Consider the following 57,265-nt stretch of genomic DNA (forward strand, 5'->3'; position numbering starts at 1 on the left):
TGATCGGCGACCCGGACCGTGTCGAGCCCGGCGTGGCCGCGGCGTTCGCGCAGGTCAGCGGCGACTTCGTTGCGTACGTCGCCGGGGGAGAGGTCTGGCGGCCCGGTCGTCTCGCACGGCTGGTCTCGGTGGCCGAGGCGGGCGGGCGTCCGCTGGTCGCGGACGTGCTGGAGCGGCCGTGGCAGCCCGAGCAGCGATTCGCCGTCGACGTACCTCCTGCCTCGCCGGGGCCGGACGTCCCGGGTCCGCTGATGCGGGCGCTGATCTCGCGGCTCCTGATCGCCAGGCCGCTGCTGCAGGAGGTCGGCGGGCCGCGCGACGACATCGGCGTCGGCTGGGCCTACGACCTCGCGCTGCGGCTGACCTCGAAGGCGGAGGTCGTGGTCGTGCCCGAGGTCGGCGTCGAGCGGCGCCAGGGCATCAACCCGCGCCGCCCGCGCCAGGACCGGCTCCCGCTCGACCCCAACGACCTGGAGTCGTGGGAGGACGTCGTACGCAACCGGGCGTTCGTCGACTGGGCCGCGCTCGCCGCGCACACCCCTGACCCGGACGTCGTCTCGGTGGTCATCCCGACCTACGACGATTCCCTGCTGACCGTGGGCGCCGTCGAGGCCGTGATGGAGCACGGTGCGGGATCGAAGCGGCTCGAGATCGTGGTCTGGGACAACGGCTCCTCGGCGGGTGTCTCGGCGGTGCTCGACTCGCTGCCGCTGCGGTTCCCCGAGGTGAAGGTGGTGCACAGCACCGTCAACCACAACTTCGCGCTCGGCAACAACCTCGCCGTCCCGTACGTCACCGGGGGAACCGTCGTCTTCCTCAACAACGACACCACGGCGCTGGCGGGCTGGCTGGAGCCGCTGGTCGAGGCACTCGAGGATCCCGAGGTGCTCGCGGTGCAGCCGCTGCTGCTCTACCCGAGCGGGTCGGTGCAGTCGGCCGGGGTCGTCTTCCCGCCCTACGGCGGGCTGCCCTACAACATGCTCGCCGAGTACCCGCCCGAGGACGCCGCCGGCCTCGAGGGCCACCGGTTCTCGGCGCTGACCGGTGCGGCGCTGGTGATGCGCTACCGCGACGTCGTCACATGTGAGGGCTTCGACCCGATCTTCACCAATGGCATGGAGGACGTCGACCTGTGCCACCGGCTCGCGGAGCTGCGGCCGGGTTCCTTCCGGGTCGTTACCTCCTCGCAGGTCGTCCACCACGAGTCGAAGTCGAAGGGCCGCTTCGCGCGCGCCCCGCGCAACCGGCTGATCTATCTCGACCGCTGGGTCGGGCGCACCGAGCCTCGCGACGACGTGGCCGCGTGGGCGGCCTGTGGTTACCAGGTCGTCGGCCGCGCGACGGCCGGCGAGCCGACCGGTCCCGCGAAGACGTACGCCGCAACCCGGCCGATCCTCGCGCCGCTGCCGCGCGCCTCCGTGATCGAGGGGGTCCCGCAGCTGCGTTGGTCGATCAAGATCTCCGCCCCCGGGGCGCCGGAGGGCGAGCGGTGGGGCGACACCCACTTCGCCCGGGCGCTGGCGCGCTCGCTTGGCAGGCTCGGCCAGTCGGCGGTCGTCGACCACCACTACGAGTGGGAGCGGCCGAGCTCGCTCGACGACGACGTCGTGGTCACCCTGCGCGGCCTCTCGCGCTACTTCCCCGCGCCCGACGGCCGGATCAACATCGGCTGGGTGATCTCCCACCCCGACACCGTCACCCGCGCCGAGGCGGCCGGCTTCGACCGGCTGCTGGCGGCCGGGCCGGCTTGGGCCGAGCGGATGTCGGCACGCTGGGGGATCCGCATCGACCCGCTCCTGCAGGCCACCGACCCCGAGCTGTTCAACCCCGACCGCGCGCTGCCCGACTCCGGTCACCCGGTCCTCTTCGTCGGCACCTCGCGCGACGTCGAGCGCCCGATCATCCACGACGCCGTCGCGGCTGGGCTGCCGCTCTCGGTCTACGGCCACGGCTGGGAGCCCTACATCCCGCGCCACTACGTCAAGGCCCAGCACATGTCGAACACCCGGCTCGGCGCCGAATACCGGGCCGCCGGGGTCGTGCTCAACGACCACTGGGCCGACATGCGCGACTACGGCTTCATCTCGAACCGGCTCTTCGACGCCGTCGCCTCCGGTGCCCGGGTCATCTCCGACGACGTCGTCGGCCTCCGTGACGTCTTCGGCGACACCGTGCAGGTCTACCAGACCCCGGACGACCTGGTGAAGTGGTCCTCGATGCCCGACCCCTCGGTCGTCTTCGGCACCGACGAGCACATCCGCGCCGAGGCCGCCCGCATCCACCGCGACCACGGCTTCGACGCCCGCGCCCGCACCCTCCTCGACATCGCCCTCGAGGAGCGCGCCAAGCGATAGCCGAGACGACCGGAGCGAGGTCGAGCGGCGAGCTTGCCGTCCGCTCGCGCCGAGCGAGGGAGTAGGTAGTTTGGGACACTTCGGTCCTTCTACTGGGCGGTAACGGACGAGAACGTCCCGAACTATCTGGTGGGTTCGGCTGGCCGTAAGGTGTCTGACGGCGACGACGGCACACGGACAAGGGGAGACGGCTTGAGCAGCGACCGGCGCAGGCTCGAGCGGTTGATGCAGGAGTCCGTTCGGGTCTCGCCGGCGCCGTGGAGTCACTCGCCCGCGTGGCGCGCGAGCGTGACGCTGCTCGTCGGACTCGTGACACTGGCCGTGACCGGACACATCGAGCTGGCCGCGTACGCCTGCTTCGGCACCTTCGCCTCGATCTACGGCGGCCGTCAGCCGCTGCGCGGCCGGTGGCGGACCCAGACCGCGGCCGGGGCGCTGATGTGTGCCGCGGTCCTGTGCGGTGCGCTCGTCGCGACCTCCTCGCACCGGGCCTGGCTCGTCATCCCCGTCGCCGCGGTGTGGGCCGCGGTCGGGTCGGTTCTGTCGGACCGGTACGTGCTGCGGCCGCCGGGCCCGATGTTCCCGGTCTTCGCGGTGGCGACGTGCGCGGCGCTTCCGGTGACCTTCTCCGGGGTCGGGGTGGCGGTCGGGGTGGCAGCTGCCGCGGCGCTGATCGCGGTGGTTCTCGGCCTGCTCGAGGAGCGCCTGGTCGGGACCGGAGCGACGGTCGAGGCGAACCGCGGTGAGGTCCGGATCGACCACGCCACGGCGGTCGTCGCCGCGGTCGTGGTCGCCGGCACCGTCTCGACCGCGCTCGGGCTGAGCCACACCTACTGGGCGATGGTGGCCGCGGCGGTGCCGTTCGGCGTCAGCGGCCTGCTCGCCCAGACGACCCGCGGGCTGCAACGCGTGGTCGGCACCATCGTCGGCCTGCTCCTGGCGGCTGCGCTGCTCTCGGTCTCCCTCCCCGCCCTCGTCCTCGCGATGGTCGTCGCCGCGCTTCAAGCCGTCACCGAGCTGCTCGTCGGGCGTCACTACGGCCTCGCGCTCGTCTCGATCACCCCGCTGTCGCTGCTGATGGTGCAGCTCGGCCATCCGCAACCGGTCGACGCGCTGCTGTGGTCGCGCTTCGCCGAGACTCTCCTCGGGGTGGTCGTGGGGCTCGCTGCCGCCTTCGCCCTCCGTGAGTTCCGGCGGCTATCGCCTGCGGGGGTGGAGTAGAGGATTACGCGCCGAGTCGGCGCAACCGCGCGCCTCGCTCGCTTCGCTTCGCTCCAAGGCGCGCAGTTGCGCCGACTCGGCTACACACTGCGCGCAGTTGTGCCGACTCGGCTACACACCTACTTCTCGAAGACTGCTTGGTCGAGCACGCGCCGCTCGTCGTCGGCGAGGACGAGGAGGTCCTCGCGGGGGAGGCCGGTGCCTTCGCCGGTGGGGGAGAGGTTGATGAAGAACTCGTGCTTGACGGTGTCGTGGAAGGAGGTCTCGCGCATCGAGATGAAGTCGAGGTCGGCGAGGTCCTGGAGCAGCAGGCGGAGGTGGTTAGGGGTGCAGACCCAGTTGTGGGTGTCGATGTAGCGCTCCCCGCGCCGAGCCTCCGCACCACTCGCCTTCACCGCATCCAGGCCGTTGGCGAAGGTGTAGTCGCCCTTGTGGCGCGGGCCCCAGGCGGTGATGCCGCCGTGCTTGGCGGCGTTGAGCCGCTCCTCGATGACCGCCCCCATGGTGTGCACCGACGAGGGGTAGAGCGAGGCGTCGATGACGCGCGACAGCGAGGCGCGCTCGCGGAAGCGGTCGAAGCAGTAGCGGTGGTCGGGGATGACCAGCGCCAGCACCCCGTCGGGGTTGAGCAGCTTCTCGCACTCGTTGAGGAAGTCGATCATCGAGGTGGTGTGCTCGATGACGTGGGAGGCGACGACGAGGTCGAACCGCTCCGGAATCACCTCTGACCAGGGAGTTCCCGGCCGGAAGACGTAGTCGACCTCCTCGATGTCATCGGGGTTGTACTGCGAGAAACCCGAATACCGCTGGACCAGACCCTCGCGGTCGAGATAGTCGACGATGCGTACGTCGTAGCCGTCCCGCTTGGGCAGGATCGCGTTGTGGGCGGGGCCGATCTCCAGGATCAGGGCGTCGGGCTTGACCCCGGCGAGCACCTGCTCGCGGCGCAGCTCCAGCCGGTCCAGTCCCGGGATCGCCGGCACCGCGGTGGTCCGGTTGCGGTCGCCCTGCAGCCCCTCCACCTTCGTACGCAGCTTCTGGTTGCGCTGCTTGAGCTCGTCGATCCGGTCGTGCAGGCGCGCGGCCTCGGCATCGGCGGCACGGACGGTCTGCAGACCCGCTGCGGCGAGGCCGCGGCGTACGGCGCCCCTGAAGGTGGGCAAGACAGGTCCTCCTGGTGATGAGAGTTCAGCGTGTGCGGGGTGGGATGTAGGGCTCGGCGGCCAGCGCGGCGCGGCCGCGCTCGGCGCCCAGCGCGTGCTCGTCGTCGGGCACGGCCTTGTCGGTCTCGGGATCGAGCACGTCACCGAGGAGGTCGGGCAGCAGTGCCCGCCCGTGCACGATCCGCAGGTGGTTGGTCAGCCAGTCGTCGAACACGTAGTCGCCGGAGAAGGCACCGGCGGCGAGCTCGGCGCGCGTCGGCGCGCGCGCCAGATACGCGTCCTGCAGCGTCCCGGCCAGGTAACGCTGATAGTCCCGCATCCCGTGGTGGCGCGGGCTCGGCCTCAGGTCGGGGTTGGCCTCGTAGCCTTTGCCTGCGTTGACGACCTTGCGCTCCAGCTGCGCCCAGGAGCGCCAGGGCAGGTGGAGCACCTCCATGGCGACCTCGTCGGCGGGCTGGCCGTTGCTGCTCAGCGAGACGAAGTGGTTGCCCTGGACGACCTTGATGTCCGACTCCCCGCGGTGGATCGCGTTCGGCGTGGGGTGGGCGTGCAGCCCGACCGCCTCGAGCCGCTCGTCGGGGCGCCGGTCGCGCCACTGGAGCCGGGTGATGCCGCCGCCCTTCCAGGCGGGCGGGCCGACGAGGTTCTCGACCTCGACGGTGAAGGCGTTCAGCGACAGAGGAGTGGCCTCGAGCGCCTGGCGTACGGTCAGGCCCTTGTCCTTGGGCATCAGGAACTCGTCGGCGTCGAGGTTGAGCACCCAGTCGGCGCGGAAGTGGGTGCGCGCCCGCCGGGCCATCTCGGTGACGACCTTGCCCTGCTGCTTCTCGTGGACGGGGTCGTGATGGAGCTCGACCCGCCCCGTCGCGGCGTAGCGCTCGAGCACCTCGGTGGTGCCGTCGACCGATGCGTTGTCCGTGACGATCAACGTGTCGACACCCTGGTCCAGGTGGTGCTCGATCATCGCGGCGACGATGTCGACCTCGTCCCGGACCATCATTGTCCCGATGATCCTCATGCGGTGAAACACTACCGGCCCGGTGTACGTTGTCGAGATCCCGCGCCGTACCACGGACGCCCCCGCCCGCGGCGCGCGTGCCGTTGTGGGCTCCGAGCGCGGGGTGTGCAAGGGTGGACGCCGTGCTGACCATCCTTGTCATCTTCGTGGCGATGCTTCTCATCGTCGCGCTTGCCGGACTCGTGATCGTCTACACGGTCTTCCCCCACCGCGGACAGAAGATGCCGTACGCCACCAAGCTCGGTGAGGCGATGGAGCGGGCTGTCGACACGGCCCCCACGCTCAGTCCGGCCACCCGCCTGCAGACCCGCCGCGAGGACCATCTGGCCGAGCTGTTCGGTGAGCGCAAGCCAGGAACTACGGAAAAGAACGCCTAGTTTGATTGGATGAGGTCCATGGAAATGGTCACCCTCATCGTCATCATCGCGATCGCCGCTGTCGCGATCATCGGCGGCGGCATCGTCGGTCTGGTCACCAGCACCCGGCGCCGCAAGGACCGTTCGCTGCCGTCGCAGGCGCAGACCGATGTCATCACCCGCCCCGAGGCACCGGCGACCGGGGAGCCGGCGGTCGAGGAGGCCGAGCCCGAGACGGCGGGGCCCGCCACTCCCGTCATCGAGAAGCCGGAGAGCACGGCCTCGCGCCTGGTGCGGCTGCGCCAGCGGCTCGCCGGCTCGAACGCGCTGGGCCGGGGCCTGCTCAACCTGCTCTCGACCGACCAGCTCGACGAGGACACCTGGGAGTCCATCGAGGATCTGTTGCTCACCGCCGACATCGGCGTCACTCCGACCCAGGAGCTGGTCGAGGGCCTGCGCACGCGGCTGCGCGTCGAGGGCGGCAAGGTCGACCCGAAGGCGGCGCTGCGCGACGAGCTGATCAAGCTGGTCGACCCCGGCATGGACCGCCGGCTCCAGGTCAGCGGCGCCGACGGCGCCCCCGGTGTGGTGCTGATGGTCGGCGTCAACGGCACCGGCAAGACCACCACGACCGGCAAGCTCGCCCGCATCCTGGTCTCCGAGGACCGCAAGGTCGTCCTCGGTGCCGCCGACACCTTCCGTGCCGCGGCCGCCGAGCAGCTCACCACCTGGGGCGAGCGCGTCGGCGTCGAGGTCGTCCGCGGCCCGGAGGGCACCGACCCGGCCAGCGTCGCCTTCGACTCGGTCAAGGAGGGCCTCGACACCGGCGTCGACACCGTCATCGTCGACACCGCCGGCCGGCTGCAGAACAAGGCCGGCCTGATGGACGAGCTCGGCAAGGTCAAGCGCGTCATCGAGAAGCAGACCCCGGTCACCGAGGTGCTGCTCGTCCTCGACGCCACCACCGGCCAGAACGGCCTCATCCAGGCCCGGGTCTTCAGCGAGGCCGTCGCCGTCAGCGGCATCGTCCTCACCAAGCTCGACGGCTCCGCCAAGGGCGGCATCGTCGTCGCCGTCCAGCGCGAGCTCGGCGTTCCGGTCAAGCTCGTCGGCCTCGGCGAGGGGCCCGACGACCTGGCCCCGTTCACCCCCGAAGCCTTCGTCGACGCGCTTCTGGGCTAGTAACGACTCCCGCATGGCAGGATCGCCGGTATGCGTCATTCACTCGCCGGCAGGGCAGAGACCTCCATGCAGGCCCGCCTGCTCGCCCAGCTCCGCGACGAGGGCCCGCTGTCGCGGGTGCAGCTCGCCGATCGGCTGAACGTCTCCCGCACAACCATCGCGGCCGAGGTCGGTCGGCTCACCGAGCTGGGCATGGCCCACGAGGTGGGGCCGGCGGCCTCTCGGGGCGGCCGGCGCTCGACCCTGGTCGACCTGGCGCCGGACATCCGGTTCGTCGGCATCTCCATCGGCGCCACCAGCATGTCGGTCGGCCTCACCGACGGGCGGCTCTCGGTGATCGACACCCGCACCCGCGCCTGTGACATCCGCAGCGGCCCGGAGAAGGTGCTCGCGACCGCGCTCGACGAGGTCCGCGCGCTCCTGGACGAGCACGGCGTCACCGAGCCGATGGGGGCGGGCGTCGGCGTACCGGGGCCGGTCGACTTCCACCGTGGCGTCTCGGTGTCGCCGCCGATCATGCCGGGCTGGGACGGCTACCCGGTACGCGACGCGGTCGCTCGCGAGCTGGGCTGTCCGGTCGTGCTCGACAACGACGTCAACGTGCTCGCGGCGGGGGAGCAGCACGCCGGTGTCGCCCGTACCGCCCGTGACTTCCTCTATGTCAAGATCGGCACCGGCATCGGCTGCGGCATCGTCGTCGACGGGGAGCTCTACCGCGGCGTCGACGGCTGTGCCGGCGACATCGGCCACATCCGCGTCGAGGACTTCGGCCCGACCTGCGCCTGCGGCAACACCGGCTGCCTGGAGGCGTTCTCCGGGGGAGCGGCGCTCGCCCGCGAGGCGCTCGCCGCGGCCCGGTCCGGGCGTTCGCCGGTGCTGGCCGAGCTGCTCGCGGAGAAGGGCGAGCTGAGCGCCGAGGACATCGCCGTGGCGGTGGCTCGCGGCGACGCCCAGGCTGTCCAGCTCATCCGGGAGAGCGGCCACCGCATCGGTCAGGTGCTCGCCAGCCTGGTCTCGTTCTTCAACCCCGGTCTCATCGTCATCGGTGGCCGGGTCAGCAAGCTGGGCCACGGCCTGCTCGCCGAGATCCGCAGCGTGACCTACCGCCGCTCGCTACCGCTGGCGACCGGCAACCTGCCGATCGTGCTCAGCGAGCTGGGTGACGAGGGCGGGGTCATCGGCGCCGCCCACCTGATCAGCGCCTCGGTCTACGCGCCCAGCAGCGGAGAGGCGTAGACCCCACTTCCGACGGCTCCAGAGGCCCACTATCGTCCCATCTTTCGAAATTCTCTTGCGAAAGTACGCAAGTCGCTTGACGTGACCAGCGTCACATCGCTACGTTCGCGGACGATCTCGCTCCCCTCCCATGACAGCGAGAGAAGGAGATGGACCGTGCGCAGATTCACCCTCTGGAGCGTCGCCACCACCGTGGTCTCCGGCCTCCTGGTTCTCCCCCTCACGACGTCCGCGGACGCGGCCCCCACGGCCGACCCGCCGCCGGACTCCGACTTCGAGAAGGTGACCCTCAACGATCGCCCCGGTGAGCCGATGGACCTCGCGGTCCTGCCCAACGGGGACGTCCTCCACACGACCCGTGCCGGGAAGGTGTGGCTCAACGATGCCGACACCGGCGTCAACAGCGTCGCTGCCGAGTTCGACGTCTACCAGCACGACGAGGAGGGTCTGCAGAGCATCGCTCTGGACCCTGGCTACAACGGCCGGACCAACAAGTGGGTCTACGTCTACTACTCGCCGCCGATGAACACCCCCGTCGACGACCCGGCCACGCCGGACGTCAACGAGGGCGACGCCCCGGAGTACGGCACGCCCGCCGACTTCGCGCCGTTCAAGGGTGCGATCCGCCTCTCGCGCTACCAGTACGCGGGCGGCAAGATCGACCTGTCCACGGAGCAGCAGATCATCGACGTACCGGTGGACCGGGGGCGCTGCTGCCACGTCGGCGGCGACATCGTCTTCGACTCCGCGGGCAACCTGATCCTCGCCACCGGTGACGACACCGACCCGTTCCAGTCCGACGGGTACGCCCCGCTCGACGACCGGGAGAACCGCAGCCCTGCCTTCGATGCGCGGCGTACGGCGGCCAACACCGACGACCTGCGCGGCAAGATCCTCCGGATCAAGCCGAAGGCCGGTGGCGGCTACACCGTCCCCGCCGGGAACCTGTTCGCTCCGGGCACCGACAAGACCCGCCCGGAGATCTACGCGATGGGTCTGCGCAACCCGTTCCGGATCGAGATCGACCCGCAGACCGACCGCATCTTCGTGGCCGACTACTCACCTGACGCCGGCACCGCGAACCCGGACCGCGGACCGGCGGGCCAGGGCAAGTGGACGGTCGTCACGAAGCCGGCCAACTACGGCTGGCCGCTGTGTGCGACCGCCGAACTGCCCTACCGCGACTACGACTTCGCGACCGGGACCTCGGGACCGGCCTTCGACTGCGACGCCCCGGTCAACGACTCGCGGCACAACACCGGCCTGACCCAGCTCCCGCCGGTCACCCAGCCGACCGTCTGGTACACCTACGGCCAGTCCGAGAAGTTCCCTGAGCTCGCCACCGGCGGCATCGCGCCGATGGCCGGCCCGGCGTACGACTTCCAGAAGTCGGCCACGAAGGACCCGCTCTCCGGGGCCTGGCCGGAGTACTACGACGGCGTTCCGCTGTTCGCCGAGTGGGGCCGGGACTACATCAAGGGCATGCGGCTCGACGCCGACGGCGAGCTCACCGGCATCGAGTCGGTGCTCTCCACCTTCGTCACGGACAACGTGATGGACCTGGAGTTCGGCAAGGACGGCTCGCTCTACATGCTCGAGTACGGCGACGGGTTCTTCAGTGAGAACGAGGAGGCCCAGGTCTCCCGGATCGACTACATCGCCCGCACCGGCAATCACACCCCGAAGCCGGTGATCAGTGCCGACAAGACCGCAGGTCAGCCGCCGCTGACCGTCGCCTTCGACAGCGCCGGGACGACCGACCCCGACGGCGACAAGCTCGTCTACCAGTGGGACTTCGACGGTGACGGCACCTTCGACGCCACCGGGAAGACCGCCACCCACACCTACGCCGAGCCGGGGGCCTACCGGGCCACCCTGACGGTCACGGACAAGGGCAAGACGGGTCGCGGCAAGCATGCGTCCGCGGACGTCGACGTGGTCGTCGGCAACGATGTGCCGGTGGTGACCCTGGCGACCAGTCCGGCACCCGGCGAGGCGTTCCACTTCGGTGACACGGTGCACTTCCAGGTCGAGGTGACCGACGACCAGCCGGTCGACTGCGACCGGGTCTCGGTGACGTACGTCCTCGGCCACGATGAGCACGGGCACCCGCAGTCCACGGCGAACGGCTGCAGCGGCTCGATCGTGACGACCGTCCCGGGCGGCCATGACCCCGGGCAGGACGACCTGAATGCCGTCTTCGTGGCCGAGTACACCGATCCAGGTGACGGCGACATCCCGGCACTCACCGGCAGCGACGAGGTGGTGATCGCTCCCAGCGAGTGACCCTCGCGAATCGACCCGAAAGGGGCATCCGGCCAATCACGGCCGGGTGCCCCTTTCGGCTACTTTGTCCAATTACTTTTCAAAGTTCGACAGAAACTTTGCAGAAACCGTCGCGAAAGCCTTGTACAACGTGAGCCGGGTCACTAGTTTGTCTCTCGGCCACCGAATTCTGTGACTGCCATCACAGATGTGGCTGTTGAGCGACCCCCACCACGAACCCCGGACAGGAGGCCACCGTGCGCGATGCCGACATCACCGTGCGGGTCTCCGCCACTGCCGACCCGGCTGCGGTCCGGTCCGCGCGGATGGGCCTGCTGCTCCGGTCGCTGCGCGACGGCGGTCCCCGCTCGCGGGGCCGCCTGGCCGAGGAGACCGGGCTGACCCGCACGGTCGCGGCCGGGCTAGTCGACGAGCTCGCCGAGCTCGGGCTGGTCTCGTGCGAGGACGCCGGCCGCCGCGGCGCCGGGCGCCCCGGCGTCCGGGTCCGGCTCGTCGGCCGCTCGGTATGCGGGGTCGGCGCCGAGATCAACGTCGACCACCTCGCCGTCGTCGCCCTCGACCTGGCCGGCTCGGTGATCGCCGAGTTCCGCCTCGGCATCGACGGCCGCAGCCTTCCCCCGGAGGGCGTGCTGGCCGAGCTCACCGGTCTGGTCGCCGACGCCCTCGCCGAGGCACGGACCGCCGGCGCCGCCGTCGCCGGCATCACCGTCGGCGTCGCCGGCCTCGTCGACACCGCCACGCAGCGGGTCACCCTCGCGCCCAACCTCGGCTGGCGCGAGATCGACGTCGTCGAGGACGTACGCCGCCGGCTCGCCGACGTGGTCGTGGCGGTGCCGCCGGTGCGGGTGGCCAACGAGGCCACCCTGGCGGCGACCGCCGAGCTCGACCCAGCCGACGCCGACCGTGCCGACATGGTGGTGCTCTACGGCGAGGTAGGCCTGGGCGGCGCTGTCGTCAGCGGCGGCCGGGTGGCGCCGGGCCGGCACGGCTGGGCCGGCGAGATCGGCCACCTCCCGGTCGACCCGCGCGGTCGCCTCTGCGGCTGCGGCCGCACCGGCTGCTGGGAGACCGTGGTCGGCCTGCGGGCCCTGCTCGAGGCGGCCACCGACCCCGACGACCCGATCCGCGACCCCGCGCTCAACCTGGAGGAGCGGCTCGCCACCCTGGTCGAGCGGGCCCGGCTCGCCGACGGCCGCACCCTGGCCGCGCTGGACGAGGTCGGGACCTGGCTCGGCACCGGCGCCGCCGTCCTGGTCAACACGCTCAACCCCGGCACGGTCGTGCTCGGCGGCTACTTCGCCACGCTCGGCGAGTGGCTGCGCCCGGCGGTCGAGGCCCGGCTCGCCGCCGACGTCCTCGCGCCGCGGGCCGGCGGCACCCGGGTCGCGATCTCGGCCTTCGGCCCCACCGCCGCCGTACGCGGCGGCGCACTGGTCTCCCTGGAGCCGGTGCTCTCGGACCCCACCGCCCTCGCCGACCTGCCCGAACTGCACGGAGGAACCCGATGACCCAGTCCCCGACGCCGTCGCCCGACGGCCCCACCGCCGACGCGGTCGGGGGTGACGTACTGCTGGAGATGACCGGGATCGTGAAGCGGTTCCCCGGCGTGCTCGCCCTCGGCGGCGTCGACCTCGACGTCCGTGCGGGGGAGGTGCACTGCCTGCTCGGGCAGAACGGTGCCGGCAAGTCGACCCTCATCAAGGTGCTCTCGGCGGCGTACCAGCCCGACGAGGGGGAGATCCTCTGGGAGGGCGAGCCGGTCCGGCTGACCACGCCGGTCGCCGCCATGAAGCGCGGCATCTCGACCATCTACCAGGAGCTCGACCTGGTGCCCGGGCTCACCGTGACCGAGAACGTCTTCCTCGGCCACGAGCTCGCCACGGCCGGGTTCAGCCGCCGCGCCGAGGCGACCCAGCGGGTGCGTACGCTCCTGGCCCGGCTCGGCCACAGCGAGGTCGACCCGAACCGTCTGGTCGGTGACCTCTCACCGGCCGGGCAGCAGATCGTCAGCATGGCGCGGGCGCTGTCCCACGACACCCGCCTGCTCATCCTCGACGAGCCGTCGGCGGTCCTCGACCAGGAGGAGGTGGACAACCTCTTCCGGGTGGTCCGCGGCCTCACCGCGGAGGGCGTCGCGATCATCTACATCTCCCACCGCCTCGAGGAGATCCGCCAGATCGGCGACCGGATCACGGTCCTCAAGGACGGCCGCACCGTGGCCACCGGGCTCTCCGTCGCGGAGACCCCGACCCGGGAGCTGATCACGCTGATGACCGGCCGCGAGATCGAGTACGTCTTTCCCCAGCGCCCCGCGACGCGACCCGCTCGGGACACCACGCCGGTGCTCGAGGCCAGCGGCCTGTCCGGCGACCGCTTCCGCGACGTCGACCTGCGCGTCCACGCCGGCGAGATCGTCGGACTGGCGGGCCTGGTCGGCTCGGGCCGCTCGGAGATCCTCGAGACGATCTACGGCGCCCGCCGCTCCAGCGCGGGCACGGTCAGCGTCAACGGTCGACGGCTGCGGCGCGGCTCGGTCCGCGCCGCCGTGGCCGCCGGGATCGGGCTGGCTCCCGAGGAGCGCAAGAGCCAGGGACTGCTGCTCGACCAGGCCGTCTACCGCAACGTGACGGTCTCGTCCCTGAACAGGTTCTCCATGGGCAGCTTCCTGGACAGCGGCGCCGAGCGGCGCGCCGCCGAGGAGCTCAGCCGCTCCCTCGACGTACGTCCCGCGGGGGTGGACCGCCCGGTCCGCAACCTGTCGGGCGGCAACCAGCAGAAGGTCGTGCTCGCCCGGTGGCTGCTGCGCGACTGCAAGGTGCTGCTCCTCGACGAGCCCACCCGGGGCGTCGACGTCGGGGCACGCACCGAGATCTACAACCTCGTCCGCCGCCTGGCAGACGAAGGTGTCGCCGTGGTCGTGGTGTCCAGCGAGGTGGAGGAGGTGCTCGGTCTCGCCGACCGGGTCCTCGTCATCAGCGAGGGCTCCGTCGTCCACGAGGGACCCGCCACCGAGATCGACGAGTCGAAGGTCCTGGACCTCGTGATGGAAGGAGAGGTCGCATGAGCGACACCCCCACGGACGCTGCGGTGACCCCGGCGGCGACCCCGGCCGTGACCCCGGCGGACACGGCCCGGGTGGAGAAGGAGGCTGCGGGCGGCCGCAGGGCCGAACCAGGGGGCCTCGTCCGGCTGCTGCGCAGCGGTGGCGGCCACAACCTGGGTCTGGTCCTGGCGCTCGCGCTGCTGGCCCTGGTCGGTGTCGTCTCCGGTGGCGAGCGGTTCGCCTCGGTCGACAACGTGATGACGATCCTGCGTCTCGCCGCGGTGATCGGCGTGGTCAGCATCGGGATGACGTTCGTCATCACCGGCGGCGGCATCGACCTCTCGGTGGGTGCGCTGGTCGCGCTCTCCTCGGTCTGGTGCACGACGCTGTCGACGCAGGCGATGGCCAACGACTACCACTGGATCTTCATCGTCACCACGGCCCTCCTGGTCGGGGCGGGCGCCGGCCTGATCAACGGGCTGCTGGTGGCGTACGGCGGGGTGGTGCCGTTCATCGCGACGCTGGCGATGATGGCCAGTGCCCGCGGTCTGGCCGAGATCATCTCGGCGCGCAAGACCCAGATCGTCAGCGTGCCGGGCTTCACCGATGCGCTCTCCCGGGACGTCCTGGGGATCTCGCTGCTGATCTGGATCTTCGTCATCGTCGCCGTGATCGGCTGGGTGGTGCTCAACCGCACCACCTTCGGCCGGCGCACCCTCGCCATCGGCGGCAACCCGGAGGCCTCGCGCCTGGCCGGCATCAATGTACGCCGCCACACCGTGCTGCTCTACGTGCTCGTCGGCCTCTGCTGCGGCATCGCCGCGGTCATGCTGGTCGCCCGCACCACGACCGGCAGCGCGACCCACGGTCAGCTCTACGAGCTCGAGGCGATCGCGGCCGTCGTCATCGGCGGCACGCTGCTCTCGGGTGGCCGCGGCACCATCGTCGGCACCGTCTTCGGCGTGCTGATCTTCGCGACCCTCACCAACGTGTTCGTGATCAACAACCTCTCGATCTCCGCTCAGGCCTTCGTCAAGGGCCTGATCATCGTCGCCGCCGTGCTGCTGCAGAAGCGGTTCGCCCGACGGCCCGGGTCATGACGGCCGTACGTCCTCGGACTCATCCCTCCTCCACCCTCGCCCGACCAAGGAGCACCTCCATGAAACTGAAGTCCACAGCAAGAATCGCGGTGGCCGGCCTCGCTGCGCTCGCCCTCTCGGCCTGCATCAGCAACACCCCCGAGAAGTCCGACAACGTCGGCGGTACGTCCAACGCCAAGGCCGGCTCCAACGACGAGAAGGGCGACCAGGTCGTCATCGGCTTCTCGGCGCCTGCCGCCGACCACGGCTGGATGGGCGCGATCAGCGACCAGGCGAAGGCCGCGGGCGACTCCTACGAGGACGTCGACCTGCGCGTGGCGGAGGGCACCAACGACGTCAGCCTCCAGATCAGCCAGGTCGAGACCTTCATCAACGACAAGGTCGACGCCATCGTGCTGCTGCCCTTCGACGGTGCCGCGATGACCCCGGTCGCGCTCAAGGCCATGCAGGCGGGCATCCCGGTCATCAACGTCGACCGTGAGTTCAACGACGCCAACGCCGCCCGGGTCACCGTGCTCGGCGACAACTACGGCATGGGCGTCTCGGCCGGGGCGTACGTCTGCGAGCAGGCCGACGGCAACAAGAACGCCGTCGTCGCCGAGATCGCCGGCATCGACTCGCTGCCGCTGACCCAGGACCGCAGCAAGGGCTTCAAGGACGCGCTGGCCGAGTGCGGTCTCGACGTCGACAACCGCGTCGCTGCCGACTTCACCGTCGAGGGCGGCGAGAAGGCGGCCGCCAACCTGCTCCAGGCCGCGCCGAAGATCGACTTCCTGTGGAACCACGACGACGACCAGGGCGTCGGTGTCCTGGCCGCGATCCGCAACGCCGACCGTGACGAGTTCACCATGATCGGCGGCGCCGGCTCGGCCAACGCGATGCGCGAGATCCAGTCCGGCAAGAGCGTCCTCAAGGCCACCGTCATCTACCCGTCCACGCAGGCCGCCGACGGCATCAAGCTCGCCCGGCTCCTGGTGCAGCAGAAGGCGATGTCCGACCTGGTCGAGGTGACCGTGCCGCGCACCATCCAGCTGGACGCGCCGGTCGTCACCGAGAAGAACGTGGACGAGTTCCTGCCCACGGCCTTCGAGTCCTGACCCACGCCCGACTGCAAGGTCGCTCCGTGCTCGGGCACGGAGCGGCACCACCGAGACACAGGATCGAGTTCCGATGACCGAGCAGAACGCCACGCTCGGGGTGGGGATGATCGGCTACGCCTTCATGGGCGCCGTCCACTCCCACGCCTGGCGAAGTGCCCACCGCTTCTTCGACCTTCCCCTGACCCCGCGGATGCAGGTCCTCTGCGGCCGTGACGCGACCCGCGTGGCCGAGGCCGCCGACCGGTTCGGCTGGGAGGAGAGCGTCACCGACTGGCGAGACGTGATCGCCCGCGACGACGTCGACCTGGTCGACGTGTGCACGCCCGGCGACACCCACGCGGAGATCGCGATCGCCGCGCTCGAGGCCGGCAAGCACGTGCTGTGCGAGAAGCCGCTGGCCAACAGCGTGGCCGAGGCGGAGCGGATGGCCGCGGCCGCCGCGGTGGCCGCCGAGCGTGGGGTGCGGGCGATGGTGGGGTTCACCTACCGCCGGGTGCCAGCGATCGCGCTGGCCCGGAAGCTGGTCGCCGACGGTCGGCTCGGTGAGCTCCACCATGTGCGCGCGCAGTATCTCCAGGACTGGCTGGCCGACCCCGAGACGCCGCTGAGCTGGCGTCTCGACAAGGCCAAGGCCGGCTCGGGTGCGCTCGGCGACATCGGGGCCCACGTCATCGACCTGACCCAGCACATCACCGGCGACCGCATCCTGGAGGTCTCCGGGATGCTGGAGACGTTCGTCAAGGAGCGCCCGGTGGCCTCGGCCTCCTCGGGGCTGTCCGCTTCCGCGGGAGCCGGACGCGGTCCGGTCACCGTCGACGACGCCGCGGTCTTCATGGCCCGGTTCGCGGGGGGAGCTGTCGGTTCCTTCGAGGCCACCCGCTTCGCCACCGGCCGCAAGAACGCGATCCGGATCGAGATCAACGGGTCGAAGGGCAGCCTGGCTTTCGACTTCGAGGACATGAACGTCCTGCACTTCCACGACGCGACCATCCCGGATGCCGAGGGCGGCTTCCGCCGGATCGTCGTCACGGAGCCCGAGCACCCGTGGATGGCCGCTTGGTGGCCCCCTGGCCACGGCCTCGGCTACGAGCACGGCTTCACCCACCAGGTCGTCGACCTCGTCCGGGCGCTCGGTGAGGGCACCGAGCCGACCCCGACGTTCGCCGACGGCCTCCAGGTGCAGCGCGTGCTCGCCGCCGTCGAGACCAGCTCCGACACCAGGTCGTGGCAGGAGATCCCCACCTGACCCGACCCCGCCGTCGCCCTCGCCCCTGAAACTCCTCCACTCAGCTCGAAGGGACACCAACATGTTGTACGGATCGAGACGGATCAGAACCCTGATCGCGGGCGCTGCCCTGGTGGCAGTCGCGGGACTGGCCCCGGGCCTGTCACCGGCACCGGCCGCGAGCGCCGACGGCGTCGGCGGGAGCGAGGGGGTGGGGACGTACGACGTCCTGGTCTTCTCCAAGACCGCCGGGTTCCGGCACGGGTCCATCCCCGACGGCATCGCGGCGATCGAGCGGCTGGGAGCCGAGAACGGCTTCACCGTGACCGCGACCGAGGACGCGGCGGTGTTCAACGACACCGACCTGGCGGCGTACGAGGCGGTGCTGTGGCTCTCCACGACCGGTGACGTGCTGGACGCGGGGCAGCAGGCGGCCTTCGAGCGCTACATCGAGGGCGGTGGCGGCTACGTGGGGGTCCACGCGGCCTCCGACACCGAGTACGACTGGCCCTGGTACGGCGGCCTCGTCGGCGCCTACTTCGCCGGTCACCCCGCCCAGCAGACCGCGACGGTGAAGGTGCACGCGCACAACACCGCGGCGACCGCCGAGCTGCCGAAGCGGTGGACGCGCTGGGACGAGTGGTACAGCTTCCGCGACCGTCCGGCCGACTCTATCCGGGTCCTCGCCGGCCTCGACGAGGGCAGCTACGACCCGGGCCGGTTCGCCATGGGCGACCCGCACCCGATCGCCTGGTGCCACCGCTACGACGGCGGCCGCGCCTTCTACACCGGCATGGGCCACACCTCGGAGTCGTTCACCGAGCCCGCGTTCCTCTCCCACGTGCTCGGGGGCATCGAGATGGTCGCCGGGGTCGCTCCGTTCCGCTGCGAGGCGGGCTGATGAGCGGGAGAGTCGGCGTCTGGCTGGTCGGTGCCTGCGGCTCGGTGGGGGTCACGACGACGGTCGGCGCCCTGGTCGTACGGGCCGGGCTCGCCGGACGGGTCGGGCTGGTGTCCGAGCAGCCCGAGATCGCCGCGGCCGGACTGCCCGCGCTCGACGACCTGGTGATCGGCGGACACGACCTGTGCGCCGAGCCGCTGGCCAAGCGGGCCGAGCGGCTCGCCGCGGGCGGGGTCGTCCCCGCCGGGATCCTGCCGGCGATCGCGAGCGAGCTGGAGGAGGTCGAGGGGCGGCTGCGTACGGGCTATGACCCGGCGGGCGCCGAGCCGCAGGGTGCTGCGGTCGAGCGGCTGGCCGCCGATCTGGTGGCCTTCCGCGAGGAGCACGGGCTCGAGCGGGTGGTCGTGGTGGACGTGGCGAGCACCGAGCCACCTGTCGAGGTCACCGACGGTGGGCCGCTCGCCGACCCCGACGCCCTGGAGCACGCGCTGGCCGCGGGGGAGTCGCCGCTGCCGGCCAGCTCGGTCTACGTCCTGGCGGCCTATCGGGCAGGCTGCCCGGTGGTCTCGTTCACGCCCAGCCCAGGGCCGAGGCTGCCGGTGCTCGTCACGCTCGCCGATCGGGCCGGGCTGCCGTGGGCGGGCTCGGACGGGAAGACCGGGGAGACGCTGCTGAAGTCCGCGCTGGCGCCGATGTTCTCGACGCGGGCGCTGCAGGTCAACGCCTGGGCCTCATACAACATGCTCGGCGGCGGTGACGGCGCCACCCTCGCCGACCCCGCCAACGCGCAGAGCAAGCTCGTCACCAAGGCCCAGGGGCTCGAGGCGATGCTCGGTCACCCGGTCGAGGGGCCGATGCACATCGACTACGTGCCCGACCACGGCGACTGGAAGACGGCCATCGACCACGTCTCCTTCGAGGGGTTCCTCGGGGTGCGGATGTCGCTGCAGTTCACCTGGAGCGGCTGCGACTCGGCACTGGCCGCGCCGCTGGTGCTCGACCTGGCGCGGCTCACCCTGCGCGCCGTCGAGGTGGGGGAGTCCGGTCCGCTTCCGTTCGGGTTCTTCTTCAAGGACCCGGCCGGCTCCACCGAGCACCGGCTCGGCACCCAGTGGGAGGAGCTGGTCGCCTGGTGCGGCCGGGTCGGTCGGGTGGACCGATGACCTCTCGAGCCCGCGCCTTCGCCGAGCTGGTCCGGCTGCCCGCGGCCCTCACCGTGCCGGGCGACACCCTGGCCGGGGCGGCCGCGGCCGGTCCGCTGCGCGCCCGGTCGCTCGCGATGCCGGCCGCCTCGGTGGCGCTCTACTGGGCCGGGATGGCGCTCAACGACTGGGCCGACCGGGACCTCGACGCCGTCGAGCGGCCCGAGCGGCCGATCCCGTCGGGCCGGGTCACCGCTCGGCAGGCGCTCGGGGCGGCCGTCGGTCTGACCGCGGCCGGTGTCGGGCTGGCCGCGCTCGCCGGAGGCCGTCCCGCCGCGGTGACGGCAGTGGCCCTGGCCGGGGCGGTGTGGGCCTACGACACCGTCCTCAAGGACACGCCCGTTGGTCCGGTGGCGATGGCGGCGGCCCGAGGTCTCGACGTGCTGCTCGGGGCGAGCGCGGGCGGGCGTACGCGGGCCGGGCTGGTGCCCGCCGGCCTGCTGGCCGCACACACCGCCGGGGTCACGATGCTCAGCCGGGGCGAGGTCCACGGCACCCGGCCGCTCACCGCGAGCCTCGCCGGCGGGGTCACGGTCGCGACCGGTCTGGCGGCGGCCGGCCACGGGCGGACGGCGCTTCCCGTCGCCCTCGCCGCGACGTACGCAGGCAGTGTCGGCTCCGCCCAGCTGGCCGCGGTCTCCTCGCCGGATGCCGGCACGGTCCGCCGGGCCACCGGTGCCGGGATCCGCGGCATGATCCCGCTGCAGGCCGCGCTCGTCGCCCGCCGCTCGCCCTTGGCCGCGGTCGGGCTGCTGGCCGCCGGCCCGATCGCCCGGGCCGCCTCGAGGGTGGTGTCACCGACATGAGCGCGCTGCGGTTCGGCTACGGCACCAACGGCATGCACAGCCACCGGCTCGAGGACGCCCTGACCGTCCTGGCCGACCTGGGCTATGACGGGGTCGCGCTGACCCTCGACCACCTCCATCTGGACCCCTACCGGCCGAACCTCGCCGGCCGCGTGGCGCGGATCGGCGACCGGCTGGACGAGCTCGGCATGTCCGTGGTGATCGAGACCGGCGCGCGCTACATCCTCGACCCGCTCCGCAAGCACCACCCGACCCTGCTTCACCCCGGCCCCGACGCGGGCCGCCGGGTGGACTACCTGCACCGTGCGGTCGAGGTCGCCGCCGACCTCGGTGCCGAGGCGGTCTCGTTCTGGTCGGGCGCGCTGCCGGACGGGGTCGCCGAGGAGCGGGCCTGGGGGCGCCTGTGCGACGGCGTGTGGCGGATCCTCGACCTCGCGCAGCGGCGCGGGGTCGTGTGTGCCGTCGAGCCCGAGCCCGGGCACTTCGTCGACACCCTCGATGCCGTGCTCGAGCTGCGGCGCCGCCTCGACGATCCCGAGCTGCTCCGGGTCACCCTCGACCTCGGTCACGTGGTCTGCAACGAGCCGCGCGGGATGGCCGAGACCATCCGACTGGCCGGTCCGCTGCTGGCCAACGTGCAGGTCGACGACATGGTCGAGGGCGTCCACGAGCACCTCGAGCTCGGCACCGGCGAGGTGGACTTCGCCGCCGCGCTCGGCACCCTCGTCGAGATCGGCTACACCGGTCTCGCCGCGCTCGAGCTGCCCCGGCAGTCCCATGCGGCCCCGGCCGTCGCCGAGCGCTCGCTCGCGTTCCTGCGCGAGACCCTCGCTGCCCTTCCCGACGACGAGGAGGTGCGGGCATGAACGAGACCCTTCTTGCAGGGTGGTGTGCCGAGATCGAGGCCGACCCGACCCGGATCCGGACCCGCTTCCCGGCCGCGGCCAGGGAGATCGGCCGCACACCGGGCACCTCGCCGGCACCTGGTGAGGACCGGGTCGAGGACGACGTACGGGTTCGGCTGCTGAGCGCGCTCGGCCGCGGCCTCGCGGACGACGCCGACGGGCTGAGCACCGAGGTGCGCGACCTCTACCGCTTCGGCGACGCCGACGAGCGGCGTGCGGTCCTGCTCGGCCTCGGACACCTCGCGGATGCGATCGGTGACCGCGCGGTCGACCTGCTCCACGACGCGCTGCGCACCAACGACCCGCGACTGGTGGCCGCTGCTCTGGGGACGTACGCCGCTCGTCTCGAGGACGCCGCGTGGCGCCAGGCCGTCCTCAAGTGCCTCTTCGTCGGGGTGCCTCTCCGTCTTGTCGCCGGCCTCGAGGTGCGGGCCGACGACGAGCTGCGCCGGATGGTCGCCGACTACGCCGCCGAGCGGCGCGCCGCCGGCCGCGAGGTGCCCGCCGACGCCCTGCCCTTCCTTCCCGTCCCCACACCCACGACTCGGGAGTCCTGATGCGCATCTTCGACCCGCACATCCACATGAGCTCACGTACGACCGACGACTACGAGGCGATGGCGGCCGCCGGCGTCCAGGCCCTGGTGGAGCCGGCGTTCTGGCTCGGCCAGCCGCGGACGAGCGTCGACTCGTTCATCGACTACTTCGACGCGCTGGTCGGCTGGGAGCGGTTCCGGGCCTCGCAGTTCGGCATCGCCCACCACTGCACGATCGCGCTCAACCCGAAGGAGGCCAACGACCCGCGCTGCACGCCGGTCCTCGACCTGCTGCCGCGCTACCTCGCCAAGGACGGGGTGGTCGCGGTCGGCGAGGTGGGCTTCGACTCGATGACGGAGGACGAGGAGAAGGCGTTCAGCAGGCAGCTGGACCTGGCCCGGGAGTTCGCGCTGCCCGCGCTCGTGCACACGCCCCACCGCGACAAGCTGGCCGGGACCCGCCGCACCCTCGACCTGGTCGAGGCGGCCGGGATGGAGCCCGGGATGGTCCTCGTCGACCACCTCAACGAGGTGACCGTCGACGTCGTCGACCAGGCGGGGGCTTGGATGGGCTTCTCGATCTATCCGGACACCAAGATGGACCCCGACCGGATGGTCGCGATCCTCGAGCGCCGCGGTCTCGACCGGGTGCTGGTCAACTCCGCCGCCGACTGGGGTCGGAGCGACCCGCTGCGTACCCGGGCGACCGGCGAGGCGATGCTCGCCGCCGGCTTCACCGAGGACGACGTCGACCGGGTGCTGTGGCGCAACCCGGTGGAGTTCTTCGGCCAGAGCGGACGGCTGCTGCTCGACGTACCCGAGGCTGACCAGGGCGCCACCTTCGCCGGCAACTCGCTGCTGCGGGGTGAGCGGGCATGAGGTTCCGCCATCGCGACGGCACGGTCGTCCACCTCGGCTACTGCAGCAACGTGCACCCGGCCGAGGATGTCGACGGCATCCTCGACCAGCTCCGGCGCTACGCCAGTGAGGTGCGGTCCCGGCTCGGGGTCTCCCGCCTCGGTCTCGGGCTCTGGCTCCCGGCGGCGACGGCCCACGAGCTGGCCGGCGACCCGGCCACGCTGGACCGCCTGCGCGCCGGCCTGGACCGCCACGGCCTGGAGGTCGTCACCCTCAACGCCTTCCCCTACGCCGGCTTCCATGCCCCGGTCGTGAAGCGCGACGTCTACTCCCCGGACTGGTCGACCCGGCGCCGGCTCGATTACACCCTCGCCTGTGCCCGGGTGCTGGCGGCGCTGCTGCCCGACAATGCCTCCCGCGGCAGCATCTCGACGCTTCCGCTGGGCTGGCGCACCCCGTGGTTCACCGACCGCGACCGAGCGGCCCGGGAGCTGATCGGCGAGCTCGCCGACGGGCTGGCCGCGATCGAGACCGAGCACGGCCGGCCGGTGCGGGTCGGGTTCGAGCCGGAGCCCGGCTGCGTCGTGGAGACGACCCGGGACGCGGTGACCCGGCTCGCCGGGCTCGCCCCTGAGTATCTCGGCATCTGCGTCGACACCTGCCATCTCGCCACCCAGTTCGAGGATGCGACCGAGGCGCTCGACCGGCTGCAGGTGGCGAACCTACCGGTGGTCAAGGTCCAGGTCTCCGCCGCCCTGCACGCCGACGACCCGAGCGACCCGGCGACCCGGGAGGCCCTGGCCTCCTACGCCGAGGACCGCTTCCTCCACCAGACCCGCGAGCCGCGCGGAGCACGGGTGGACAGCCGTGACGACCTGCCCGAGGCGCTCGCCGGTCATCGTCCGCTGCCGGCCGAGCATCCCTGGCGGGTGCACTTCCACGTACCTCTCCACGCCGATCCGGCGCCGCCGCTGCGCAGCACCCGCGACCACCTGGCCGGCACCCTCGACGCGCTCCTCGGCGGCCCGGTGGCGCACACCGACCACCTCGAGGTGGAGACCTACACCTGGGGGGTCCTGCCCGAGCGGGTCCGCCCGGATGGGGGCGCCGGTCTGGTCGCGGGCATCGCGGCCGAGCTGGCCTGGACACGGGACCGGCTGCTCGAGGCCGGTCTGGAACAGCTGCAGGAGGCATCGGCATGAGTGACAAGCTGCTGGTCATCGACGTGGTCGGGATGACCCCCGAGCTGCTCCGGCACATGCCGCGGGTGCGGCAGGTGGGGGAGTCGGGGTTCACTGCCGAGCTCGGCACCGTGCTGCCCGCGGTCACCTGCTCGGTCCAGTCCACCTTCCTGACCGGCGCGCTGCCGCGCGACCACGGCATCGTCGGCAACGGCTGGTACTTCCGCGACCTCGGCGAGGTGCTCCTGTGGCGCCAGCACAACGCGCTGGTGCAGGGGGAGAAGCTCTGGGACGTCGTCCGCCGGCGCCGTCCCAACGCGTTGGTCGCCAACATCTGCTGGTGGTACGCCATGGGTGCCGACGTCGACACCACGGTCACCCCGCGCCCGGCTTACCACGCCGACGGCAAGAAGTCGCCGGACTGCTGGACCTGGCCGCCCGAGCTGCACGACACCCTCACCGCGGAGCTGGGGCCGTTCCCGCTGTTCACCTACTGGGGGCCGACCGCGTCGATCAAGAGCTCGGCCTGGATCGTCGCGGCCGCCCGCAAGGTCATGCCCGACCACGACCTCACCCTCGTCTACGTCCCGCATCTCGACTACGACCTGCAGCGGTTCGGCCCCGACAGCCCGCAGGCGGTCCAGGCGGCCCGCGACGTCGACGCCACCCTGGCGCCGCTGCTCGACGACGCCGAGGCCGCCGGCGTACGCGTCGTGCTGCTCAGCGAGTACGGCATCACCCGCGCCTCCCGCCCGGTCGACGTCAACCGGCTGCTGCGCCGCGAGGGTCTCCTGCACGTTCATCACAACGCCACCGGCGAGCTGCTCGACCCGTGGACCTCGCGGGCCTTCGCGGTCGCCGACCACCAGATCGCCCACGTCTACATCAAGGACCCCGCCGACCTGGAGCGCGTCCGTGACCTCCTGCAGGGGCTCGACGGGGTCGCCGAGGTGCTCGACCGCACCGGCCAGGCGGCGTACGGACTCGACCACGAGCGCGCCGGCGAGCTCGTCGTGGTGGCCGAGCCGGATGCCTGGTTCACCTACTACTACTGGCTCGACGACGCGAACGCGCCCGACTTCGCCCGCGGCGTCGAGATCCACAGGAAGCCCGGCTACGACCCCGCCGAGCTGTTCCTCGACCCCGAGGACCGCTGGGTCAAGCTGCGCGCCGCCACCACGCTGGCCCGCAAGACGGCCGGGCTGCGCTACGCCATGAGCGTGGTGCCGCTCGATCCCGCCCCGGTCTCCGGCAGCCACGGCCGGCTGCCGGACGACCCCGACCACGGCCCCGTCCTCGTCTGCTCCGACGCCGCCGCCAAGCGCGACCGGTTCGAGGCCACCGAGGTCCGCGACCTGCTCGCCTCCCTGCTCTGACGTGCTCTGACCCCTCTGATCCAACGTGGAAGGACAACCATGACCCGACCGATCACGCTCTTCACCGGCCAGTGGGCCGACCTGCCGTTCGAGGAGGTGTGCCGCCTCGCCTCCGAGTGGGGATACGACGGCCTGGAGATCGCCTGCTGGGGCGACCACCTCGACGTCTGGCAGGCCGCCGAGGACGAGACGTACGTCCAGGCGAAGCTGGACCTGCTGGCCAAGCACAACCTGAAGGTGTTCACGATCTCCAACCACCTCAAGGGACAGGCGGTCTGCGACGACCCGATCGACCAGCGCCACCAGGACATCCTGCCCGCCAGGATCTGGGGCGACGGCGATCCCGAGGGCGTACGCCAGCGGGCCGCCGAGGAGATGAAGATGACCGCCCGGGCGGCGAAGAACCTCGGCGTCAAGACGGTCGTCGGCTTCACCGGCTCCGCCATCTGGAAGTACGTCGCGATGTTCCCGCCCATCTCCCAGGAGACGATCGAGGCCGGCTACCAGGACTTCGCCGACCGGTGGAACCCGATCCTCGACGTCTTCGACGAGTGCGGGGTGCGGTTCGCCCACGAGGTGCACCCCTCGGAGATCGCCTACGACTACTGGTCGACCGTGGCGACGCTGGAGGCGATCGGCCACCGGGAGGCGTTCGGGCTCAACTGGGACCCCAGCCACATGGTGTGGCAGCAGGTTGACCCGGTCGGGTTCCTGTGGGACTTCCGCGACCGGATCTACCACGTGGACTGCAAGGACACGAAGATGCAGACCGGCAACGGCCGCAACGCCCGGCTCGGCTCCCACCTCGCCTGGGCCGACCCGCGCCGTGGCTGGGACTTCGTGTCCACCGGCCACGGTGACGTCCCGTGGGAGCAGTGCTTCCGGATGCTCAACTCCATCGGCTACGACGGCCCCATCTCGATCGAGTGGGAAGACGCCGGCATGGACCGCCTCGTCGGTGCCCCCGAGGCACTCGAGTTCGTCCGCCGGCTCGCCTTCGACGCCCCCGAGGCCGCCTTCGACGCCGCCTTCAGCACCACCGACTGACTCGACCCCCGAGAGTTCGACAACCCCGAGAGGAAACCGCCATGTGTTACGGATTCGATGGTGAGGGCGCGCTGCGCCGCTCGCTGGAGGAGCGCGGCCTGAGCCGTCGCTCCATGTTCAAGGGTGCCCTGGGCGCCGTCGCCGGCGGTGCCGTGCTGGCCGCGGCACCGGGCCTGCTCTCCCCGGCCGGCGCGGCCGTGACGGCCGCTCGGGGCGGCTGTCGGGTGCCTCCGGGCCGGATCAGCATCCAGCTGTGGACGCTGCGCGACGCGCTGTGGGGCGACCCGGGCTTCGACGCGACGATGACGAAGATCGCCGAGATGGGCTACCCGCGGGTCGAGCAGGCGCTGGGCTACTTCGGCAAGACCGCGGCCGAGCTCCGCGCCTTCTACGACGACCTGGGCATCCGGGCTTCCTCCTCCCACGACGGCATCAGCGCCGACCAGGCCGCGCTGCAGACCAAGCTGGAGAACGCCGCGACCCTCGGCCAGCGCTACCTGGTCGTTCCCTACCTCGCCTCCAGCTCGCTCTCGGACTGGCAGACCTGGGCGGAGCAGATGAACGTCGAGGCGGCGGCCGCGAAGCGCTACGGGATCGCCTACGGCTACCACAACCACGCCCACGAGTTCACGACCGATCTCGGCGGCGGCGTGACCCCGTGGGACATCCTCACCACCGAGCTGGACCCGGGGCTGGTTCACCTCGAGGTCGACATCTACTGGGCGGTCACCGGCGGGGTGAACCGAGGCCTGTCCAACGACGAGGCCGTGGACTTCGCCATCGACACCATCACCTCGGGGCCGCAGCGGGTGCGGCAGTACCACGTCAAGGATCGCAACCCCACCACCGGCGACCACGTCGACCTCGGCACCGGCTTCATCGACTTCGCGAAGGTCTTCTCGGCCCACGAGGTCGAGGAGTACATCGTCGAGAACGACACCCCGGAGATCAGCCCGCTCCACACCGCGGAGGTCGGCTACTCCTACCTGCGTGGCCTGCGCTACTGACGTACGCCACGCCTGACGCGGCAGCCGCCCCCGACCCTCCCTCCGGGGCGGCTGCCGTCCCCTTCGACATCGTCGATGAAGACTCGGTGAACCCTCCGAGAAGTCGAGAGGTCTGCCCTCGACCGATCCTTCGGGCGGCCCGTGTCGGGCTCCCCGGACCGCTCGTGGGCGGCATAGGCTGGAGCCCATGCCATCGCCCCGGGTATCGCTGATCACCGCTGTCTACAACCCGCCCGCCGATGCCTTCGAGGACACGATCGCGTCGGTCCTGGGACAGTCCTACGACGACTGGGAGTGGGTCCTCAGCGACGACCGATCGCCGGCCCCCTGGGTGCTGCCGCGGTTGCGCGAGCTGGCCGCGAAGGAGCCGCGGGTGCGCATCGTCGAGCGTCCCGAGAACGGTGGGATCGTCGCCGCGTCGAACTCGTCGCTGGCCGAGGCGACCGGCGAGCTGATCGCGCTGCTCGACCACGACGACGTGCTCGAGCCGAACGCGCTGGAGAAGATGGTCGGCGCCTACGACCGGTTCGACGACCTCGACTACGCCTACAGCGACCAGGACCTGATGAGCGACGAGGGCGAGCTCCGCGACGCCTACTACAAGCCCGACTGGTCCCCGGAGCGGCTGCGCCACCACAACTACTGCACCCACTTCTCGGTCCTCCGGCGCTCCGTCGTGGAGGAGGTCGGCGGCTTCCAGGAGGGCTTCGACGGCTCCCAGGACCACGACCTCGTGCTGCGGGTCAGCGAGCGGGCGCGGCGCATCGTCCACGTCCCCGGCGCGCTCTACCACTGGCGCCAGGTGCCGGGCTCGGCCGCCGCGGACAACCAGGCCAAGCCGTACGCCTGGGACGCCGGCGTACGCGCGGTGCAGGCCCACCTGGACCGGCTCGGCATCCGGGCGAGGGCCTCGCACGGCGTCTCGCCCGGCCTCTACCGTGTCGAGCGCGAGCCCGACCTGGACACCCCGGTGAGCGTGATCATCCCGACCATCGGCACCAGCGCGATCGTGTGGGGAGAGAAGCGTGCGATGGTCGTCGAGACCGTCCGCTCCGTGGTCGCCTCGACCAAGCACCGAGACGTCGAGTTCGTGATCGTCTACGACACCCCGACCCCGGCGCCGGTGCTGGAGGCGCTGCGGGCGATCGAGGGCGCCGACATCAAGCTGGTCGAGTTCACCGAGAAGTTCAGCTTCAGCGCCAAGTGCAACGTCGGCGCCGCGCACGCTCGCGGCGACGTCCTGGTGTTCCTCAACGACGACATGGAGGCCTACTCCGACGGCGTCATCGAGCACCTGATCGCCCCGCTGCGCGAGCCCGACGTCGGGATGACCGGCCCCAAGCTCCTCTTCGAGGACCTCCGCATCCAGCACGCCGGCCTGATCTACGGCAGCGGCACCATCACCCACGCCTACTACCGGGCCCGCCCCGAGGAGCGCGGCAACCACGGCGAGCTGCACATCAACCGGGAGACCTCGGCGCTGACCGGCGCCTGCGTCGCGATGCGGCGCGAGGTCTTCTTCGACGCCGGCGGTTTCAGCGAGCGCCTGCCGGTCAACTACAACGACGTCGACCTGTGCCTCAAGGTCCGTCGCTCACTCGGCCTGCGCCTGGTCTGGCTCCACGACGTCGTCCTCTTCCACTTCGAGTCGGTCAGCCGCGACAACGCGGTCCACGACTGGGAGAAGGACTTCATCAACAACCGCTGGGGCAACTACCAGTACGTACGTGAGGGCTACTCCAACGGAGTCCGCTGACCCGGCGCGTCTGTCCCAAAAAGTGGCGTCGAGTCGGCGCATCTGTCTCGGGGCTCGGCGTCGAGTCGGCGCGTTTGACCCGGCCTGTCCGCAGGCCTGGGGCAGTTGCGCCGGCTCGGCGCTGAGTGGTGGGGCAGTTGCGCCGGCTCGGCGCCGATCCTGGTCAGCCCTGGGCCGCGCGGCGGAGGCGGCGGACGACCCGGCGGAGGAAGTTCCGCACCGGGTGGCGGTTGGCGTAGACGAGGTCGGCCTCGAGGCCGGCGACCCGGCCGCGCAGGCGCTCGATGCGCTCGCGTCGGCGCTTGTTGGTCTCACGAGCCTGGCGCAGCTGCTTGGACAGCACGCCGACTCGGGCCTGGGCGGAGTTGGCGGAGGCCTGGATGCCGAGGATGTGGTCGCGGGTGGCGAGCCGCGAGCGGGTGACCTCCTCGAACCGCCGGGTGTGGACGTCGCGGAGCCTGACCTCGTCGGCCGGGGTCGCCTCGACGAGCTCGGGCGCGGCCGGTGGCCGCTCACCGTCGGCGAGCGGCCGGGCGGCGAGCTGGAACTGGTAGACGAGCGCGTCGGGCTGCTGGCGCACCCACTCCACGGCGACGTCGGGAAGCAGATCGGCATCGATCGCGACCTCGACGTTGAGCGGGTCGGCGGTGGTGCCGCGCAGGTCCTCGATCGCGTATCCGGCCTCGGCGAAGAGCTCCAGCAGACCCGCGCGCGAGTAGAACTTGATGTGGGTGCGGTCCAGGAGGCCGGTGTCGGTGGTCTTCCAACGGCCCTGGAGCAGCGCGAGACGGATCGATCCGTGGGTGACGTTGGGGATCGAGATGACCACCCGGCCGCCGGGGGCGAGCAGGTCACGGGCCTGCTCGAGCGCCGCCCGCGGGTCGGCGAGGTGCTCGAGCACGTCGGCGAAGATCACCACGTCGAAGGAGCCGGGCTCGACGATCTCGGTCAGCGGCGTCGCGTCGAGGTCGGCGACGACCACCCTCTCCAGGACCTTCTCGGCCAGGCTCGCCGCCTCGGGGTCGATCTCGATGCCGGTGACGACGAAGCCGCGCTCGGTGAGGATCCGGCCGATCTCGCCCGTCCAGCAGCCGACGTCGAGGACCCGCTTCCCACTGCCCGTCGAGGCGGCAGACTCAGCCAGGTCGAGGACCTGCACATGGCTGGTGTTGCGGTGATCGAGGTCGATCTCGACGGCGTAGTGCGACATGCGACGAGGGTAGCGACCTTTGGTGGCCCCGCGCGGGTCCGGCACGGGTGATTCACGGGCTGTTTCGATGCTTCGGCGACGTACGGGGAAATCCTCTGTTACACAGAGGAAACAGACGCCTCGGGGTGTCGAAACGTCCCCAGGTGAAGGTGGCGGCGAAGATGACAGGATCAAGGACCTCTGGAGGCGCCCTCTCGTGAAGCTCGTGACCGCAGTGATCAAGCCCCATAAGTGGGAGGACGTGCGCGAGGCCCTCGAGGCCTTCGGTGTGACCGGGATGACCGTCTCGGAGGTCTCCGGCTACGGCCGGCAGAAGGGCCACACCGAGGTCTACCGAGGTGCCGAGTACGACATCGCCCTGGTGCCGAAGATCCGCATCGAGATCGTGGTGGAGGACGAGGACGCGGCCGACGTCGTCGGGATCATCGTGAAGACCGCGCAGACCGGACGGATCGGCGACGGGAAAGTCTGGCTCAGCCCGATCGAGTCCGTTGTCCGCGTACGGACCGGTGCACGCGATGCGGAAGCGCTCTGACTAGGCTTCGTCCGAGTGCCGTCCCATCGAATCCCACCGGAGGAGAGAAATGAAGCTCGTCACCGCAGTGATCAAACCCCACAAGTGGGAGGACGTCCGCGTCGCCCTGGAAGCTGTCGGTGTCACCGGCATGACCGTCTCGGAGGTCTCGGGCTACGGCCGCCAGAAGGGTCACACCGAGGTCTACCGTGGCGCTGAGTACGACGTCGCCCTGGTGCCGAAGATCCGCATCGAGATCGCCGTACCCGACGAGGAGGTCGAGTCGGTGGTCAGCGCGATCGAGACCTCGGCGAAGACCGAGCGGATCGGCGACGGCAAGGTCTGGGTCTCCCCATTGGAGACCATCGTGCGGGTACGCACCGGCGACCGCGACGACGCCGCCATCTGACGCTGTCATCTGACGCTGTCATCTGACGCTGTCGTCTGATATGGAGGAGGCTGAGCGTGACCGCTGAGGGACGGGCGGAACGCACAGCCGAGGCCGACGAGCAGTGCGTCAAGGCGTACGTTACGGCCGGCGGCCCCGAGGTCGGGGTCGCCCTGGTCGCCGTCGGGGGATACGGGCGCGGGGAGCTCGCGCCCTTCTCCGACTGGGACCTGGTCCTGGTGCACGACGACGACGTCGAGCCCGGGGCCGTGGCCGAGCAGGTCTGGTACCCGCTCTGGGATGCCGCCCCCAAGCTCGACCACTCGGTGCGGTCGTTCTCCGAGATGCTCTCGGCCTCGACCGGCGACCTCCGGGTCGCCCTGGGGCTGCTCGACATCCGGCATCTGGCCGGCGACCGCGGGCTCGTGCTGCGGCTGCGTACGACGATGCTGGCGCACTGGCGCAAGCACGCCCGCGCGCTGCTGCCCGAGCTGAGGACGATGAGCGTGGAGCGGCACCGGCGCGCCGGTGAGCTTGCGCACGCCTCGGTCCCGGACCTGAAGGAGATGTACGGCGGGCTTCGGGACGCCGTCGTGATCAAGGCGATCGTGGCGACCTGGCTGGTCGACGTCCCGGCGGTCGACCTGGAGAAGTCGCGCCGAGCCCTCCTCGATGTCCGCGATCTCGTGCAGGAGATCGCCGGCCGGGCCACCGACCGGGTCGTGCCCGAGATGTGGGACGAGCTCGCTCAACGGCTCGAGCTGGCCGACGCCCGCACCGCACAGGCCCACGTACGCACCATCGGCCGCCGCATCGCCCACCTGTCCCGGCTCGCCTGGCGACGGGTCGACGGGGTGCTCGAACGATCGCGGCCCGGAGCGCCGCGCCGCCCCCGGCTCGCGCCGCTGGGCAACGGCCTGGCGCTCGCGTCGGGCGAGGTGGTGCTGGTGCCGGGCGCCCGCCCCTCGCGCGATCCGCTGATGCTGCTGCGGGCCTCGGCGCTCGCCGCCGAGCACGGCGTCGCGCTGGCGCCCGCGACCGCCGCGCGCCTGGCCCGGGACACCCCGGTGCTGGCCGAGCCGTGGCCGGAGGAGGCACGCCGGCTCTTCGTACGGCTGCTGGGCGCCGGACGCGGGCTGCTCGCGGTCTGGGAGACCCTCGAGGAGACCGGTGCGGTCTCCCGGATCCTGCCCGAGTGGGAGCGGATCCGGCTCCTTCCGCACGCCTCGATCATCCATCGCTTCACGGTCGACCGGCACACCATCGAGACCTGTATCGAGGCGGTCGCGCTGCTGCCGCGCGTGGCCCGTCCGGACGTTCTCCTCGTCGCCGCGATGCTCCACGACATCGGCAAGGGGTCGCTGACCGAGCACAGCGTCGCGGGGGAGCCGATCGCCCGCCGGATCGCCACCCGGATGGGTTTCCCCGACGATGAGGTCGACCTGATCTCGATGCTGGTGCGCTGGCACCTGCTGCTGTCGGTGACCGCGACCACCCGCGACCCCGATGACCCCGCGACCGTCGACCTCGTGGTCTCGACGATGGGGGACGCGGAGGCGCTCGCGCTCCTCACCGCGCTCACCGAGGCCGACGCGCGGGCGACGAGCACCCAGGCCTGGACCAGCTGGCGGGCCCGGCTCATCCGCGACCTCGCCGCGCGGGCCGCGAAGGTGCTCGACACCGGCATCGCCGCGGGGGAGCGACCGCAGGCCGCGGTGGAGATCCCGGAGAGCGTACGTTCGGGGTCGGTCTCCTTCCGTGCCGAGCCGCTCGCCGACGGCGCCCGGGTGTGGGTGATCGCCTCCGACCGGCTCGGCCTGCTCGCCGACCTGGCCGCCACCTTCGCGGTCGCCCGGCTGCCGGTCAGGGCGTGTCGTGCCTGGCAGCAGGGTGGTTTCGGGGTCAGCGTGTGGGACCTCGACGACTCCTACGTCGACGCCGCGGTGCTGCGCACCCGGTTCTCGGCGATCACCGAGGGCCGCCTCGACCCGGCGACCCGGCTGGCACCGAGTGCGGCCGCGCGGGGGAGCGAGCCCTCGGTCGTCGTACGCCCCGAAGCCTCCAGCAAGGCCACCGTCCTCGAGGTTCGCACCATCGACCGCCCCGGGGTCGTCTACACCGTCGCCGCTGCCCTGGCGCGGATGGAGATCGCCGTCCGCTCCGCCCACATCTCCACCCTCGGCCCGCAGGCCGTCGACGTGTTCTACCTGCAGGAGGCCCACGCCGGTGCTCTCGCCGAGCAGCGGGCGGCTGAGGCGGCCCATGCGGTCCGCGCTGCCCTCGAACGCTGACCGAGGTAACTCGGTGAGCGTCCGGCACCCCTGCGCGCGCCCGCCGAATAGCACCCCACGTACAACAGTTCGTTAGTCTTGGCAGGACAACCACTCTGCTGAAGGACCGCTTTGTTCGCCACGCTCTCCGACCGGCTCGCCACGACGTTCAAGAACATCCGGGGCAAGGGCCGCCTCACCGATGCCGACATCGACGCCACCGCTCGCGAGATCCGTATCGCGTTGCTCGAGGCCGACGTCGCGCTGCCGGTGGTGCGCGAGTTCGTCGCCCGGGTCAAGGAGCGGGCGCGCGGCGAGGAGGTCAGCCAGGCGCTGAACCCCGCCCAGCAGATCGTCAAGATCGTCAACGACGAGCTGGTCACGATCCTGGGTGGCGAGACCCGCCGGCTGCGCTACGCCAAGACCGGTCCGACCGTCATCATGCTCGCGGGTCTGCAGGGTGCCGGTAAGACCACCCTGGCCGCGAAGCTCGCACTGTGGCTGAAGGAGCAGGGCAAGGCGCCGCTGCTGGTGGCCGCCGACCTGCAGCGGCCCAACGCGGTCAACCAGCTCCAGGTCAACGGTGAGCGCGTCGGGGTCCCGGTCTACGCTCCGCAGCCGGGCAACGCCGGAGGAATCGAGCACGGTGGTGACCCGGTCGAGGTCGCCCGTGACGCCGTCGAGGAGGCCAAGCGCAAGCTCCACGACGTGGTCATCGTCGACACCGCCGGCCGCCTCGGCATCGACGAGGAGCTGATGAAGCAGGCCGCCGACATCAAGGCGGCGGTCAACCCCGACGAGGTCCTCTTCGTCGTCGACGCGATGATCGGTCAGGACGCGGTCAACACCGCGCAGGCCTTCCTCGACGGCGTCGGCTACGACGGCGTGGTCCTCACCAAGCTCGACGGGGACGCCCGCGGTGGTGCGGCGCTCTCCATCGTCCAGATCACCGGCAAGCCGGTCATGTTCGCCTCCAACGGCGAGAAGATGACCGACTTCGACCTGTTCCACCCCGACCGGATGGCCGGCCGGATCCTCGACATGGGCGACATGCTCACCCTGATCGAGCAGGCCGAGAAGACCTTCGACCAGGGGCAGGCCGAGAGGGACGCGGCCAAGCTCGCGACCGGCGAGTTCACGCTCGAGGACTTCCTCAAGCAGATGCAGCAGCTGCGCAAGCTCGGCTCGATGTCGAAGCTGATGGGCATGCTGCCCGGGATGGGCCAGTTCCGCGAGCAGCTCGACAACTTCGACGAGCGCGAGATCGACCGGATCCAGGCGATCATCCAGTCGATGACCCCGGCCGAGCGCGCCAACCCGAAGATCCTCGACGGCTCCCGCCGCGCCCGCATCGCGAAGGGCTCCGGCCGCCAGGTCTCCGACGTCAACCAGCTCATCCAGCGCTTCACCGAGGCGTCGAAGATGATGAAGCAGCTCGCCTCCGGCGGCGGCATGCCAGGGATGCCCGGCGCGCCCGGTGCCGGCTTCGGCAAGCGCGCCGGCGCCAAGCAGGTCGCCCAGAAGAAGAAGGGCAAGGGCGCGCGCAAGTCCGGCAACCCGGCCAAGGCCGCCCAGCAGGCCAAGGCCGATGCCGAGAAGAAGCCGGCCGCCGCCAACCCGTTCGGCGTGCCGGGCGGCGACCAGATCGACTACGAGAAGGCGGCGGCCGAGCTCAACCTGCCCTCCGACTTCTCCAAGTTCTTGAAGTGACCCGCCTGGATCGCATCGTCATCGTCGACCACTCCCCGCAGTGGGCACGGTCGTTCGAGTCGGCGCGGTCGCAGGTGGAACCACTTCTGACCGAGCACCTGGTGCGTCCGGTCGAGCACATCGGAAGTACGTCGGTCCCCGGTCTGCCTGCCAAGCCGATCATCGACATGGTCGCAGTGGTGGACTCGTACGAGGCGGTCGCGCGTTCGCTCCCTGCCCTGACCGAGGTCGGCTGGGTCGCGGCCCCGGAGCCTCACGACGTCGAGCAGCGGAAGTGGTCGTGGTGCTCGCCATCGGTCGCTCATCGCACCCACCACCTTCATGTGGTCGAGAAGTCCTCGGAGGATTGGCCGACCTGGCTGGCCTTCCGCGACCACATGCGCACGAACGCCGAGGACCGGGAGGCGTACGCCGCGATCAAACGCCGACTTGCGGCGGCCGACGATGAGGACAGGGTGGCGTATCGGGCAGGAAAGGCTCCGTTCATCGCCACGGTGCTGAGCCGGATCGCTGCGGAGAGCTGAGCCGAGTCGCCCGTCAGTTCCACGCATGTGCCGATGTTGCAGAAAGGGCCGCGCGCGTCGCGTCGACCCTCCCCCTTATCCTGGGCCGCATGGCAACGGTCCTGGTCGTCGACGGAGCCAACGTCGTCGGCGCCCGTCCGGACGGCTGGTGGAAGGACCGGGCCGGCGCTGCGCGCCGGCTGCACGAGGCGCTGCTGGTCGCCGATCTCCCGCACGACCGGATCGTCCTGGTCCTGGAGGGACAGGCGAAGGGCGGCGTACGTCCGGGCAAGGACGCCCACGTACGCACCGTCCACGCGCCGAAGGACGGCGATGCCGCGATCGTCGGTGTCGTGCGTGAGGCGCTCGAGAAGGGCGACCGGGTGACGCTCGTGACCGCCGACCGCATGCTTCAGGCGCGCTGCGGCGGCGCGACCGCGCTGGGACCGTCCTGGTTGCTTGACCAGATCTGAGGATTTCGCGGGGTTACGCACGCGTAGCCATTGACCGCGTTTGTGATCGCCGTCACGCTTGGGAGCGCTCTCACGAGTTCCGGCACCCCAACGCCGAGGTGCCGGCAGATCACTCTCAGGAGGCCTGTCCCGTGCGATCACACAGACGGCGCGGCGCGATCGGCGGAGCCTCGGCTCTCGCCGGCCTGCTCTGCGCCACGCTCCTCGTCACTCCCGCGTCCACCGCTGCTGCCAGCACCGCAGCCGACACCGCAGCCCACACCACCACCATCCGCGCGGACCACGCGCTGCCCTACCAGAACCCACGTCTCTCCACCGACACCCGCGTCCCCGACCTGCTCGCCCGGATGACGCTGGCCGAGAAGGTCGGCCAGATGACCCAGGCCGAACGTGCGGACGTCGCCGCCGACCCCGGCCAGATCGCCGAGCTCGGGCTCGGCAGCGTACTCTCCGGCGGCGGCTCGACCCCGGCCGAGAACACTCCCGAGGCCTGGGCCGACACGGTCGACGCCTTCCAGGAGCAAGCGCTCTCGACCCGGCTCGGGATCCCGCTGCTCTACGGCGTGGACTCGGTCCATGGCCACGGCAACCTCGACGGCGCGACCGTCTTCCCGCACAACATCGGCCTCGGCGCCACCCGCGACCCGAAGCTGGCCGAGCGGATCGGACACATCACCGCCGAGGAGACCCGCGCCTCCGGGCCGCAGTGGACCTTCGCCCCGTGCATCTGCGTCGCCCGCGACGACCGGTGGGGGAGGACGTACGAGTCGTTCGGGGAGGACCCGAAGCTCGCCGCGTCGATGTCCCAGATGATCGAGGGGTTCCAGGGCGACCGGGGCGAGCTCGACGATCCCGACCGCGTGCTCGCGACCGCCAAGCACTTCGCCGGCGACGGTCTCACGACCTTCGGCACCGGTGAGGGTGACTACACGATCGACCAGGGCATCACCCAGGCCTCGCGCGCCGAGTTCGAGAAGCTCGCGCTCACGCCGTACGTCACCGCCATCAAGAAGCACGACGTCGGCTCGGTGATGCCGTCCTTCTCCAGTGTCGACTGGACCGACGACGGTCTCGGCAACCCGGTCAAGATGCACGCCCACAAGGAGCTCGTCACGGGCTGGCTCAAGCAGAAGCAGGGCTTCGACGGCCTGGTGATCTCCGACTGGCGGGCGATCCACCAGATCCCGGGGACGTACGCCGAGCAGGTGGCCACCTCGGTCAACGCCGGTGTCGACATGTTCATGGAGCCGTTCTCCGGCGACACGGTCGGCTACCCGCAGTTCATCGAGACGCTGACCGCGGCGGTCGAGGACGGTGTCGTCCCGATGGCCCGTATCGACGACGCGGTCTCCCGCATCCTGGCCGCGAAGTTCGACCTCGGTCTCTTCGAGAAACCGTTCACCGACCGGCGCAACATCGACGAGATCGGCAGCGCCGACCACCGCCGCGTCGCCCGCGAGGCGGTGGCGAAGTCGCAGGTCCTGCTCAAGAACCGGCGACACACGCTGCCGCTCTCGGGCCACGACGAGGTCTATGTCGCCGGCAGCAAGGCCGACAGCATCGGCGACCAGGCCGGCGGCTGGACGATCACCTGGCAGGGCAACTCGACCCACCAGATCCCGGGCGACACGATCCTCGACGGGATCGAGTCCGCGGCCCGCGGCGAGGTGACCCACTCGCCCGACGCCTCCGTACCTGTCCCCGCCGGGGCCCACGGTGTCGTGGTCGTCGGCGAGCACCCGTACGCCGAGGGCTTCGGTGACGTCGGCGGCCCGCGCTGGGGCTACGACCCCGGTGAGGGCGGCGTGCAGCGGCCCGCGCTGACGATGCAGCTCAGCGACGCCGACACCGCGGCGATCGAGAAGGTCTGCGCGGCCGCGGCGACCTGCACGGTGCTGGTCGTCTCCGGGCGCCCGATGATCATCCCGCCGGAGCTGCTCGGCCAGATCGACGCGCTGGTGGCCTCCTGGCTGCCGGGCAGCGAGGGCAGGGGCGTCGCCGACGTGCTCTTCGGGAAGCGCCCGTTCACGGGGAAGCTCCCGGTCACCTGGCCACGCTCGGTCGACCAGGAGCCGATCAACGTCGGTGATTCGGACTATGACCCGCTGTTTGCTTACGGACACGGTCTGCGGACCGGTCGGTAGATGAGATGGCCCGGTCCGAGTTCGGCGAATCGTCGATTCGCGACCCTTGGATCGGTCCATTTCGGTGCATGATCTGTGCATGCAGACGCTTCGCGTAGACGTATCGGGACGTGCGCTCAGCTTCCCGCCCGACAAGATCGTCCGAATAGGTCGCTCGATTGATGCCGACGTGGTGCTCTCGTCCTCCTCGGTCTCGCGTGCTCATGCCGAGCTCCGCCCGGAACCCACCGGGTGGAAGCTGGTCGACGTCGGCTCCGCCGGTGGGACGTACGTCTCCGGCAGCCGCGTCACCGAGGTGCCGTTGACCGGGGCGACCGAGATCCAGCTTGGCCCGGCGGGGCCTGGCTCGACGATCACGGTCACCCTTGACGACGCGCCGGTGGCGGCAGGGGCTCCGCGCGCTCAGGCGCCGGCGCCGCCACCTCCGCCTGCGGGGTTTGCCGGACCGGGCACCGTGGCCCCGCCCACGGGGGCGCCGGCAGCGGCCCCGGCGGCCCCCGCGGCGCCCGGCTACCGACCGCCCGCGCCCCCGGCCCAGTCGGCTCGGTCGGCCCCGTCGGCGGACGACGGCATCTCGGAGCTGACGATCGCCCCCGGGATGGCGCGGCCGTCCGCCCCCGGGCAGCCGCCGACCCCGCCGACCGGACCCGACCTGCTGCTGGTGGCCGAGGGCAAGGAGCACCGCTTCCGCCATCCGGTCACGGTGACCATCGGCCGCGCGGCCGACAACTCCGTCGTGCTGGAGGACCAGGGGGTCTCGCGCCAGCACGCCCGGCTGGTCGCCAAGCCCGGTGGCTGGACCTTTGAGAACGCCTCCCAGACCGGGTCGTTCCTCAAGGGGAAGCCGCTGGCCCGGGAGGAGATCGACGAGGAGACCGAGATCCGTCTCGGTCACCCCGTCGCGGGCGAGATCCTCAAGGTCATCCCGATCTACGCAGCCGAGGTCGAGGTCGCTCGTGCCGCCGCCAAGCGCCGCAACAAGCTCCTGCTGTGGGGCGGGATCGGGGCCGCGGCCGCGGTCGTGGTCATCGGACTGGTGGTCGCGATGTTCGTGGTGCCCGGCGGCGACCCGGCCCAGGACACCGGTCTGACCAAGGAGGAGCTCAACGTCGCGCAGCGCGCCACCGTCTGGATCACCTACGCACCGACCCAGGACACCATCGCGATGGGGTCCGGGTCGATCGTCTCCAAGGACGGCAAGATCCTCACCAACGCCCACGTGGCCGACCCGGCGAAGATCCCGGAGTACGCCGCCAAGGGCGAGGTCTCGCCCGACTACGTCAACATCCACCTGACCAACCCGGCCGAGGGCTACAAGGTCGGCGAGCCCGACTACGTCGCCAAGGTGATCGAGTCCGACGGCGAGGTCGACAGCGCGGTCGTGCAGATCGTCGCCGACGGTGAGGGCGACCCGGTGAACCCCTCCTCGCTCGACCTGCCGACGATCGCGCTCGGCGACTCCGATGCGGTCGACCGCGGCGACTTCATCGCCACGATCGGCTTCCCGATGCTGCCGAAGGAGAGCTTCGCCGACAAGGAGGGCGCCCTCTTCCAGCCGCCCACCGTCGCCGAGGGCAACGTGGCCACCATCCTCTCCTTCGACGGAGAGGAGCGGGCCGTCTTCGACGTCACCGCCCGGATCTCCAGCGGCAACTCCGGTGGTGCCGCGGTCAACGACGACGGTGAGCTGGTCGGCGTACCGACCTCCATCGGATGGGACGAGAACAACGTCGTCACCGGCCAGGTCATCCCGCTCGCCCAGCACATCCCGATCCTCGAGGCCGCCGGGGTGAAGGTGCCGTCCGGGAGTAGGTAACCTGCGTCACATGACTGCTCTGCGCTTCTCCGGCCCGGTCCTTCCCGATGGAGAGGTGCGGGACCTCTACGTCCTCGACGGCCGCATCACCTATGAGCGGCCGTCGGGGGCGGAGACCGGTGCGTCGGGTTGGATCGTCCCCGGTCTCGTCGACGCCCACTGCCACGTCGGGCTCGGGCCGGACGGGGCGGTCGACCAGGAGACGGCCGAGGCCCAGGCGATCGCCGACCGCAACGCCGGCGCGCTGCTCCTGCGCGATGCCGGCTCCGCCGCCGACACCCGCTGGGTCCAGTCCCGTGACGACCTGCCCCGGCTGATCCGCGCCGGCCGCCACATCGGGCGTACGAAGCGCTACATGCGCAACTACGCCGACGAGGTCGAGCCCGACGGCCTGGCCGAGGCCGTCGAGCGGCAGGCCCGCTCCGGTGACGGTTGGGTCAAGCTCGTCGGCGACTGGATCGACCGGGCCGAGGGCGACCTGAAGCCGTCCTTCCCGGCCGAGTCGTTCGCCGAGGCGATCAAGGTGGCCCACGACAACGACGCACGCGTCACGGCCCACTGCTTCGGCCACGAGGTCCTGCCCGGGCTGATCGAGGCCGGGATCGACTGCATCGAGCACGGCACGGGGCTGACCCCCGATCTCGTCGAGGCGATGGCCGAGCAGGGAACCGCACTGGTCCCCACGGTGGCCCAGCTGGAGATCTTCCCCGATCTCGCTGCGGCCGCGGCGCCGAAGTTCCCGACGTACGCCGCCACCATGGAGGACCTCTACGCGCGCCGCCGCGAGACGATCATGAGTGCTCACGAGGCGGGCGTGGCCCTCTACGCGGGCTCCGACGGCGCGGGCGACCAGCTGCACGGCGTGCTCCCGACGGAGGTCCTCGCCATGCACCGCCTCGGCCTCCCGGCCGACGTCGTCCTCGGCGCCGCCTCCTGGCGCGCCCGGGAGTGGCTCGGCCACAACCCCGGCCTCGCCGAGGGCGATCCCGCCGACTTCGTCGTCTACGACACCAACCCCCTCGAGGACCTCACCGTCCTGGCTCGTCCGGCCGCCGTCGTGCTCCGTGGGGCCATCTACTCCTGAGCGACGTCGCGGATCCGGTGCTCCTCGGGGAGGTACTTCACCAGGGCGCAGTTGCGCTTGACGCACTCCTCGGCGTACGCCGTCCCGGTGCGGGTGTCGATCAGGGTGCGCCAGATCTCGTTGCGGCGGTAGACCTCGCCGGAGGGGACGCGGAGGAACTCCTCGCCACGGGCGTCGACGTGGTAGGCGACACCGATGGGGGTGTCGGCGCGGAGCTCGCCGCGCAGGTGCTTCTCGCCGACCCAGGTGCGCAGCTGGAAGGTGTGCGGGGTGTCGTTGCGTACGACCAGGTCGAGGTAGGGATAGACGATCGAGCAGCCGACGCCCCAGGGGAGCACCCGACCGTTGTCGGGGAACGGGTCGAAGCTGTGCTCGGAGCGCTCAACGATGGTGAGCGGGGAGTGCAGGAACATCCAGTGCAGCAGGTTGGCCAGCTGGCAGATCCCGCCGCCGACACCCGGGGTCGCCTCGCCGTTGGACAGGCGCATGCCCTCGACGTAGCCCTTGCGGGCGGTGCAGTCGCCGACCACCTTGTTGAAGCTGAAGGTCTCGCCGGGCCGGACCACGATCCCGTCCGTCTCTGCGGCCGCGAGACGCAGATTGGTGATCTTGTTGTGCTGCAGCCACATCTCCGCGTCGCCGAGCTGGCGCAGCAGGAGCGAACCGTGCTGCTTGACGCGCACCGGCAGGTTCTCCTCCGAGCGGGTGGCCGCCCAGGCGGTGGAGGAGACCAGCCAGTCCAGGTGGCGCCGCTCGCGGTGGACGAAGCGGGCGAGGGGCAGCAGCGAGGGGTGGCGCTTGCTCAGTGGCGTACGCCGGGCAGCGATCGCGAGCACGTCGTGCGCGGCCGGGCTGGGAGCGGGTGCGGTGATCGTCATGACTGGTGAGACGCCCCACCGGGTGGGGCGGTTGCGCGCTGCGTACGGGAATTTCTTCCCGACCTGCAGGTCTGGCAAACTGGAGCGCGTGTCCTGTGCGCAGGGACCCTCTCACCCGGCGCTCAGTGCCCGCCGAAGTTGCCTGACGGGTGTCCCCACACCGACACGGGCCTCTTCACCCATATTCGATTCCGAAGGAATACCACCAACAGTGGCTGTCAAGATCCGCTTGAAGCGCCTGGGCAAGATCCGGGTTCCGCAGTACCGCATCGTCATCGTCGACTCGCGCAAGAAGCGCGACGGCGCTGTCATCGAGGAGATCGGTCTCTACCGTCCCAAGGAGGAGCCGAGCTTCATCCAGGTCGACTCCGAGCGCGCCCAGTACTGGCTCGGCGTCGGCGCCCAGCCGACCCCGGCTCTCGAGGCGATCCTCAAGGTGACCGGCGACTGGCAGAAGTTCAAGGGCCTCCCGGGCGCCGAGGGCACCCTCAAGGTCGCCCCGCCGAAGCCCGACAAGCTGGAGCTCTTCAACAAGGCTCTCGCCGAGGCGCACGCCTCCGCCGGTGCCGAGGCCGTCACCAAGAAGTCCGCAAAGAAGGCCGAGGAGCCCAAGGCCGAGGAGGCTCCGGCTGAGGAGCCCAAGGCCGAGGAGCCTGCCGCCGCTGAGGCCGAGGCCTGAGCAGCATGCTCGCCGAAGCTCTCGAGCACCTCGTCCGAGGAGTCGTCGACAACCCGGACGAGGTGAGCGTGCGCGACAAGCAGCTCCGTCGCGGCTCCGTCCTCGAGGTCCGGGTCCACCCCGACGACCTCGGCAAGGTGATCGGCCGCGGCGGCCGCACCGCCACCGCGTTCCGCACGGTCATCTCCGCGCTGGCCGGTAAGGGCGGCGCGCGGATCGACTTCGTCGACGTCGACGGCGGTCGCTGAGCACCGGCTGCACCAACTCACAACAGGCGCCACCCCGCTTCGGGGTGGCGCCTGTTGCTCATTTTCGGGGGCCGCGGCCCGTGTAACACGTCGTTCGTAGGACTACTCGCCCTATCGGAACGACCGGATAGTCCTACGAACAGCGTGTTACAGCGAGCGGGGCGGCCCACGTTGAGGAGTTCGGCCCGACGTACGCCACCCTCTAGGCTCACCTCGTGGAGTTGATCGAGGTGCTGGTCGGACGGATCGGGAAGCCGCACGGGATCCGAGGGTTCGTGACCGTCGAGGTGCGCACCGACGAGCCCGACCGGAGGTTCGCCGAGGGAACGGTGCTGCGAGCGCAGCCACCGAAGGGATCGGCGTACGCCGCCAAGCAGCTGACCGTGGAGGGCACCCGTTGGCACGGGCAGGTGCTCCAGGTCGCCTTCGAGGAGATCACCGACCGCAACGAGGCCGAGGCGGCTCGCGGGACCCTGCTCTTCGCCGACGTACCGGCCGAGGAGACACCGGAGGACCCCGACGAGTACTACGACCATCAGCTCATCGGCCTCACCGCGTTCGACGAGGAGGGGCGCGAGCTGGGCACGGTGAAGGCGCTGGTCCACGGCGGTGCGCAGGACCTGCTGACGATCCGCACCCCGGACCGACGCGACGCGCTGGTGCCGTTCGTGAAGGCGCTGGTGCCGGTCGTCGACCTCGCCGAGAAGAAGGTCGTCATCGCCGACCGACCCGGCCTGGTCACGCCGTTCACCGAGGACGAGGACGAGGCGAAGTGAGGCTCGACTACCTCACCATCTTTCCCGACTACCTCGCGCCGCTCCGGCTGAGTCTGCCGGGCAAGGCGATCGAGTCCGGGCTGCTGGACCTGCACGTCCACGACCTCCGCGCCTGGGCGCACGACAAGCACCGCACCGTCGACGACACCCCCTATGGCGGTGGCGCCGGGATGGTGATGAAGCCCGAGCCGTTCGGGGAGGCCTTCGACGAGCTGGCGATCGACGGCGCGACCGTGATCGTGACGACCCCGAGCGGCGAGCCGTTCACCCAGGCCCTGGCCCGGGAGCTGTCGACCCGGGAGCGGCTGGTCTTCCTGCTCGGCCGCTACGAGGGCATCGACCAGCGCGTGCTCGACCACGCCGCGACCCGCGCCGAGGTCCGTGAGATCTCCCTGGGCGACTACGTGCTCAACGGGGGAGAGGTCGCCGCGATGGCGATCACGGAGGCCGTCGTACGCCTGCTCCCCGGGTTCATGGGCAACGCCGAGTCGCTGGTGGAGGAGTCCCATGAGGACGGCCTGCTCGAGTACCCGGTCTACACCAAGCCCGCCTCCTGGCGTGAGCTCGAGGTCCCGAAGGTACTGCTCAGCGGCGACCACAAGCGCATCGCCGAGTGGCGCCACCAGCAGGCCGTGGAGAGAACCTCCGTACGCCGCCCCGACCTGCTCCACGCCTCCCAGTCCGCCACGGAGTGGGAGATCGTGCCCGCCGTACGCTCCGACGTGCCCGAGCTGCACACGCTGCAGCTCGCGTGCTGGGTGCAGGAGATGCACGACAACCCCGGCGTCCCGATCCCGCCGTTGCACGAGTCGCTCGACGACACGGTGCGCGCGCTCGAGACCCACGACGTCTACGTGGTCCGTTCCGCCGGACGGCTGGTCGGCTCGGTCCGTGCCCGGCTCGTGGGCGACGTCTGGGAGATCGGCCGTCTGATGACCGCCCCGGACATGCAGGGCCGAGGCCTTGGCCGGCAGTTGCTCGACCACATCCAGGCGGTCGCCCCGGCCGGCACCCGGACCCACCAGCTCTTCACGGGTGCGAAGAGCGAGCGGAACCAGCGGATCTACAAGAAAGCCGGGTTTCGGTTGCGCCGCGATCTCGAGGCCCCGCCAGGTGCCGTCATCCTGACGAAGACACACGCTCACCGTCGGTAACGGTTCGGCAACCGCCAACTCTGTTACTTTTCTGTAACACGAGGCATCCGTCTCTGAAACGAAGCGTCGCAACGATGCCGGGCAATGCGTACGTCGAGCGATGTGGCTCGCGTGTCGTCAAGCCCCATCCCGAGACTCAAATCAATGAGGCACTGAATGTCTGTCGAACTTGCGTGGCAACTCCTGTGCGCGGCCCTGGTCATCTTCATGACCCCTGGTCTCGCGTTCTTCTACGGCGGTCTGGTCAAGGCCAAGTCCGTCGTGTCGATGATGATGCTGAGCTTCGGCTCGATCGCCGTCGTCACGATCCTCTACGTCCTCTACGGCGGCACCGGCATCGCTGGCAACGGCACCAGCGGTGGCAGCAAGCTCTTCGGTAACCCGTTCGAGGACTTCGGTATGACCGACCTCGTCACCTCCGCGGGCAGCGGCGACGCGGGCAACCTCTTCGGTGGCCACGCCTTCCTGGTCGCCTTCTGCATCATCACCGTGGCCCTGGTCTCGGGGGCCGTCGCCGACCGTGCGCGCTTCTGGCCGTGGATGATCTTCGCGGTCTTCTTCGCCACCTTCGTGGTCTTCCCGACCTTCCGCTGGATCTGGGGCGTGGACTCCGAGGGCAACTTCTACGGCTGGCTCGCCAACAACGTCTACGGCCTCGGCGGCGCGCTCGACTGGGCCGGCGGTACCGTGATCCACCAGTCCGCCGGTGCCGCGGCCCTGGCGCTGGCGCTCGTGCTCGGCCGCCGCAAGGTCGGCTTCTCCAAGGAGGAGACGGTCGCGCACAACGTACCGCTCGTGCTGATCGGCGCCTCGATCCTGTGGTTCGGCTGGTTCGGCTTCAACACCGGTGTCTTCGGTGCCGATGAGGGCCAGACCTCGCTGATCTTCATCAACACGCTGCTGGCCCCGGCCGCCGCGATGATCGGCTGGATCGTCGTCGAGCAGTTCAAGGACGGCAAGCCCACCGCGGTCGGTGCCGCCTCCGGCATCGTCACGGGTCTGGTCGCCATCACCCCGGCCTGTGCGTTCGTCACCCCGGTCTGGGCCCTCGTCCTCGGCATCGTCGCCGGTGCCATCTGCGCCCTGGCCGTCGAGCTCAAGTTCAAGCTCGGCTTCGACGACACCCTCGACGTCGTCGGCATCCACCTCGTCGCCGGTTTCATCGGCTGTGTCTGGGTCGGCATCTTCGGCGCCGAGGTCCTCACCGGCGGCAGCCTGGTCTTCGGTGGCAGCTTCAAGCTGCTCGGTGCGCAGGTCCTCTCCTCGCTCACCGTGATCGCCTTCTCGTTCGTGGTCGCCTACATCATTGGCTTCGCGATCGAGAAGACCATCGGCTTCCGCGCCAAGGAGGAGGACGAGGTCGCCGGTATCGACACCGTTCTCCACGAGCCGGGCTACTCCGAGCTCGGCTGATCAGCTCGCATCCTCCTCGAGGCCCGTCCCGGTTAGCCGGGGCGGGCCTCGAGGCGTACGGCTGTTCCTTCGTCAAGGTATGCAGGCGAAGGCGCACATCCCCGGTGGAACTCCGCAAGGGAAGTGTTCCTTCGGCTGCATACCGTGCTGGAGGAGCAAGCCCTCAGCGCGGGCCGTAAGGAAGCTGCCGGGCCTGGTGCTGGATGCGGGCGCTGAGGTCCTCGACCTCGGCGAGCACTGCCGGGGCGACCCACACGGGTGAGCGGCGGGTGCGCTTGGTGCGGGTCAGGACGCCGGCCCTCTCGAGCCCGTCGATCGTTCCCTCGGGATCCTCGATCCCGATGCGCTCGGAGACGAGATCGGCATTGAGGATGGGCTCCTCGGTGAGAAGGTCGAGAAGACGGTACGCAGCAGTCCCCGGCCGTGGGCCGCCGGCCGCCTCGCCCCATCCCTGACGGATGCCCTCGAGCGTCTCGGCCGTCTTCCACGACTCGGTCGTGGCGATGGTCGTCGAGGCGGCGAGCATCGCGATGATCGTGGCGGCGGTGCCGGCCCGGTAGTCGTTGAGGGCGGCGAAGTAGCGGTCGCGGTGGGCGACGAGCGCCGAAGCGATCGGTACGGCCAGGTGGCGCGAGGCACGGCGTCGTCGCAGCACGGCGTGGATGAGCGCCCGGCCGATGCGGCCGTTGCCATCGATGAAGGGGTGGATCGACTCGAACTGGGCGTGCACGATCGCCGCCTGCGCGATGGGGGAGAGGTCGTCACGGTTCGCGAAGGAGACCAGGTCCTCGATGTAGTCGACGACCGTCTCCGGTGGCGGGGGCACGTGGAGGGTGTCTCGGGGTGCGTAGTCGGAGCCACCGACCCAGTTCTGCACGGTGCGGAACCTGCCGGCGTTGGCCGCCTCGTCGGGATGGCGTGCGAACAGGTCCCGGTGTGCGCGCAGGATGGCGTCGGAGGTGATCTTGCGGGTGGTGTCGGCCTCGCTGATCAGCCGCTGCATCGCCTGGGTCGCGGATGCCATCGAGGTCGCCGAGGAGTTGGCGCCGATTCCGAGCAGGGCCCGACCGTAGTCGGCCAGGCTCGCCTCGACGTGCTCGATCTTGGAGGAGTCGATCGCCTCGGTCCGCAGCTGGAGGTGGTTGAGCCCGTCCAACGTCCGGCCGTGGACCAGGTCGAGGTGTCGGAGCGCGCCCGCGCTGGCGGTCGTCATCGCCGCCACCGGTCGCTCCATCGCCAGCTCGAGATCGGCGATGTGCGGCGGCAGCGCCACCGTGACCTCACGGAGCAGCCGGTCCACGCGCGGACCGCGTGGGATCCGCTGCCGGTAGGGGCGCGTCACGTAGGTGTGCGGTGGCCAGTCGGTGTCGGTCACGGGGGAATCCTTGCACGGGCGTGGGTGGTGCTGCGTACGTCTGCGCGCTCCGCGGTCACGCCCACGCTCGGTCGTCTCGATTCTCGGCGGTCCGCGGCGCTGTGGCAGACTTGTGGGCCGGTCCAGTCGGCCGAGGCACGCTCCGAAGAAGACACCCGGAGGTGTTGCGACGGGCTCCTGCCACAGGGGGAACCGTACGCCGCCGGCCAGCGTGACTGGGCCACCGCCAAAGTCCGCCCTGACCAGGGCATTGATGACCGCGATCGGCCTGTGGCGAGCGTGAGGAGAAATGATGAGCAACGTACTCGCTGAGGTCGGCAACGCCTCCAAGCGCGACGACCTGCCGGAGTTCCGCGCCGGTGACACCGTCAAGGTTCACGTCAAGGTCGTCGAGGGCAACCGGTCCCGCGTCCAGGTCTTCCAGGGCGTCGTGATCCGCATCCACGGCTCCGGCATCGGCCGCACCTTCACCGTCCGCAAGGTCTCCTTCGGCGTGGGTGTCGAGCGCACCTTCCCGCTGCACTCCCCGATCTTCGAGCAGATCGAGATCGTCACCCGCGGTGACGTCCGTCGCGCGAAGCTCTACTACCTGCGCAACCTGCGCGGCAAGAAGGCGAAGATCAAGGAGCGCCGCGAGGCGTGAGCCGGCTGGGGCTTGATCGGCGGAGCGAAGCGACGCCCGATCTGCCCCAGACCGAGGCGTGAGCCTCGGAGGTCTGAGGGTTTCCTGAGCATTGCGAGTCGATGAGGCTCGTTGTGGAGGGAGTCTCTAGACTCACCGCGTGACTTCGAACGACCGCGATCCTTCCGTCGGTGTCGGGCCCCAGGCCCGCTGGGACGGCCCTGAGACGGGGGGATCGCGGTCGTTCTCGTCTTCTCCCCAGCCCCCGCGATGGGCCCCCGAGCAGCTCCCGCCGGCCGGCGCTCCGCGCCGCGAGGAGGAGCACAAGCCCCGGTTGTCGGCCTGGCAGGAGGGCATCGTCCTGGTCGTCCTGGCCGTGCTGGTCGCGGTCGTCGTGAAGGCCCTGTTCGTGCAGGCCTTCTACATCCCCTCGGAGTCCATGGAGCCGGGCCTTCAGGGCGGCCCGTCGGTGGCGACCGACGACCGGGTGCTGGTGGAGAAGCCGTCCTACTGGCTCGCCGGCACGCCGCAGCGCGGCGACGTCGTGGTCTTCTCCGACCCGGGCTCCTGGCTCGGTGTCGACGAGTCGGCCGGCCCCAGCAACCTGCTCGGCAAAGGACTTGCGATCATCGGCCTCTACCCCGAGGGCGGCCACCTGGTGAAGCGGGTCATCGGGGTTCCCGGCGACGTCATCGAGTGCTGCGACAAGCAGGGCCGGCTGATGGTCAACGGCGTCCCGATCGACGAGCCGTACGCCCGGCCCTCCGAGACCAAGTGCGGCCGCCCCAACAAGGAGGGCGAGTGCTTCGGGCCGATGCCCGGCACCCGCCACTGGGAGGCCGGTCCGGTGCCCGAGGGTTCGCTGTTCGTGATGGGCGACAACCGGGCCAACTCCGCCGACTCGACCGTGCACATGTGCACGGCCGAGGAGACCGACTGCGCGCTGGTGCCGTGGGTGCCGGAGGACAATGTGGTCGGCAAGGTCGTCGCGCTCGGCTGGCCGTTGGACCGGGCCAAGTGGATCCACCGGCCCGACAGCTTCGAGGACGTGCCGTCACCGTGAGCACGACGCCCACCCTGCGAGTCGAGCGGTCCATGCTGCGCGACGGCGTCACCCATCTCGGTGCCGTCGACGAGGTGGGGCGTGGCGCTCTCTGCGGGCCGGTCTCGATCGGGATCGTGGTGATCTCCGCGGCGACGCGGACGGCGCCCCAGGGCGTACGCGACTCGAAGCTGCTCACTCCCGAGGCCCGCGAGACGCTCGCACCGAAGGTGCGCCGCTGGGCCGTCGACTCGGCCGTCGGGCACGCCCTGGCCTCCGAGATCGACGAGGTCGGGATCATGGCCGCGATGCGGCTGGCCGGTCAGCGGGCGCTGGGCGCCCTGGACGTACGTCCCGACGCACTGCTGCTCGACGGCAACCACAACTACCTGACCCCGCCGGTGCAGGAGGGGCTCTTCGGTGAGGTCTCGGCGATGGTGGACGAGGTCGAGGTGCCGCCGGTGACGACGATGATCAAGGCCGACATGAAGTGCGCCGCCGTCGCCGCCGCCTCGATCCTGGCCAAGACCTCGCGCGACGCGCTGATGGTCGCGCTCCACGAGGAGTACCCCGACTACGCGTGGGCCGACAACAAGGGCTACTCCGCGCCCGCCCACATCGCTGCGCTCGAACGCCTGGGACCGTCGGCATATCACCGGCGTTCGTGGAGTCTTCCCGGGACTTCGCCCGTGTTGGCTCTAGAGTCTTAAAACATGAGCGCGGAGGATCTCGAGAAGTACGAGACCGAGATGGAGCTGACCCTCTACCGCGAGTATCGCGACGTGGTCGGCATCTTCAAGTACGTCGTCGAGACCGATCGCCGGTTCTATCTGTGCAACCAGGTCGACGTGCGGGCGCGAACGGACTCGGGGGACGTCTACTTCGAGGTGTCGATGAACGACGTCTGGGTGTGGGACATGTATCGGCCGGCCCGGTTCGCGAAGGCGGTCAAGGTGCTCACCTTCAAGGATGTCAACGTCGAGACGCTCAACCCGACCGACATCGACCAGCCGCTCGACTGACTGCGCGCAGCTCTGGGGGGCCAGTTGCCGTCCACAGGGCGATCTCGATCCGGGGTTATCCCCAGGCGCCCCGGAATCAGCTCGGATTGTCGGTGCTCGCGATGAGTCTGGACCTCGAAGCCGAATGGCAGGAGGTCCATGATGAGTTCAACGGCGCCGGCGCGGATCGCGCTGGGAAACTACGGCGAATCGGTCGCCGAGAGGCACCTGGTCGAGGCGGGCATGACCGTGCTCGACCGCAACTGGCGGTGCAACGACGGGGAGATCGACCTGGTCCTGCGCGAGGGCGACACGCTGGTCGTCTGCGAGGTGAAGACCCGCAGCCATGACGGCTGCGGCACTCCGCACGAGGCGGTCGACAAGACCAAGCTCGATCGGCTCAAGCGGTTGGCGATGGCCTGGCTGCAGCAGCACGACGTGCGAGCCCCGGGGATCAGGATCGACCTCGTCGCGGTGATGCACGCGCCCCGCGGTTCGGCGCTGGTCGAGCATGTCAGGGGCCTGTGATGGGATACGCGCGGACTCATGGCGTCGCACTTCGTGGCGCGGTCGGCCACCTGGTCGACGTGCAGGCCGACGTCTCGCCAGGGCTGGTGGGGGTGACGCTGGTCGGTCGCGCCGACAGCGTACTGGCCGAGGGACGCGACCGGGTGCGGATGGCGATCATCAACTCGGATCTCGATTGGCCCGCGACCAAGCGGATCACGGTGCTGCTCTCGCCGGCCGACCTGCCGAAGGGCGGCTCGCACTACGACCTCGCGATGGCGTTGGCGATCCTCGCGGCGGGCGGCGAGATCGAGACCAGCGGCCTGGAGCGCACGGTCTTCATCGGCGAGCTCGCGCTCGACGGCGGGCTGCGGCCGACCTCCGGGGTGCTCCCGATGGTGCTCGCCGCCTCCCATGCCGGGATCGCTCGAGTGGTGGTGCCGGAGCCGCAGGTCGCCGAGGCGCGGATGGTGCCCGGGATGGAGATCCTGGGGTTCCGGTCGCTGGGCCAGGTGGTCGCGGAGCTGCGCGGCGAACCGGTGCCCGACGCGCCGCCGGTCGCGACCGGCACCGGCGGCAGCCTGCTCGGCTGGCGGGGTGACCGTCGCCTCGACGACATCGACATGTCCGACCTTCGCGGCATGCCCGAGACCCGCTATGCGGTCGAGGTCGCGGCCGCCGGTGGACACCACCTGCTGCTCAAAGGGCCGAAGGGCTGCGGGAAGACGTCGATCGCCGAGCGGATCCCGACGATCCTGCCCGATCTGTCCCGCGAGGAGTCGTTGGAGGTGATGGCGGTGCAGTCGCTGGCGGGCGTGCTGGATGTGGATCACGGGCTCCTGACCAGGCCGCCGTTCGCGGCTCCCCACCACGACGCCTCGAAACCCGGCATCGTCGGAGGAGGCAGTGGCCGGGTCCGCCCGGGTCAGGTCTCGCTGTCGCATGCCGGCGTCCTCTTCCTCGACGAGTTCCCGCTGTTCAAGAGCGACGTCATCGAGTGTCTGCGCGAGCCGCTGGAGAGTGGCGACATCACCGTGTCGCGAGGAGAGGAGTCGGTGACGCTTCCGGCGCGGGCCCTCGTGGTGCTCGCCGCCAACCCGTGCCCGTGCGGCAACTACGACGCCTCGATCACCAAGGACGGGTGCATCTGCCGGTCCAACGAGCGCCAGGCCTACGAGCGCAAGGTCTCCGGACCGATCACCGACCGCATCGACATCACCCGCACGCTGCGACCGATGTCCGAGCAGAACCACGATCCGTGGGGCTCGGAGACCAGCGCCGACATCCGCGAGCGGGTCGCTGCGGCCAGGCGCCGCCAACGGGAGCGCTATGCCGACTTCGGGTGGCGGCTCAACGGCCAGGCCAGCGGGATCGCGCTGCGTGACAACTGGCCACTGCCACCATCGGCCGAGGCGCTCATCGACTCACGCATCTTCTCCGGTGCCCTCACCCGTCGTGGGGCGGTGCGGGTGCATCGCCTCGCCTGGACGGTGGCCGATCTCGCCGGTGTCGACTGGCCGGGCGTGGCCGAGACCGAGACGGCGCTCGCGCTGCGCAACGGAGGCTCGCTCGCGGTATCGGTCTTCGAGGGGAGGTCCGCATGACCACCGCGCCTGCCGCACCCACGTTCACCGACCTCGAGCGCGAGCGCCTGGCCAGGATCGCGCTGACCCAGCTGATCGAACCCGGCACTCCACTTCTCGACACCTGCCTGGTCGGATCCACCGCGACCGACGTCTATCGGCGCTTCGCGGAGGAGGACCCCGATCTCGGCGACGACGGGTTCGAAGCGAGGTCGCGGCTGGCCCAGATCCATCCCGACCGAGACCTGGAGCGGGCGACCAACGCCGGTTTCCGCTATGTCATCCCCGGCGACGAGGAGTGGCCCACCCAGGTCGAGCGACTCGCCGGGCAGGAGCCACTTCAACACCGCACCGGGACGCCACTCGGCCTGTGGGTGCGGGGACCGCTCCTGCTCAGCGACCTCGACCGCTCGGTCGCCATCGTCGGGTCCAGGGATGCGACGGCCTACGGCGCCGATGCCGCAGCGCGGATCGCCGCCGACCTGGCGGTCAACGACTTCGTGACGGTCTCCGGGGCAGCGGTCGGCATCGACGCGGCCGCACACCGGGGTGCACTCACCGGCCCGCCGGGGAGCACCGTCGCCGTGCTCGCGGGTGGGGTCGACGTTCCCTACCCTCTGCGCAATCGGCGCCTGATCGACGCGATCGCCGAGAGCGGTGCGGTGATCTCGGAGATCGCTCCCGGCTTCCCGGTCACCCGCTATCGATTCCTCTCCCGCAACCGGATCATCGCCGCCCTCGCCCGGGGCACCGTGGTCGTCGAGGCGGCAGCGCGCAGCGGGTCCCTCAACACCTCCCACTGGGCCTACTGCATCAACACGCCCGTGATGGCGGTTCCGGGTCAGGTGGGGGCGATGACCTCGGTCGGCACCCACGACCTCGTACGCCGAGGCAAAGGCGTCCTGGTGACCGACGGTCTCGACGTACGCGAGCTCGTCGGCGACATGGGTGAGGCTCTCCCCGCCGAGCCTCGAGGCCCCGTGCGCCGCCGCGACTCGCTCACCTCCGTCGAGAAGCAGGTCCTCGACGCGGTCCCGGTGAGCAGCCCCTCGTCACAGCTCGACATCGCGAGGTCGGCGTGCCTGCACCCGAAGACGGCCGGCACCGCGCTGTCGCGACTCGAGGCCCTCGGCCTCGCCGAGCGGTTCCCGGAGGGGTGGCAGCTGGCACCGGGCGCGGCTCGCACCTGAGACGGACCTCAACACCTATTCTGGCTCGGGTGAGCGCTGAACCGGAGGCCGACGCGGGGGGCGGGTCCGCGGAAGCGGGGCTTCCCGAGGTCTACGCCGCACTGCTCGGCGACTACGAACGACACCTCAGCGCCGAGCGCGGCCTCTCCGACCACACGGTCCGAGCCTACCTGGGCGACATCCGCAGCCTGCTCGACCACGCCGGCCGCATGGGCCGAACCGCGGCGGAGGCGATCGACCTGCGCACGCTGCGCAGCTGGCTGGCCAAGCAGCAGACCACCGGCCACTCACGTACGACCTTGGCCCGGAGGGCCACAGCGGCCCGGGTCTTCTGCGGATGGCTGGTCCGGACCGGTCGGGCGCAGGTCGACGCTGGTGCCGCGCTGGGGTCGCCCAAGGCCCACCGCACGCTCCCGCCGGTGCTGCGGCCCGACGAGGTCGAGTCCCTCATCGCCGCCGCGATCGCCGCCGCCGAGGACGGCACACCGGTCGGGATGCGCGACATCGCCGTGCTGGAGATGCTCTACGCCACCGGCGCGCGGGTCGGCGAGCTCGTCGGCCTCGACCTGGACGACGTCGACTACGAGCGCCGGGTCGTCCGGGTGTTCGGCAAGGGACGCAAGGAGCGGATGGTGCCCTTCGGCGGGCCCGCGGTGCGGGCGCTCGACCGCTGGGTCGTCCGTGGCCGCCCCCAGCTGGTCACCGAGTCCTCCGGTCCGGCTCTGTTCCTCGGCGCCCGTGGCGGCCGGCTCGACCAGCGTGCCGTACGCACCCTCGTCCACCGCCGCCTTGCCGACGTCCCCGGCGCCCCCGACCTCGGTCCCCACGGACTGCGCCACAGCACCGCCACCCACCTCCTCGAGGGCGGCGCCGACCTCCGCTCCGTGCAAGAGCTCCTCGGTCACGCCAGCCTGGCCACCACCCAGATCTACACCCACGTCAGCAGCGACCGACTCCGCAAGGCCTACCGCCAGGCCCACCCCCGCGCCTGACTGCCGAGTCGGCTACCGGACAGAGTCGCCGCGCTAGAGGGGGAGGAGCCGGGCCGGCCACAGTGCGTCGACGAGCAGCAGCAGGTCGAGCTAGACATCGTCGGCAGCTCGAGCCTGCATCACATCTCGACGACAGAGAGAGTGCTCGCGAGCACATGCTCCCCGCCATGGAATGCTGGCGTCAGCGACCGTGGAACTCGATCTCGTGGTGGTGGGACCGAAAGCGCCGCGATCCGTGCTCAAGGAGATAGCCGACGGCGTCCTTCATGTCGCGTGTCTCGAAGAGCGCGGTCGCCTCGTTCAGCACAAGGGAATCCGCGGACCGTGAATCATTGCTCAGCGCGTGTCGCACCATCCGCTTGGTCATGGCGTGCGCCCGTACAGGCCCGCGGGCGATCGTGGTGGCGACTGACAGCGCTGCCTCGTGAAGATGCGGAGTCGGAACCACACGGTTCACGATGTGCCACTGGGCGAACTGTTCGGCAGTGTAGGAGTCTGCGGTGTAGACGATCTCCCGGGCGATGGCCGGCCCGCAGCGCTCTGCGAGACGGTAGGCGCCACCGAGGAAGGTGGTCACGCCGATGAGAGCCTCCACCTGGGAGAAGACCGCGTCGTCCGCCGCGTAGATGAAGTCGCACGCGAGGGCGATCTCAAGTCCTGCGGCGTAGCACAAACCGTTGACTGCAGCGATGACGGGGAACGGCGCATCCTCGATCGCCCAGATCACGTCCATCGCCTCGGACAGGAACGCACGTGCCGCCTGCCGGTCCTTGTCGAGGAAGAGGCTCACGTCGGCGCCGCCGGAGAAGATCGCCGAGTCGGACTTGATCACCATCGCTCGGCACCCGTTGTCCGACGCGGCGCCCAATGCTGCGACGAGGCCGGCGATCTGGCCGTGGTCGAACAGCTCGGCCGGCGGGTTGACGGTGGTGACGACCGCTACGTCGTCGACGAACTCGAGATTGACCTGACTCATCGGAGCCTCTTTCACGGGACGGGTGGTGGTTGACGAGAGAGCGAGCATTCTCTATCGTAACGGAAATGCAGCAACTCTTCTCAGTCCAGGGAAAGAAGGCCGTCGTCACGGGCGGCACCCGCGGCATCGGCTACATGATCGCGGAGGGTCTCCTCAAGGCAGGTGCGGAGGTTTTCATCTCCTCGCGGAAGGCGGACAGCTGCGACGAGGCCGCGCGTGAGCTCGGCAAGATCGGGCGGGTCCACGCCTTCGCTCGTGACCTCAGCCAGGAGTCGGAGTGCCGGCTGCTCGTCGAGCAGATCGCCGAGCACACCGACACGATCGACATCCTCGTCAACAATGCCGGCGCCACCTGGGGTGCGCCGCTCGAGGACTACCCCGACGCGGGCTGGGACCGGGTCATGGACCTCAACGTGAAGGGCGTCTTCAACATGACGCGCTTCCTGCGTCCGATGCTCGACAAGGCTGCGGTCCCTGACGATCCAGCGCGCGTCATCAACATCAGCTCGATCGACGCGACGATGGTGCCCCTCTTCCCGAGCTTCGCTTACTCAGCGTCGAAGGCGGCGGTCAACCACCTGACAGCACACCTTGCCGCGGAGCTGGCACCGACCATCTTGGTGAACGCCGTCGCGCCGGGGCCGTTCCACACCGAGATGCTCGACGCAGCCATGCAGAGCCACGGTGACGAGATCCGTGGCTTGACCCGTGTGGGCCGTACCGGGAGCCCAGAGGACATTGCCGGAGCGGTCATCTACCTCTCCTCCCGAGCGTCGACCTTCGTCACCGGTGCCGTCCTTCCGGTGGACGGCGGGGCAAGCACCACCGGGCCCGTTCGCGTCCCGGGGAACAGGAACACCGGCTTGGCGGCATCATGACGCTCTTCAGTGCCGTCCCGACGTCGTACGCCGTCTCGCCTGACTCGGGCGAGCACTGGGCGGTCGAAGGTGCCTGGCCGGTGGCCGTGGGCATCCACCGGGTCCCGCTTCCTCTTCCGTCGGACGTGCTGACGGCGGTGAACGTCTACGTCATCGAGGCCGAGGACGGCCTCGTCATAGTCGACGGCGGGTGGGCCATCGAGGCGGCTCGGAGCGTGCTGGAGCACAGTCTGGGTCTGCTCGGTGCCGGCTTTGGCGACATCCGCCGCTTCCTGGTGACACACGTCCACCGCGATCACTACAGCATGGCTGCCCAGCTCGGTGAGGCGTACGGCGCGGAGGTCGCGCTCGGGGCCGGGGAGAAGCCCACGCTCGACTTGCTCAACGACAGAGCGAGGCCCCGCATGGAGACTCCGTTCTTCGCGAGCCTCGTCAACGCGGGGGCTGCAGACCTGGCCGAACAGTGGAACCGCGGGGAGCACGGCGTACCCAACCAATCGGTCTGGCGTTACCCCGACACCTGGTTCGAGGGCGACCACGTCATCACCCTGGGAGAGCGGAGCCTGGATGCCGTGCACACGCCTGGGCACACCGCCGGTCACTATGTCTTCGCAGACAAGGCGGCCCGACTGCTGTTCGCCGGAGATCACGTGCTCCCCACCATCACGCCGTCCATCGGTTTCACGATGCCGCCCGCGGCCAATCCCCTCGGCGACTTCATGACCTCGCTGACGAAAGTCCGCGCGCTACCGGACCTGATGCTGCTGCCCGCGCACGGTCCGGTCGCACCATCCACGCATGATCGGGTGGACGAACTGCTCGCCCACCATGAGCAGCGGCTGACCAGGACGCTCGAGACGCTCGAGGGCGTCACGCTCACCCCCTTCGAGGTGGCTCAGCGACTGAGCTGGACCCGACATGAGCGTGCTTTCGACGAGCTCGACCTCTTCAACCGCGGCATCGCCTCCCTGGAGACAAAGG

At 70.6% G+C, this 57,265-nt stretch carries 52 protein-coding genes (2 of these 52 running past the window's edge); 46 read left to right on the forward strand and 6 right to left on the reverse strand.

What is annotated here, in order from left to right; all coding sequences use genetic code 11:
* Together ACIA03_RS23015 and ACIA03_RS23020 are read left to right on the forward strand one after the other, a co-directional pair.
* Window positions 1–2,354: the 3' portion of a glycosyltransferase gene (locus tag ACIA03_RS23015; protein WP_396986848.1), read on the forward strand. It extends 784 nt beyond the left edge of the window; only the last 2,354 of its 3,138 coding nucleotides appear in the window; the start codon falls outside the window, past its left edge; it ends in the stop codon at window positions 2,352–2,354.
* A gap of 192 nt (window positions 2,355–2,546) precedes the next feature.
* Window positions 2,547–3,575, forward strand: coding sequence for an FUSC family protein (locus ACIA03_RS23020; protein WP_396986850.1), 1,029 nt, complete (start codon window positions 2,547–2,549; stop codon window positions 3,573–3,575).
* A 119-nt stretch (window positions 3,576–3,694) separates the two neighbouring features.
* Here the strand turns inward: ACIA03_RS23020 and ACIA03_RS23025 are convergent, their stop codons facing one another.
* Window positions 3,695–4,738, reverse strand: coding sequence for a methyltransferase domain-containing protein (locus tag ACIA03_RS23025; protein ID WP_396986852.1), 1,044 nt, complete (start codon window positions 4,736–4,738; stop codon window positions 3,695–3,697).
* Window positions 4,739–4,763: 25 nt separating this feature from the next.
* Window positions 4,764–5,756 (reverse strand): glycosyltransferase family 2 protein, encoded by a 993-nt coding sequence (locus tag ACIA03_RS23030; RefSeq protein WP_396986854.1) that lies wholly within the window; start codon window positions 5,754–5,756, stop codon window positions 4,764–4,766.
* Between the two features lie 122 nt (window positions 5,757–5,878).
* Between ACIA03_RS23030 and ACIA03_RS23035 the strand changes: the two genes are divergently transcribed.
* The 20 genes from ACIA03_RS23035 (at window position 5,879) to ACIA03_RS23130 (ending at window position 28,858) form a co-directional block, all read left to right on the forward strand.
* Window positions 5,879–6,133: a hypothetical protein gene (locus tag ACIA03_RS23035; RefSeq protein ID WP_141792631.1), complete on the forward strand. Its 255-nt coding sequence runs from the start codon at window positions 5,879–5,881 to the stop codon at window positions 6,131–6,133.
* A gap of 9 nt (window positions 6,134–6,142) precedes the next feature.
* Window positions 6,143–7,294: a signal recognition particle-docking protein FtsY gene (gene ftsY / locus ACIA03_RS23040; RefSeq protein WP_396986857.1), complete on the forward strand. Its 1,152-nt coding sequence runs from the start codon at window positions 6,143–6,145 to the stop codon at window positions 7,292–7,294.
* A gap of 30 nt (window positions 7,295–7,324) precedes the next feature.
* Window positions 7,325–8,530, forward strand: coding sequence for an ROK family transcriptional regulator (locus ACIA03_RS23045; protein ID WP_396986858.1), 1,206 nt, complete (start codon window positions 7,325–7,327; stop codon window positions 8,528–8,530).
* Window positions 8,531–8,686: 156 nt separating this feature from the next.
* The gene (locus tag ACIA03_RS23050; RefSeq protein WP_396986860.1) at window positions 8,687–10,816 is read left to right on the forward strand and encodes a PQQ-dependent sugar dehydrogenase; all 2,130 of its coding nucleotides are present in this window, start codon (window positions 8,687–8,689) and stop codon (window positions 10,814–10,816) included.
* Window positions 10,817–11,052: 236 nt separating this feature from the next.
* On the forward strand, window positions 11,053–12,324 hold the full coding sequence (locus ACIA03_RS23055; RefSeq protein ID WP_396986862.1) for an ROK family protein: 1,272 nt from the start codon (window positions 11,053–11,055) through the stop codon (window positions 12,322–12,324).
* Window positions 12,321–13,880, forward strand: a complete 1,560-nt coding sequence (locus ACIA03_RS23060) for a sugar ABC transporter ATP-binding protein (RefSeq protein ID WP_396986863.1) — start codon at window positions 12,321–12,323, stop codon at window positions 13,878–13,880. Before ACIA03_RS23055 ends, ACIA03_RS23060 begins: the two co-directional genes overlap by 4 nt.
* Window positions 13,877–14,959, forward strand: coding sequence for an ABC transporter permease (locus tag ACIA03_RS23065; RefSeq protein WP_396986865.1), 1,083 nt, complete (start codon window positions 13,877–13,879; stop codon window positions 14,957–14,959). Before ACIA03_RS23060 ends, ACIA03_RS23065 begins: the two co-directional genes overlap by 4 nt.
* Window positions 14,960–15,018: 59 nt before the next feature.
* Window positions 15,019–16,056, forward strand: a complete 1,038-nt coding sequence (locus ACIA03_RS23070) for a substrate-binding domain-containing protein (RefSeq protein ID WP_396986867.1) — start codon at window positions 15,019–15,021, stop codon at window positions 16,054–16,056.
* 73 nt (window positions 16,057–16,129) lie between these two features.
* Window positions 16,130–17,305, forward strand: a complete 1,176-nt coding sequence (locus ACIA03_RS23075) for a Gfo/Idh/MocA family protein (RefSeq protein WP_396986869.1) — start codon at window positions 16,130–16,132, stop codon at window positions 17,303–17,305.
* Between the two features lie 61 nt (window positions 17,306–17,366).
* A complete protein-coding gene (locus ACIA03_RS23080; protein ID WP_396986871.1) occupies window positions 17,367–18,185 on the forward strand; it encodes a ThuA domain-containing protein in 819 nt (272 codons plus the stop codon).
* Entirely contained in the window at window positions 18,185–19,348 is a 1,164-nt protein-coding gene (locus ACIA03_RS23085) for an inositol-3-phosphate synthase (protein WP_396986873.1), read from the forward strand. The genes ACIA03_RS23080 and ACIA03_RS23085 overlap by 1 nt, the downstream gene beginning before the upstream one ends.
* Complete coding sequence (locus ACIA03_RS23090; protein ID WP_396986875.1) at window positions 19,345–20,193, forward strand: SCO3242 family prenyltransferase; 849 nt, start codon at window positions 19,345–19,347, stop codon at window positions 20,191–20,193. The genes ACIA03_RS23085 and ACIA03_RS23090 overlap by 4 nt, the downstream gene beginning before the upstream one ends.
* Entirely contained in the window at window positions 20,190–21,059 is an 870-nt protein-coding gene (locus ACIA03_RS23095) for a sugar phosphate isomerase/epimerase family protein (RefSeq protein ID WP_396986877.1), read from the forward strand. The genes ACIA03_RS23090 and ACIA03_RS23095 overlap by 4 nt, the downstream gene beginning before the upstream one ends.
* Window positions 21,056–21,655: an EboA domain-containing protein gene (locus ACIA03_RS23100; RefSeq protein WP_396986879.1), complete on the forward strand. Its 600-nt coding sequence runs from the start codon at window positions 21,056–21,058 to the stop codon at window positions 21,653–21,655. Before ACIA03_RS23095 ends, ACIA03_RS23100 begins: the two co-directional genes overlap by 4 nt.
* Window positions 21,655–22,512 carry a TatD family hydrolase gene (locus ACIA03_RS23105; RefSeq protein ID WP_396986881.1) on the forward strand — a complete coding sequence of 286 codons (858 nt, stop codon included), beginning with the start codon at window positions 21,655–21,657 and terminating at the stop codon, window positions 22,510–22,512. The genes ACIA03_RS23100 and ACIA03_RS23105 overlap by 1 nt, the downstream gene beginning before the upstream one ends.
* Window positions 22,509–23,693, forward strand: a complete 1,185-nt coding sequence (gene eboE / locus ACIA03_RS23110) for a metabolite traffic protein EboE (RefSeq protein ID WP_396986883.1) — start codon at window positions 22,509–22,511, stop codon at window positions 23,691–23,693. The genes ACIA03_RS23105 and eboE overlap by 4 nt, the downstream gene beginning before the upstream one ends.
* Entirely contained in the window at window positions 23,690–25,048 is a 1,359-nt protein-coding gene (locus tag ACIA03_RS23115) for an alkaline phosphatase family protein (protein ID WP_396986885.1), read from the forward strand. Before eboE ends, ACIA03_RS23115 begins: the two co-directional genes overlap by 4 nt.
* Before the next feature lie 39 nt (window positions 25,049–25,087).
* On the forward strand, window positions 25,088–26,095 hold the full coding sequence (locus tag ACIA03_RS23120) for a sugar phosphate isomerase/epimerase family protein (RefSeq protein WP_396986887.1): 1,008 nt from the start codon (window positions 25,088–25,090) through the stop codon (window positions 26,093–26,095).
* Window positions 26,096–26,136: 41 nt separating this feature from the next.
* Window positions 26,137–27,102 (forward strand): sugar phosphate isomerase/epimerase family protein, encoded by a 966-nt coding sequence (locus tag ACIA03_RS23125; RefSeq protein WP_396986889.1) that lies wholly within the window; start codon window positions 26,137–26,139, stop codon window positions 27,100–27,102.
* A gap of 187 nt (window positions 27,103–27,289) precedes the next feature.
* Window positions 27,290–28,858 (forward strand): glycosyltransferase, encoded by a 1,569-nt coding sequence (locus ACIA03_RS23130; RefSeq protein WP_396986891.1) that lies wholly within the window; start codon window positions 27,290–27,292, stop codon window positions 28,856–28,858.
* Between the two features lie 163 nt (window positions 28,859–29,021).
* Here the strand turns inward: ACIA03_RS23130 and ACIA03_RS23135 are convergent, their stop codons facing one another.
* Window positions 29,022–30,068, reverse strand: coding sequence for a class I SAM-dependent methyltransferase (locus tag ACIA03_RS23135; protein ID WP_396986893.1), 1,047 nt, complete (start codon window positions 30,066–30,068; stop codon window positions 29,022–29,024).
* A gap of 196 nt (window positions 30,069–30,264) precedes the next feature.
* On the opposite strand from ACIA03_RS23135, the gene ACIA03_RS23140 reads away from it, so the two are divergent.
* From ACIA03_RS23140 to ACIA03_RS23180, 9 genes are all read left to right on the forward strand, one after another.
* Complete coding sequence (locus ACIA03_RS23140; RefSeq protein ID WP_141792648.1) at window positions 30,265–30,603, forward strand: P-II family nitrogen regulator; 339 nt, start codon at window positions 30,265–30,267, stop codon at window positions 30,601–30,603.
* Window positions 30,604–30,652: 49 nt separating this feature from the next.
* Window positions 30,653–30,991 (forward strand): P-II family nitrogen regulator, encoded by a 339-nt coding sequence (locus ACIA03_RS23145; protein WP_008363338.1) that lies wholly within the window; start codon window positions 30,653–30,655, stop codon window positions 30,989–30,991.
* Between the two features lie 56 nt (window positions 30,992–31,047).
* Window positions 31,048–33,261, forward strand: coding sequence for a [protein-PII] uridylyltransferase (locus ACIA03_RS23150; RefSeq protein WP_396986896.1), 2,214 nt, complete (start codon window positions 31,048–31,050; stop codon window positions 33,259–33,261).
* A 111-nt stretch (window positions 33,262–33,372) separates the two neighbouring features.
* Window positions 33,373–34,950, forward strand: coding sequence for a signal recognition particle protein (gene ffh / locus ACIA03_RS23155; RefSeq protein WP_396986897.1), 1,578 nt, complete (start codon window positions 33,373–33,375; stop codon window positions 34,948–34,950).
* On the forward strand, window positions 34,947–35,474 hold the full coding sequence (locus ACIA03_RS23160) for a GrpB family protein (RefSeq protein WP_396986898.1): 528 nt from the start codon (window positions 34,947–34,949) through the stop codon (window positions 35,472–35,474). Before ffh ends, ACIA03_RS23160 begins: the two co-directional genes overlap by 4 nt.
* Window positions 35,475–35,563: 89 nt before the next feature.
* Entirely contained in the window at window positions 35,564–35,926 is a 363-nt protein-coding gene (locus ACIA03_RS23165; RefSeq protein ID WP_350834609.1) for a hypothetical protein, read from the forward strand.
* A gap of 131 nt (window positions 35,927–36,057) precedes the next feature.
* Complete coding sequence (locus tag ACIA03_RS23170) at window positions 36,058–38,070, forward strand: glycoside hydrolase family 3 protein (protein ID WP_396986899.1); 2,013 nt, start codon at window positions 36,058–36,060, stop codon at window positions 38,068–38,070.
* Between the two features lie 79 nt (window positions 38,071–38,149).
* Entirely contained in the window at window positions 38,150–39,886 is a 1,737-nt protein-coding gene (locus ACIA03_RS23175; RefSeq protein ID WP_396986901.1) for an FHA domain-containing protein, read from the forward strand.
* A gap of 10 nt (window positions 39,887–39,896) precedes the next feature.
* Window positions 39,897–40,970, forward strand: coding sequence for an amidohydrolase family protein (locus ACIA03_RS23180; protein ID WP_396986903.1), 1,074 nt, complete (start codon window positions 39,897–39,899; stop codon window positions 40,968–40,970).
* Here ACIA03_RS23180 and ACIA03_RS23185 read toward each other — a convergent pair.
* Window positions 40,961–41,848: a VanW family protein gene (locus ACIA03_RS23185; protein ID WP_396986905.1), complete on the reverse strand. Its 888-nt coding sequence runs from the start codon at window positions 41,846–41,848 to the stop codon at window positions 40,961–40,963. The genes ACIA03_RS23180 and ACIA03_RS23185 overlap by 10 nt on opposite strands.
* A gap of 211 nt (window positions 41,849–42,059) precedes the next feature.
* On the opposite strand from ACIA03_RS23185, the gene rpsP reads away from it, so the two are divergent.
* The 5 genes from rpsP (at window position 42,060) to ACIA03_RS23210 (ending at window position 46,118) form a co-directional block, all read left to right on the forward strand.
* Entirely contained in the window at window positions 42,060–42,527 is a 468-nt protein-coding gene (rpsP, locus tag ACIA03_RS23190; protein WP_396986907.1) for a 30S ribosomal protein S16, read from the forward strand.
* A 5-nt stretch (window positions 42,528–42,532) separates the two neighbouring features.
* Complete coding sequence (locus ACIA03_RS23195) at window positions 42,533–42,775, forward strand: RNA-binding protein (RefSeq protein WP_008363327.1); 243 nt, start codon at window positions 42,533–42,535, stop codon at window positions 42,773–42,775.
* A 215-nt stretch (window positions 42,776–42,990) separates the two neighbouring features.
* Window positions 42,991–43,551: a ribosome maturation factor RimM gene (rimM, locus tag ACIA03_RS23200; RefSeq protein WP_396986908.1), complete on the forward strand. Its 561-nt coding sequence runs from the start codon at window positions 42,991–42,993 to the stop codon at window positions 43,549–43,551.
* Window positions 43,548–44,705, forward strand: a complete 1,158-nt coding sequence (gene trmD / locus ACIA03_RS23205) for a tRNA (guanosine(37)-N1)-methyltransferase TrmD (protein ID WP_396986910.1) — start codon at window positions 43,548–43,550, stop codon at window positions 44,703–44,705. The genes rimM and trmD overlap by 4 nt, the downstream gene beginning before the upstream one ends.
* 156 nt (window positions 44,706–44,861) lie before the next feature.
* On the forward strand, window positions 44,862–46,118 hold the full coding sequence (locus ACIA03_RS23210; RefSeq protein WP_396986912.1) for an ammonium transporter: 1,257 nt from the start codon (window positions 44,862–44,864) through the stop codon (window positions 46,116–46,118).
* A 163-nt stretch (window positions 46,119–46,281) separates the two neighbouring features.
* Here the strand turns inward: ACIA03_RS23210 and ACIA03_RS23215 are convergent, their stop codons facing one another.
* Window positions 46,282–47,493 (reverse strand): Fic family protein, encoded by a 1,212-nt coding sequence (locus ACIA03_RS23215; RefSeq protein WP_396986914.1) that lies wholly within the window; start codon window positions 47,491–47,493, stop codon window positions 46,282–46,284.
* Window positions 47,494–47,785: 292 nt separating this feature from the next.
* Here ACIA03_RS23215 and rplS point away from each other — a divergent pair, with 292 nt between their 5' ends.
* From rplS to ACIA03_RS23255, 8 genes are all read left to right on the forward strand, one after another.
* Window positions 47,786–48,136, forward strand: coding sequence for a 50S ribosomal protein L19 (gene rplS / locus ACIA03_RS23220; RefSeq protein WP_396986916.1), 351 nt, complete (start codon window positions 47,786–47,788; stop codon window positions 48,134–48,136).
* 139 nt (window positions 48,137–48,275) lie between these two features.
* Window positions 48,276–49,178: a signal peptidase I gene (gene lepB / locus ACIA03_RS23225; RefSeq protein WP_396986918.1), complete on the forward strand. Its 903-nt coding sequence runs from the start codon at window positions 48,276–48,278 to the stop codon at window positions 49,176–49,178.
* The gene (locus tag ACIA03_RS23230) at window positions 49,175–49,867 is read left to right on the forward strand and encodes a ribonuclease HII (protein WP_396986920.1); all 693 of its coding nucleotides are present in this window, start codon (window positions 49,175–49,177) and stop codon (window positions 49,865–49,867) included. Before lepB ends, ACIA03_RS23230 begins: the two co-directional genes overlap by 4 nt.
* A 3-nt stretch (window positions 49,868–49,870) precedes the next feature.
* A complete protein-coding gene (locus ACIA03_RS23235; protein WP_045550889.1) occupies window positions 49,871–50,179 on the forward strand; it encodes a DUF2469 domain-containing protein in 309 nt (102 codons plus the stop codon).
* A 141-nt stretch (window positions 50,180–50,320) separates the two neighbouring features.
* Window positions 50,321–50,686 (forward strand): YraN family protein, encoded by a 366-nt coding sequence (locus ACIA03_RS23240; protein WP_396986923.1) that lies wholly within the window; start codon window positions 50,321–50,323, stop codon window positions 50,684–50,686.
* Window positions 50,686–52,269, forward strand: a complete 1,584-nt coding sequence (locus ACIA03_RS23245) for a YifB family Mg chelatase-like AAA ATPase (protein WP_396986925.1) — start codon at window positions 50,686–50,688, stop codon at window positions 52,267–52,269. The genes ACIA03_RS23240 and ACIA03_RS23245 overlap by 1 nt, the downstream gene beginning before the upstream one ends.
* Window positions 52,266–53,438, forward strand: coding sequence for a DNA-processing protein DprA (locus ACIA03_RS23250; protein ID WP_396986927.1), 1,173 nt, complete (start codon window positions 52,266–52,268; stop codon window positions 53,436–53,438). The genes ACIA03_RS23245 and ACIA03_RS23250 overlap by 4 nt, the downstream gene beginning before the upstream one ends.
* 29 nt (window positions 53,439–53,467) lie before the next feature.
* Window positions 53,468–54,430, forward strand: coding sequence for a tyrosine recombinase XerC (locus tag ACIA03_RS23255; RefSeq protein ID WP_396986929.1), 963 nt, complete (start codon window positions 53,468–53,470; stop codon window positions 54,428–54,430).
* 181 nt (window positions 54,431–54,611) lie between these two features.
* Here the strand turns inward: ACIA03_RS23255 and ACIA03_RS23260 are convergent, their stop codons facing one another.
* Window positions 54,612–55,406 carry an enoyl-CoA hydratase/isomerase family protein gene (locus ACIA03_RS23260; RefSeq protein ID WP_396986931.1) on the reverse strand — a complete coding sequence of 265 codons (795 nt, stop codon included), beginning with the start codon at window positions 55,404–55,406 and terminating at the stop codon, window positions 54,612–54,614.
* A gap of 65 nt (window positions 55,407–55,471) precedes the next feature.
* Here ACIA03_RS23260 and ACIA03_RS23265 point away from each other — a divergent pair, with 65 nt between their 5' ends.
* Together ACIA03_RS23265 and ACIA03_RS23270 are read left to right on the forward strand one after the other, a co-directional pair.
* Complete coding sequence (locus tag ACIA03_RS23265; RefSeq protein WP_396986933.1) at window positions 55,472–56,284, forward strand: SDR family oxidoreductase; 813 nt, start codon at window positions 55,472–55,474, stop codon at window positions 56,282–56,284.
* On the forward strand, window positions 56,281–57,265 hold the 5' portion of the coding sequence (locus tag ACIA03_RS23270; protein ID WP_396986935.1) for an MBL fold metallo-hydrolase. 143 nt of this gene lie beyond the right edge of the window; the window shows 985 of its 1,128 coding nt (coding positions 1–985); it begins with the start codon at window positions 56,281–56,283; its stop codon lies beyond the right edge, outside the window. The genes ACIA03_RS23265 and ACIA03_RS23270 overlap by 4 nt, the downstream gene beginning before the upstream one ends.

This window comes from Nocardioides sp. NPDC051685 (assembly GCF_044453405.1).
In the GTDB taxonomy this organism is placed as follows: domain Bacteria; phylum Actinomycetota; class Actinomycetes; order Propionibacteriales; family Nocardioidaceae; genus Nocardioides.

What these genes read in the sequence shown, in the direction of transcription:
- ACIA03_RS23260 (WP_396986931.1), bottom strand. Translation starts at nt 55,406, where the DNA reads ATGAGTCAGGTCAATCTCGAGTTCGTCGACGACGTAGCGGTCGTCACC.
- ACIA03_RS23235 (WP_045550889.1), top strand. Translation starts at nt 49,871, where the DNA reads ATGAGCGCGGAGGATCTCGAGAAGTACGAGACCGAGATGGAGCTGACC.
- ACIA03_RS23115 (WP_396986885.1), top strand. Translation starts at nt 23,690, where the DNA reads ATGAGTGACAAGCTGCTGGTCATCGACGTGGTCGGGATGACCCCCGAG.
- eboE (WP_396986883.1), top strand. Translation starts at nt 22,509, where the DNA reads ATGAGGTTCCGCCATCGCGACGGCACGGTCGTCCACCTCGGCTACTGC.
- ACIA03_RS23125 (WP_396986889.1), top strand. Translation starts at nt 26,137, where the DNA reads ATGTGTTACGGATTCGATGGTGAGGGCGCGCTGCGCCGCTCGCTGGAG.
- ACIA03_RS23165 (WP_350834609.1), top strand. Translation starts at nt 35,564, where the DNA reads ATGGCAACGGTCCTGGTCGTCGACGGAGCCAACGTCGTCGGCGCCCGT.
- ACIA03_RS23145 (WP_008363338.1), top strand. Translation starts at nt 30,653, where the DNA reads ATGAAGCTCGTCACCGCAGTGATCAAACCCCACAAGTGGGAGGACGTC.
- rplS (WP_396986916.1), top strand. Translation starts at nt 47,786, where the DNA reads ATGAGCAACGTACTCGCTGAGGTCGGCAACGCCTCCAAGCGCGACGAC.
- ACIA03_RS23210 (WP_396986912.1), top strand. Translation starts at nt 44,862, where the DNA reads ATGTCTGTCGAACTTGCGTGGCAACTCCTGTGCGCGGCCCTGGTCATC.
- ACIA03_RS23100 (WP_396986879.1), top strand. Translation starts at nt 21,056, where the DNA reads ATGAACGAGACCCTTCTTGCAGGGTGGTGTGCCGAGATCGAGGCCGAC.
- ACIA03_RS23195 (WP_008363327.1), top strand. Translation starts at nt 42,533, where the DNA reads ATGCTCGCCGAAGCTCTCGAGCACCTCGTCCGAGGAGTCGTCGACAAC.
- ACIA03_RS23080 (WP_396986871.1), top strand. Translation starts at nt 17,367, where the DNA reads ATGTTGTACGGATCGAGACGGATCAGAACCCTGATCGCGGGCGCTGCC.
- ACIA03_RS23070 (WP_396986867.1), top strand. Translation starts at nt 15,019, where the DNA reads ATGAAACTGAAGTCCACAGCAAGAATCGCGGTGGCCGGCCTCGCTGCG.
- ACIA03_RS23265 (WP_396986933.1), top strand. Translation starts at nt 55,472, where the DNA reads ATGCAGCAACTCTTCTCAGTCCAGGGAAAGAAGGCCGTCGTCACGGGC.
- ACIA03_RS23245 (WP_396986925.1), top strand. Translation starts at nt 50,686, where the DNA reads ATGGGATACGCGCGGACTCATGGCGTCGCACTTCGTGGCGCGGTCGGC.
- ACIA03_RS23085 (WP_396986873.1), top strand. Translation starts at nt 18,185, where the DNA reads ATGAGCGGGAGAGTCGGCGTCTGGCTGGTCGGTGCCTGCGGCTCGGTG.
- ACIA03_RS23095 (WP_396986877.1), top strand. Translation starts at nt 20,190, where the DNA reads ATGAGCGCGCTGCGGTTCGGCTACGGCACCAACGGCATGCACAGCCAC.
- ACIA03_RS23105 (WP_396986881.1), top strand. Translation starts at nt 21,655, where the DNA reads ATGCGCATCTTCGACCCGCACATCCACATGAGCTCACGTACGACCGAC.
- ACIA03_RS23065 (WP_396986865.1), top strand. Translation starts at nt 13,877, where the DNA reads ATGAGCGACACCCCCACGGACGCTGCGGTGACCCCGGCGGCGACCCCG.
- ACIA03_RS23090 (WP_396986875.1), top strand. Translation starts at nt 19,345, where the DNA reads ATGACCTCTCGAGCCCGCGCCTTCGCCGAGCTGGTCCGGCTGCCCGCG.
- ACIA03_RS23075 (WP_396986869.1), top strand. Translation starts at nt 16,130, where the DNA reads ATGACCGAGCAGAACGCCACGCTCGGGGTGGGGATGATCGGCTACGCC.
- ACIA03_RS23185 (WP_396986905.1), bottom strand. Translation starts at nt 41,848, where the DNA reads ATGACGATCACCGCACCCGCTCCCAGCCCGGCCGCGCACGACGTGCTC.
- ACIA03_RS23250 (WP_396986927.1), top strand. Translation starts at nt 52,266, where the DNA reads ATGACCACCGCGCCTGCCGCACCCACGTTCACCGACCTCGAGCGCGAG.
- ACIA03_RS23120 (WP_396986887.1), top strand. Translation starts at nt 25,088, where the DNA reads ATGACCCGACCGATCACGCTCTTCACCGGCCAGTGGGCCGACCTGCCG.
- ACIA03_RS23030 (WP_396986854.1), bottom strand. Translation starts at nt 5,756, where the DNA reads ATGAGGATCATCGGGACAATGATGGTCCGGGACGAGGTCGACATCGTC.
- ACIA03_RS23060 (WP_396986863.1), top strand. Translation starts at nt 12,321, where the DNA reads ATGACCCAGTCCCCGACGCCGTCGCCCGACGGCCCCACCGCCGACGCG.
- ACIA03_RS23130 (WP_396986891.1), top strand. Translation starts at nt 27,290, where the DNA reads ATGCCATCGCCCCGGGTATCGCTGATCACCGCTGTCTACAACCCGCCC.
- ftsY (WP_396986857.1), top strand. Translation starts at nt 6,143, where the DNA reads ATGAGGTCCATGGAAATGGTCACCCTCATCGTCATCATCGCGATCGCC.
- ACIA03_RS23175 (WP_396986901.1), top strand. Translation starts at nt 38,150, where the DNA reads ATGCAGACGCTTCGCGTAGACGTATCGGGACGTGCGCTCAGCTTCCCG.
- ACIA03_RS23135 (WP_396986893.1), bottom strand. Translation starts at nt 30,068, where the DNA reads ATGTCGCACTACGCCGTCGAGATCGACCTCGATCACCGCAACACCAGC.
- ACIA03_RS23240 (WP_396986923.1), top strand. Translation starts at nt 50,321, where the DNA reads ATGAGTTCAACGGCGCCGGCGCGGATCGCGCTGGGAAACTACGGCGAA.
- ACIA03_RS23045 (WP_396986858.1), top strand. Translation starts at nt 7,325, where the DNA reads ATGCGTCATTCACTCGCCGGCAGGGCAGAGACCTCCATGCAGGCCCGC.
- ACIA03_RS23180 (WP_396986903.1), top strand. Translation starts at nt 39,897, where the DNA reads ATGACTGCTCTGCGCTTCTCCGGCCCGGTCCTTCCCGATGGAGAGGTG.